This window comes from Providencia burhodogranariea DSM 19968 (genome assembly GCF_000314855.2).
GTDB classification, from domain to species: domain Bacteria; phylum Pseudomonadota; class Gammaproteobacteria; order Enterobacterales; family Enterobacteriaceae; genus Providencia; species Providencia burhodogranariea.
The window spans coordinates 399,630-457,300 of record NZ_KB233223.1; the positions used below are offsets into that span (position 1 = coordinate 399,630).

Consider the following 57,671-nt stretch of genomic DNA (forward strand, 5'->3'; position numbering starts at 1 on the left):
TACATCGGTATTGAATTCTGTCGCATATGCTGTGCATGCGCAGACGCTCACCGCCAATAAAACGGCCTGCCTTACTTTGCTAAGTTTGAACATCATGCCCTGTACCATCCCAAAGACAGCAAGAATGCTCCCTCAATGGGGTCATTGAAGAAACGCCTCTGTGCTTTATTGATAATCGATAAAAAAACGAACTAGCCCTTGGTAACTGCCTGCTTGTAAGGGTTTTCCAGTCAGTTCTAGTCGTAAAAAATAACGTAAAAAGAGGGTTTGCCCAGATTTACCTTGCCGTAACACGCTGTCAAACAAGGGATATGTTTCCCCCGGTATCAATACAGTCTTTGTGTTATCAAGGACGGAGACCCCTAAGCCTTGAGAAGGTCCTTGTAAAACAAAGGCATTGATATTGCTTGCTCCTTGTCCGTCAAAACGTATCGTCCATGTTTTACTGTCAATTGATGTGTAAACGCTGCCACAATCACGAAGTTCAATTTCAAAGGGTCGGGTTTGCTGTTCACGCTCTACCGCGGTTGATAACATCGTCATTGTTAAAGATGAAAAATCGACCGTTTGATAGCGATTTGGCATCACAATTGAACAAGGCGTTGAAATAACACTGCCAACCAGCTGAGTGGCTCCCTCATGACGCATGCCAACCTCTTTTGCACCTAAAGCAGATGTTCCACCCAAAATAAGCGAAAATAGGATCCCGGTTATTTGCAGACCAACACGTTGATAAACAGCCACCAGTTTCTCCCTTACGGATGTCAATCGGATCGTCAGCTTTAACTGACGGCTCTGACTGTTGACAAACAAATAATGTTTGACGGTAGTCATTAGAGGTTGTTAAATAAGCGAAGAAAATCAATTCGTTGATTTTCGATTGATAATACGAAGAGGGGAAAATTGCACCTTAGCCCTCTTCGTGATTCACGTTGGCCGCCAGGCTTCACTGGCGGTCAATTTATCGGCTTACTGGTAAGTAATACGGAAGTTAGAAATTGCGCTGAATTTACCTTCAGCCACATCTTTAGTGGTATCAACCGCTTTCGCTAATGCTTTGAACGTTAAAGTGTTGTCACCCGTTTGGTTTGCAATGCTAGGTAAAACATCTTTTGCTTTTCCGAATTCGAAACCATCAATTAGAATCCCCAAGTTATTCGCGTTACCCGCAGAAGTTGACAGCAGGGTGTTGTCTTTATCTGCATAGTTTTGGCCTGTGAACACGAGTTCCATTGATTTCACAGCAACAGGTTTACCTTCAGTATCTTTACCAAAGTTAGCAAAGTCACAACCTGTAAATTTGATGTCGAAATCGGCTTCTGCGGCTTTACCACTTTCCAATGCTTTACGAGATAACTGACCAAAATCAACAGTTTGCTTCAATGAAGACTGCTCAATATTACAAGGTGTATTTACCACTGAACCCACGAAGTTGATGGTACCCGTGTTATCAGCCATTGAGCTTAATGGAACAACAGATGCCGCAAATACAGTTGCAATCGCTAATTTAGTTAATTTCATCTTATTACCCTTTAATTTAAAATAAATGTTAAATCAATTTTTAATAATTGATTATACTCTTCACTATATTTTTAATTAAAAATTATCTAAACTATCCATGATATTGATAATTTGAAATTAAACATCGATTGATATAACAAACATTCCTTTTATGCTAAATCATCACTGGACTTCAAGTTTGGCTTTTATAATTAAATTTAAAAACCTAATTTTGTTTAATTTTCTTAAATTAAACAAAAAATTTCACATAACATTAACAATGGAAAAATCTCAAGATTCTATAGTTATTCATATTTTAAATTAATGCTTTATGTTACATTAAATAAAACATTAGATAAGTTGAATTGTTACTGTCATAATCTTAATAAATCAAAATAATGACCCTGTATCATTTATAAATGAAATTTTTTCTTTTTCTTTTTCTTTTTCTTTTTCTTTTATGAATTCATATTTTAAAATAGAGAAATCCAAATCAAGATAGATAGCTAATTCAATTAATTTTTCAATGTTTAACTTTGTGATGCCTCGTTCATATCTTGATATCTGTTGCTGACTTACATTTAATTTTTCGGCTAATTCACTTCCGCTCATTCCTTTTTTTTCCTTAATCTCTTTATTAAATGGCCAATCCTGACATTTATATCCTCTTTAATATCATTCATTTTAATCGTCTCTAATTTTAAATTCGAGAAGTGATGAGTTAATCTTTTTTAAAAAAATAGCCAACATCAACTTTGAAGTATACTGCTATTAACATGATTTTAGATGTTGATATATCGCTAAGTCCATTTTCATAACGTGATAATTGTTGTTGTGAAATACCTATAATTTTAGCTAAATCAGAACCACTCAATTTATATTCCGATCTTAGCAATTTAATTTTTTCACCAATATTTTTAGCAACCATACTAGTGATGTTTTTTTTGTTATCTAAAACTGTTAAGGAGGTAAAGATAGAGTCCTTCATTTTAATTAAATACCAATTTAAGATTTTATTTTGATAAGCCTTAATTTCTGGACGTAGAATACTCTCCGCAGAGGTATTTACTAAATATAAAAAAACAATATAGTAAATCTATAAAAGCGATTAATTATTAAATATGTATTAAATTACCAGCTAAATAAGTGACAATCTAAAAAAGACTACTATAACTTAATGAAAATAATTAATAAAATATAAAGCCTATTAATTGTAAGGCTATTATTTTAACATACTATCAACATGAATATTTTGAGTGAAAATAGTAAGTTCAGATTTTTCTTACTTAAATAGTGGGTTTTTCACACCTATTATGGGTTTTTTATTCTTTTACAATTATTAATTAGATAGTCTAAATATGATATTTAATAAATTATTTATATCTACAATAGAATAAGCAGTCCAAATAAGATCATCTATTTTTGATGGTATTTATTTTCTATAGTTAAAAACAGTGTATTGTATAAATCGCAGGATGGTTATTACGTAAAAACCCTTAATCTCAACTCGTTAAAATTAAATTAAATTAATAATGTAGTTATTTTTATATATTAAATTTCAAGGTGATTGTTTATTTGATTTTCTATTTTAGATGTTTTTTTTGGGGGAGTGTTCTGCAAATCATTCTATATTTTTTATTTTATTTGGATTAATTTATTAAGATAGTGTTGATTCTATTCATTTATGAAGATAAATATAGATAATATGACTTCTCACAGATCTCATTGAGCGAGGATTTATGGCGGAGATAGTGAAGATTTTCTGAGAGATTTTTGATTGTATATATCATATCAGTAATGATGATGTGATTATCTCAATTGAAAGTAACTGAGCTGTAAGTTCCCCCTTTCTAGATATAAGGGGGAACAGAGGAAATAATTAGTGTCTGTTACGTTTATCGGCACGGTGTGACAGCCAGTCGCCCAGCATCTGTACTACTTGAACCAATATAATCAGTGCTACCACTGTCACGATCATCACTTCGGTTTCGTAACGGTAGTAACCGTAGCGGATCGCCAGATCCCCAACACCGCCACCGCCAACAATACCCGCCATTGCGGAGTAGCCGATTAAGCTCACCAATGTAATAGTCAAACCGCGGAGTAAGCCTGCTTTCGCTTCAGGCAGCAGCACACCACAGATGATGTGCATGGGACTGGCACCAAAGGCTTCGGCTGCTTCAATAATACCTTTATCGACTTCACGTAGTGCGCTATCGACCAAGCGAGCATAAAAAGCAATCGCGGCTACAGATAAGGGTACAGAGGCTGCAATCGGGCCAATAGTATTACCGAGTAAAATCTGTGTTAAAGGCAGTAATAACACCAGAAGGATGACAAAAGGAATAGAGCGAATGATATTCACCAGTACGGAACTTAATAAATAAACTGCACGGTTTTGCCAGAATAGATGACGGTTAGTCACAAATATCAAAAAACCGAGGGGTAAGCCGCCAATGATGGCCATCACCGTTGAAATGGTCAGCATTTGGAAGGTTTCGCCAAAGGCGAGGTTTAAGTCAGCTAATAAATCATCCATTGATCACCTCCACTTGTGCGGTACGGTTACGAATATAGTCTACAGCCTGCACTACCGCAGCAGGATCCTCAGCAGTTAGTTGCACCACCAAAATGCCCAGAGCACGTTCGCCGAGATATTCAATTTTGCCATGCAAAATATTGACGGCTACGCCAAATTTAATGGCGGCATCAGAGAGTACTGGTTGTTCGGCAGAGTCACCGATAAACAAGATTTTTAGTAATTGGCCAGGTAAATGTTCTTTTAGTCTGTCCGGTAATGTTAGGTCAAGCGTATGTGAGACCAGTTGTTGAGTGAAAGGGTGCTGTGGGTGAGCAAAAATATCAAACACTTCACCGATTTCGACGACTTTACCGCCAGACATCACTGCTACGCGATCGCAAATGGATTTGATCACATCCATCTCGTGAGTGATCAGCACGATCGTAAGTCCAAGCTGTACATTGATCTGTTTAAGTAGCTCAAGAATATTAGCTGAAGTTTCCAAATCTAGTGCCGATGTTGGTTCATCACACAACAGTACGTCAGGGTGGTTGGCGATTGCACGAGCAATACCAACGCGTTGTTTTTGCCCGCCACTTAATTGGACTGGATAGTGATTAGCTTTGTCGCTAAGGCCTACTAACTCAAGTGTTTCAGCAACGCGTGGGGCGATTTTAGCTCGCTCCCAACCTGCTGCTTTTAGGCTAAATGCCACGTTTTGTGCCACAGTGCGGGTGTGCATGAGATTAAAGTGTTGAAAAATCATCCCAATACGCTGACGTGCTTTACGTAGCGCCAGACCTTCCATTTGTGAAATGGCTACGCCATTGACTTTTACAACGCCTTCGCTTGGCCGTTGCAGCGCGTTTAATGTGCGTAGCAAAGTACTTTTACCTGCTCCACTGGTGCCAACGATACCAAAAATTTCTTTCGGTGCTATCTGTAAGCTAACATTATCCACAGCACGAGTGGGGGTAGCCCCACGGACAGTGGGAAAGTCTACAGAGACCTTATCTATCTCAATCATGTTTTCCTCATACGACAAAAGGCAGGCTATCGCAGCCTGCCTGTTAATTCAGTATCTTTGTTTACTTTTTGTCAGCAGCAACCATCCAGTCTGGTTTCTGGAAAGCACTATAGACATTTTTTGGATCATCAATCACAGCACGGTATGCCGGAGATTTCACGACCTCAACAATATCTTTAGCGAAAGGTTTATCAGCATCTTCGCTGCGTACCGCGATGATGTTTTTTAGGTTTTCGTCTAGGTGTTCTTGTTTGATAGCCGTAGACAGATCCAAGCCTGCTGCAACAGCAAAGTTGCCGTTGACCAATGCCGCAGTGGCGCTATCGAGAGTACGCGGTAGCTGCGCTGCTTCCAATGATTTGAAGACTAAACCTTTCGGATTGCTAGCGATATCGCGCTCTGAGGCTTTGGTCGGATCGATATTGTCTTTAATTGTTATCAGATCAATGGATTGCAAGAAACGCAGGCCACGAGCCAGATTAGTAGGATCGTTGGACAGTGTCACAATGTCGCCTTTTTTCAGCTCATCGAGACTCTTAATTTTGTTGGAGTAGAAGCCCATGCCTGCCGTTGGTACAGTGATCAGGTTGCTGAGCTTCAGCTTTTTATCGGCAGTGAATTTATCAAAGTAAAGTGTGTGTTGGAAAAGGTTGGCGTCGATACTGCCATTAGACAGAGCCATGTTCGGCTGTACGTAGTCGCTAAACTCGCGTACGACTACCTTGTAGCCTTTTTCATTTAATGATGGTTCGAGGGCCTGTTTCACCATGTCACCGTATGGTCCCGGCGCTACGCCGAAAACAATGGTGTGTGGATCGCTGTTAGCTAGTGCGGAACTTAAACCGCATGCTAGAACTAGAGCTCCAAAAGTAGCGCGTAAACCGAGATGACGTCCCATATATTCTCCCTAACAAAAGTGTATCTATTGTGTGATGCGTCGTGCCAAGCAACGCATTCCATATTGATTTTATGAATAAGATGTCATAAACAAGGCTTTGCGGTAATTGAAATAAATTCATGTTGATGTGAAATAAGGTTCTAAATGATGAGATATTCTCACCAGCTAATATGATGAAGTATAAAGAAAAGTCTAAACTACCCGTTTGTTATTATTCATTTTTGATATAAGGAAAGGTAGATATCGGCTAAGGGGGAATTTTTGTCCACTGGCGGAAAGTCTCTAGGAAAGGTTACTCGATGCTTCAAAAGTGATGAAACCAGCTTATACCTATTCAATTAAATGGCAAATAGCTATGGTCTTTGTATTTGATGAAGAATACGTTCGGAAATTAGCGGCTTAATTATAGAGTTTAAGTATTTTAACTTATTTCTAAGTTGTCTCAAAATGAAAAGTTATTATCCTGAATTTAAGTTACAGCAATACTAGGTGAAATGTTTTGCGATAAATATCACATTACGTGTATGTTAAAATTGAATTAATTTATTGTTAATATATCTATTATTTACCTGTTTTTTCTCAGATTAAAATATTTTCAAAATCGTTTTTATGGTGGGGTTAATTAAATTACTCGTAGTTACTCTTAATATAATAATCTCATATTAAATAAAGAATAAGGGTAAATAAGATGGATGAACAATATGATATCGTTATTATCGGTAGTGGGCATAATGGTCTAGTCGCCGCTGCAATGCTATCACTCAAAGGATTAAAAGTTGTTGTTTTAGAAAGTGAAAGTGATATTGGTGGGGCTGCACGTACTGCTGAAATAACACAACCTGGATTTCACCATGACCTTTATGCAACCAATATTGGTATGTTTTTAGGCTCCCCTTTTTATCAAGAGTATAAAAAAGAACTCCATGACAATGGATTTGAAATCAACACGATAGATAGACCTTATTGTAATGTTTTTCCTGATGGTGAAGGTATTGCCGTTTATCAAGATCATGATAAAACAGATGCGATGCTTCGCAAATACTCTAATCAAGATGCAGATTCATTCTGGAAACTATTAAGTTATTTTCAAAAAACATCGCAGCATTTCATGCCAATTATGCAAACGGAGTTACCTTCATTTAAAGCAGCCAAACAGCTATGGTCAATGACAAGGCATCTTGGTATGACCGAATCGCTCAGCTTAGCACAATTACTTCTTAAATCGACGCGTGAGTTTTCTGAGGACTGGTTTACACATCCTAAAGTACGTGCATTATTTATCCCTTGGGCTTTTCACTTGGACTATGGCCCAGATATCTCTGGAGGAGCAACATTTTCTTTTGTAGAGAGTATGGTCGACCATTTAAATGGGCTTGCTATAAGTAAAGGCGGGGTTGGTAATCTCATAAAGAGTATTGCAAAAATAATAGAAAATAATGGCGGGACAATATTAACGCAGAAAAATGTCACTGAAATTATTGTAGAAAAAGGGACTGCGATTGGTGTAAAAACCATAACAGGGCAAACATTTAGCGCTAGAAAAGCGGTTATAGGGAATATAACACCAACCCAAATCGTTAATTCACTCATTAATGAAGCCCATCTTCCGAGTAATTATATTCAAAAAGCGAAACAATATCGTTATGGGCTAAGCACTATGATGATCCATTTTGCGTTAGATGGCCCCTTAGAGTGGAAGGCTGGCGAGGATTTTTCTAATTTTGGCTATGTTCATATAGGGCCTTATACGAATGATATAGCAACAACATTCAATCAAGCCCAAAATGGTATTTTACCGGATAACCCAATGCTTGTTGTTGGGCAACAAAGCAGACACGATAAAACTCGGGCTCCGGATGGTAAGGAAACGCTTTGGGTACAAGTTAGAGCGTTACCTTATACGCCAAATAGTGATTCACTCAATGCGATATCTATTGGCCATTGGGATTCGATGAAGCAAGATTATGCTGAACGAGTGATTGATAATATAAGCTTCTATGCCCCAAATATAAAACAACGTATTTTAGATTATGCTGTTTTTTCGCCGGAAGATTTAATGAAACATAATCGAAATCTTGTCAATGGTGACAGCGTAGCTGGGAGCCATCAACTTAATCAAAATTATATTTTTAGACCTTTTCCGGGATACTCTCGTTATAAAACACCGATTAAAAATTTATGGATTATTGGTGCTTCAACATGGCCTGGCGCCGGTTTGAATGCAATATCCGGTTATCTTGTTGCTAAACATATTCAAAAATAACATTTGAGTTTAGTATGAGATTTACTGCAAATAATTAGCGCCGGTAATTTTAGAAACTAAATTGACGATAATTGGGCAATTTAATGTTGGATTACGTCATTGCTATTTGAGGCAGAATCTACAAGTTGTTATGCGCAGATTCTGCCACATTATATTACCAGCTCCCTGAAGCGCCACCGCCGCCACTTGATCCACCACCGCCACCACTGGAAGAACGTGAAGAAGAACTTGAAGATGAGCCCGATGAACCTGAATTGTAACTCGATGATGAGGATGAAGAACCTGATGAATATCGATATGATGATCTCGATGCAACAGATGATTGATAAAAAGGTGAGCCTACCCGACTCAAAGAACAAATTTCGTTCCATTCTTTTTTTTGTTGACGGAAGAGGGGGAGCAATAAGTTCAATAGACTAAAAATAATCATCATTAGTATGATATTGAAAAATATTGATAACATAATCATCAGTATCAGCATAAAAGGATTAATTAACCCATCGAGATAGACCTGTGTAAAAAATATAGCAGCTAAGGTATAGAGCGTCACGGGGCCAAACATATTCAACGATGTGGGAAAGTAATATTTATATTGTAAGTATTTTTTTAATCTTTTTAACTGTTTAGCACCTATTTTATACCCTCGCTTCCTAGACGTTTTCTTTTTTTCTGAAAGCGCTATCTCATTATTAATTTTTTTCTTTAATCTTCGGGTACCAAAAATTAATTTATAAGCATAAATTAGGCTAAAAATGGCAAGATAAATCAGCGTAAAATGCGTTTGTAGGATCTTAAATGGGATGAGATCTATCAGTGAATTATCAAATTCTATTGGCTCGCTATTAGCAACTTGCATCGCATGTTTAAGACCCCGTTCAATCCCTGAATAATAATTTCCTGACTTAAAAGACGGTAATATATCATTTCGTATAATGCGTCCTGAGAGAACATCCGTTAGGATACCCTCATAGCCGTATCCAATTTCAAAGCGTACTTTATGGTCATTGGTGCTTACGACGAGTAAGATGCCATTATCTTTGCCTTCCTTTCCTATTTTCCATTGATTGAAGGCGCGAGAGGCAAATTGTTCGATTGTCTCATTGCCTATTGTCGGCACAATATACAGAACAAATTGAGATCCATCCCTCCGATTATTTTCAAAATCAATAAGCAGATTATTTAGTCTCTGAAATTGCTGTGTAGTTAATAGTTTTGAACTATCAATCACTCTATCCGTCTTTAACGGTGGAAGGCTTACGAGTGTCGCATTGGCAGTGAAACTGAATAATAACAAAAATAATAAAGAGAATAGCTTACGAGTCATGAGCTAAAATCCACAATAGGGACGGTTTTTATCTGTTGTTCATTTTCAACACTAAAATTAGCTTTTGCCTCATAATCAAAATATTTTGCGATAAAACTATAAGGGAATTGCCTGATTTGTGTATTGTAATGACGAACGGCATCAATATAACGAGTACGCGCGACAGAAATACGATTTTCAGCACCTTCTAACTGCACCATAAGATCTTGATAGAGTGAACTGGCCTTTAATTCTGGATAATTTTCTGCAACGACTAACAGACGAGACAGGGATTGCCCTAAATTGTTTTGGGCTTTTTGATATGCCGCGGTAATTTCAGGATCAGAAAATATATCGGCACTTACGTTAATTTGCCCAACAGACGCTCTTGCTTGTACCACGTCTCGTAGCACATTACTTTCATGGTTTGAGTAACCCTTTACAGTATTAACAAGGTTTGGTACTAAATCGGAACGGCGCTGATACTGATTTAATAGCTCCGAAGCAGTAGCAGCGACTAACTCATCATTTTTTTGAATTGTGTTGTAATTATTGATCAGTACCACTAAAGCGATGACAAACAGTAATATGAACCCAATAGCCAACTTGCGCATGAAAAATCCTTTTATTTACAATTAATCAATCATAAATAGCTTTAAATTGATTTAAAAATCCTCATTAGATACATGCATTATCTTAAATAAATTAGAGGCAAAAGAGTAATCTTATCTGTTTCTAAATATTAATAGAGGCTCCTTAGTTGCCTATATTATTGAGTGAAATTTAATTCAACACTATTTCGCATTCAGTGAGGTTTGGCTGTTTGTATCGACCTTGTGGGATGTTCTATATTGAAAAGCGCTAAATTCCATTGAACAAAATGAGCTGCAAAAAAAGCTCAAGAGGTACTTTTTGTAGGCTAAATAGTATTGATATGGATGATAGTGATAGGTTTAATCTGGAGAGGTTTATTGAATACTAGAAAGCAAAAAACCGCCTATTAGGCGGTTTCTTTAAATAGTGGTGCCCGGACTCGGAATCGAACCAAGGACACGGGGATTTTCAATCCCCTGCTCTACCGACTGAGCTATCCGGGCAACGGGGCGCATTAAACCGCATTAGGCAGTTCTCGTCAACGAGTTTTTAATAAAAAAACGTAATTTTCAACTGAGTGTTTTCTTTTTCAGCAAAAATTGTTGGTTTAACGCGCGCTTACTGATTTTTAACTTAATGCACCTTTTTTGCGGCATAAAGCAATAGCTAAAATATCTTCAGACAGATGCTGTGCGATTTCAACATCATTAACATCACGCTGAATCAACAGGCGATTTAAGCAACCTTCCAGTACCAATTCCATTTGATTGGCGACCAGCTCTGAATCTTCAATATCGAGTTCATCTAAAAGCTCCTTGGTATACAGGAAAGAGTTGTCCTTCTGTAAACGGCTTAATTGATGAATAGGATGCTGTGGATCAGGATAATGATTACAGGCAGAGACAAATAAGCAGCCTGGAAAACGACCTTCACTGACTTTGCTATAAAGCTGTTGGTAGCGAGATGTTAACTTTTGCTGTGGGCTTAGCGATTCATCTAAGCGTGTTTGGCGTTGCCAGATTTCAATTTGCTGACCATGGTATCGCAAGCAATCATAAATCAAAGCCTCATCATCAGGCCAAAACTGGTGGATAAGGCTAAAATCAGGTTCTATTTCATTGAGAAGGTGCTCGGTAGATGCAGATAAACCTTGTTTTTCTAACTGGTTTAAAGCATGACTTAAAATTTCTTCGCGCTGTACTGACATTGGTTAGCTCCGTCACAACATTGTTCCAATGTTTCATCATAGCAATGTTCATCATTGATTTATAGCTGTCATGTGGTTGACTTTACTCAGCGAATAATAGAGTTGGCCTATACCTCCTATCTGTTCGTTCATTATTGACTATAAATGATTTTATTTATTTATAGAGTGAGTATCTAAATGTAATTTATTTTTTTATTAAATATAACGCGAGTTATTTCATATGCAAATAAATCATTAACGATTTATGTTAATTTTATTATGGATAATCCTAATAATTAAGTTTTAAATTATTAAGGTTGTTTTTTAAATGAAAATGGTTAATTTTATAAGAGCAATGAACGTTACATATTTATTTTGAAATAAATAAACTAAATGAATAATGCCATTTAATTTTTTTAATGAAGATGAAAAAACTAGGATAATAAAAATAAGGATATTTTATGGGAAATCATTCTACCCAAGCGGTGAACTCTACAATTGAGGTGAGCCTTGTTGAAGTACCAAAGAAGATACATTTTGTTTGGTTAGGAAAGCTCGGCGCTATTCAGCAGGACTATATTCGTACATGGCAACAAATTAACCCGGATTATCAGATCACTGTTTGGTATGACCCGCAGGCATTATTAGCGAATGAACTCGGTAAACAGATAAAAAATTTTGCTGGACAAAAACTGATAGTGGGTAAAAAAACGTATTTTAATAAAGTTATTCAATTGCAGAATGATGCACATAAATTTATTTCACAAGCGATGAGGATAGAAAAAAAAACGTTTGATCAATCCGCTAAAGAATTCATGATTGCTAATCTTAATTGTTCAGAAGAAAATCTGGAGAACATTAGAAAGGAAAATAAAACATCTTATTCAGATTTTATGCAGCAACATTCAGGTTTAGTTCAGTTAGCGGATATTAATATTTTGGATGACACTTATACGGGTATAGATAAATATTATTATCAAGAATTAACATTAAGACAAAATCTTGCTGCTGCCTCTGATATCGTTCGACTTAAAATGCTAAGTCAGCAGGGAGGATTTTATTTTGATGCCGATTTACTACCTGCATTAAATACGACGATTTTTAATGAAAATATTCAAACTAAAATTTCTCAATTATCCGGTAGAGAGAAGGCTCAAATAGAATTTGCTAAGACACAATTAATACTTGAACGATTATCCGTGATCGACTCCAGTCATTTTCCTGCACGTGAGGCATTAACTCAAAGCTATGAGAATTATGTGGATAAGTTTGCACAGAAAGGACCCGAATATAAAAATTTAGTGGATGAGATCCGAATTACTATTGATGCAGTACATACGATTGATGATTTTTTCCAACCACTTGCACAGCAGTACATTGAATCTAATAGCCTACGGATCGCGAAGCATCGCGGATTTCGTGGCATAAATAACAATGCCATTATGGCAGAGGCTCATAGTCATAAATTACAGAGCGTGATGGAAACGCTAGCTAAGAACTACCAACGATTAGAACAACATAATTTGATTTTTATTGAAAAAGAAGGTGATCAGCAAACTCGATATTTGAATGACCCTTATGCAGGCATTCAATTTCCGGAAGAAGCGAATTATCGTATGGATGGCCTTACTGAAAGTACTGCAACAATCGAAATTACAGGACCCGGCGCAATATTAAAAGCGATAAAAAATAATGCTAAACAGCAAGTTAGTGAGGATGGACAATCCCAATCTTTTCCAATAGATCAGTTCAGTTTTGATTTATTTAATACTTATACCGAAGAGGACGCGAAAAGTAGTTGGCAAAAGCAACACACTGCATCCGATTTTAGTTACGACCAATTGCTATTAGCTATCCAAGCTAAGCGGCCTGATTTGGTGAGAAAGTTACTGGCTTATCAATCTTTATCACGTCACGATGGTTTCGAGTGGTTGAGCACCGCTATCAATAATCGTGATGAAGAGACATTGAGATTGTTATTGGAGGCTGATGTTAATCCGAACAGTAACAATAAAGTAAAAAAAATAACCAGAAACAGACCGCCTTAACGAAAGCCGTTGATAGCGATGATATTATTTTAGTGAACAGACTACTTGAGTACGGAGCAAGAGATGAGGGGAGTGCGCTTTTAACTGCAATTAACCGTAATAATGTCGAATTAGTTGAGCGTCTATCTGTGGTGGAGTTATACAGCCATTTAACAAACAAAGAAAAAATAAAGCTGTATAAACAAGCTTCACAGAATGCTAAATTTAAACAGACTACGTTTAAAAAACGCTATGAAACATCTATTGATGTTTCTGAAATAACAATATTAAGAGAAGCCTTTAATCAGGCTAAAGACATCTCATTCATAGTCAATAAACAAAAGATCGCATTAAGTAAAAAAATAAACCCAAATAGTTATAAATTATTGTCGGCTTTTAAGCCAAAAAAGACGCATTTTACTAATAGCACATTAGGTGATGTGGAACTTTACGATAAAAAATCAATCAGCGATTGGCATAAGCCGACTCTTAATTCACTAGAAAAAAGTAGAGGAAGTCGTTTTGATAGCCAGTTGGTCATCCAGCTTGAAAATGACCCAACCGTTAGGGAAGTCGCAGAACAGCTGGTTGGAAAATCCCCCGATACGTCAGTGCTAGTACAGCTGAATGATCAAGGTGAGGTCAAAAGCTGGCATCTTAATATTAAAGGTGAGTGGGTGGAGGGCTTCCCTGCAAATTTTGTTACTGAAGGGCTACAGCGTTGGCAAGTGGTAGGGTATGGTCGCGATGGTGAGGCTACTATCAATCATAAAACATTTGGTGGTCACACTGCTGAAAATCTGAATGAACAGCTCCTCAAGCTCAGTGAATACTTTGCTCTCAACGCTTCTCCTGAACGCATTAATTTAGTGAATTGCTCTTTGGCAAGAGCTGAAAGTAATGATAACTATTTACATCAATTTATTTCATCTTTTAACAAGCAAGATATTTCCCCTTCTTCGATTTCAGCTTATACCACGAGAGTTGTTGTTAATGAGAATAACCAAAAATGCCTGACTGACATTGGCGAAAAAGTGATTCTGAATCAAGAAAATGATAGATGGATTGCAGCAACCAACATACCAGGAAAGGGTGGGCAAGCAATATCAGAGCATCAGCAATTAACAGCATTAAATCGAGGATTAGATTTTGAGTTGGGAATGAAGCAGCTATACCTTGAAAATAAATTATCTGATTCAGAGTGGTTACCCGTATTTCAGACATTGAAAGAAGATACGCCTCAATCGAAATCGTATTCTTTAGCGTTTATCCGTAAAGATAGCCCAAGTGTCTCAATGAGAGTGAAAACTAATGATTCACGCATTCCAAACTACATACATGAATATGATCGTCAACTTGGATTGTTCAAATCACATCTTAATATTGCTGACAATCAGCTGATTTCACATTCAAAAGTGACATCAAAAGCTGAAGGGGTACATGGGCTCAACACTGCTTTTATTATTCAAACTTTGTTTAATCAACATGCCCGTGACAATACTACGGAGGATGTTTTGCCGGAGAATTTGAGGTGTGCATTGCAGGTGCATACTTATGCTAACTGGGCACAAATGGGATGGGATAGCATTGACGATACTCTAAAGTATATCGGTCTATGGAAAGAGCTTGTGACCAAAGGTCAAGCCACGAAAGGGATGCTCAAAGCGGTCTCGCGTGCTAGCCCATTTGTGGGCGTTGGGCTGAATTTACTGAGCACGGGGCTAGATGGTTACGAATTAGCAAATGCACAGAATGAAGCTCAGAGGTCAGTGATTGGTACTCAGTTAGGTTTTGATTTAGCTGGTTTAGCTAATGCTGGGGTTAGCTTTGGAGCTGCGACATTTGGGGCACCAACGGTCGCGAGTTTTATTGGTTATTTAGGAGTACCTATAGCCGGACTAGGTATTGGTATTACGGCACTGGTACAAGGCACCCAAGTGCACATCGAAAAAACAAAAGCGGTAGGTCATTATTTTGGAGATCTAGATAAAGGATATCAGAAAGGTGGTTACCAGATTGTTGATGTTCGAGGTGCAGATGGTACAACTCACCGAATGTGGAAAAACAGTTCAGGGATAGCGGTTAATGCCTTAGATTTGCGTAATCAACAACTGACATTTGCTGATACTTGGATATACAAGACACATGTCTATGGCCTCGGTTCTGGCTACTCTAATCATACCACATGGGTAACACCTGTATCAGTGAATAGAGCTGGAACGCATAAAGAAGCTGATCCAAAAAAGAAAGTTATTAATATTAGGGAAGGAATTAATCATCCAGCTGCAACAGCTTCTTTGGCTCTTACCTCGGATATTCCGCTCATACTGCCAGATACCCCTCAGTATTATATGGATTATAGCTACGAGACTTTTCCTTTTGTCACAGCGCGTGATGATAGGGGATTCGACGTGTTGCGGCGTATAGAGAGTAATTATCGAAATAATGAGGATAATTTCTCCTTCGATTTTTATAACTTTCCTTCAGAACGCGCGATCAGTGAGCTCATGTTTGAGTTTGTTACAACACCAGTGCAAGTTTTATTAGATGATTATCCACGTACCATCATTATGCCTATACTACCCGATGAGGCGAGAGAGAAACTAGCGTATACATTGGCGGGTGGGAATAGTACTTATTATATAAGTCTACAGGAAGGGGCTACATTGACGTTGTCACAGGGAAGTAATGCAACTCAATGGGTTTTGGATGCGCGCGCACTCTTGAATGAAAATAAACTGCAATTTGATCCACAAGGTAGACTACTAACAGGTAAATTACCGATTACATTCTCCGATGATTTCCAAGGTAAACTGAATCTAGTTAGTGAAGATGGTATTTTTGCAATCGATGTGCAAAAAAAGGACATAACACTTGAGAGACGTACTGTTAATGCTGATAACTTTAAAGATTGGGACTCATTACATGATCATCTAAAGCAGGTTAGCCACACAGATACCCATTATCAGCCATTTATCCCAGTAAACCATTACCGAACACCTGCTGGCGAGTTCACCGGAATTGCTTATTATGAAGTAACAAATGACCGTTTTATTTACACTAACATGCCCAATGAAGCAGAGTTTCTCCGTAGTGCTCAACTTGCAAAAGTAGAGAATGATCAAGCGTGGTTATATCGAGACGATAGAGCATGGTTGGTGGATATTGCAACCGGAAATGTTTTACAGGAGTATTTGCCACTAAATGCTTCAATCCTTAGTGGAAGTACTAAGGCTATAGCTGATAGGCCTATTTCAGCCATAAAGCCTATTAAAAGCCAGCTCATTTCGAGTGACGGTGGAGTGTTGTATTTTATCGTGGAGTATCAGTATGACTCTGGACCCGTGAGTTATACTTGGCGGCTAAGCAGCCAGTCCCAACAGCTGATTGGGATCACTGGAGAGGCAAGCGAGTTACAACAAATATTATTGATGATAAGCGATAACCATGCTGACTCATCATTACCAATATTCAACTCAGAACACACTTTGCGAGCAGAAGGAAGCCAAGAGCTACACTTGCATGGTCGTCAAGATGGGAGCAATTACCACTCATGGTTTAATAAGCCTGAAGGTGAGCAAAAATACCAGATGTTTTTGCGAATGAACCTTGCTGATGCACCTGAGGATATTCAACAGATATCGGTGACTACAGGAGAAAAAACGGACTACTATTTCTACAGTTCTTCGCATCAAAAACTGTATTTTCAAATGGGTGATGGTATTGCTAATAATAAAAGCGCGATTGCACATGAAGTGAAATCGAACGTTGACTCTTTATCTATATTTCAAGGGCAACTAGCAGCACAATGTAAGGACGGAACGCTCTGGATAACAGATGAACAGGGTAATCTGCGCTTGATGGGAGTAATGGATAATTGGGTATTGAAACATCGAGAAAATATACTGATAGAGTTGCGTGATCTCGCTATACGAGAAGCAACATTACCCGCCATACGCTTGCAAGGTATTCACGATAATCAAGGCAAAGCGATAATGACATGGTATGACGTTGCCGCCGAAAAAATAATACAAGGCGGTGCTGGGATTGATGCATCCAATGATATTCATTATCGAGGCCTATCTTCTGATGGGAAACAAGCTTGGCTGTATGATAATGCTCATCGACAGCTATATCTTCAACCTTTAAGTCAAGACTCTGAGCAAGTTCTCTCTGAACTAGGACAAAATATATCCTCTATTCCTCCTGCAAAACGTTGGTCAGAAGAACAGTACCTGAGTGTTGTGCCCATAGGCGATAAACTTCAGCTAACAACAGCTGATGGGGCAGTATTATTAATGAATAAAGATGCTGAAATAGGTAAACAGCTACAACTGATTGCATGGCAAGAAACCACCTTAATTTCGGAAAATCAGTTGAAAGCTGCGATTGAAGCATTGCGAGTTAAGGTACTCATTTCACCTGTGATCCGTTATTTTTCTGAAAATAAACAGATACCTAGCTGGTATCTCACAAAACAAAACATCTTTATTCATGCTCAAGGCTTAAACGTTAACCATGATTTGCGTTATTTGGGGCAATCAAGTGAACAATTAGGTAGCTATATTCACGACCAAAGTACGGGGGAGCTCTGGCAGGTTAGTCCATCAGGAGACTCGTTAACTCTTGGTAAATATCGTTTTATTGCCCTAAACGAAAATGCTCCACTTAAAGGCGAGTTAGTATTGCAGTTAGCATCCTCTGATCGCGCCATCGAATTTAAATTGCCTCAATTAGAGGGCATGGATCGTTTAACGATTAGTGGGCAAACTGAGGGAGCGTGTTATTTATTAGACAAAGCGCTATTTAGTCACTATCGGCAGGTTATTCTTGATGAGCGCGGTAATCAGCCTGTTATTATGCTTCCTGATCTCGATAAGGGGCTGGTTCGGCACAATGGTCAGGATTTGATGTGGTATGACCCTCAATCAAAGGCACAGCTTTTGATTACGAACCCTGAGAAAATGGCAGAGCGTGGGATGATATTTAAGATAGCAAACGCGCCCGAGTTACCCGCGACAACATTATTGCAAAGCATAGGGCGTTTACAGTCTGTTAGCGCAGAAGCGGATGATTGGTTTACATTGTCCTTTACGGAAGGTCATTATCAATTGCAGAGTGCAGATCCAGACCAAATGATACTCAAACATCATGAAGTGATCGGTTTTGATATTGATGATACTTATCGATTTATGAAAGGAGATGGTAACGTTGTTATTGAAGATCTTGGCGGGCAGGACACCTTGGCTTTTACGGGTATTACTCATGAGCAATTAGTGTTTAGCAGAGAAGCCGATAATCTGGTTATTAATATCCAAAATAGTGAGGATAGTGTTTCTATTCAAGGGGCTTTCTCTTCCTCATCGAGTCATCAAATAGAAAGAATTACAACCTCAGGTTCCGTGACATTAAATGCCAGCTTACTTTGCCATGCGATGAAAGAACTTTTACCATCAGAAACAGTAGTGTCATTCCCCGGTGGTTCAGTGACTGTACAGGATAATCAAGGCCGAGTGAGCCAGCTCCCACTTGATACGAATTTGATGTGGGAAGGTGATGGCGCTGTAACAATTGAAGACCCATCAATCAAATATAAAAAGATTAATCCTATTAATCTTTTGCTACTAAAGGCTTTTAATTCTAATCCATCTGTTATTTTTGATAGATATTCTCCCGATCGTGATACAACAAGTGCCGGTAAAATAATTCAAGGAAGCCGCAAAAATAAAAATATGATTTCGGTTTCTCATGGTTATGGCATTCATGAACATGTCACTGTTTATGGTGGCTTGCAAGAAGATAGCCTACAAATAACGGATGATTATGCCAAGCTCATTGGTCATGAAGGGAATGACATTTATCGAGTAGGGGGAACGGCGAAACATACCACTATCCTAGATACTAAGGGCGAACACGATATTTTGTCATTAGAGTATGCCGACATTAAACCGAATGAAGTCATCCTACAGCGGGAAGGGAATAATTTGCAGATAGCGGTTGCAGATTCAGGTCTGATTACAATTAAAAATCAGTTTAAAGAAGATCAGGGAATTGCAATTGAAGAGCTGAGTTTGGTGAATGAAAAACAAAATTGGCACTATTCTCTTATCGATATTATGTCTTCTTTTAAAACGGGAGAGGTCTTTGGGTTATCTGAAACTGGCGAATTATTGCAACGTAGCGATATGACAATGCCGATTTGTTTCAAGTCTCTTTGCCGTACAGGAAATGCAAAGTAGGTAGTTTTGCTTTATGAAAAGATTAGACACAAACCTATTCATTTAAAGGGGTCGTAATTAATACTCTGAGCTATCAGGGTATTAATTCAGGCTGCTGACAAAGTCCTTGTTTTTCAGTGAGAACTTTGATCTAATAAGTTTAGTGTGAATAATGAGCTAACCAACATATTAAAAGAACCATCTCCTCAACAATATCAGTTCGAAAACATTACGTTGGATGAACTGTTTCCCAAAGACATCTCGCCCACAAAATCAATGCTGTTATGGATTTCGAATTTATTCGTGATGCAGTTGCTCATCTCTATTCCCTTAACAGTGGTCGCCCTTTTGTCAATAAAGAACCCCATTTCCCCTTGGATTCTTTCATTTGGAGGGTTTCTGATATGATTAATCAATGAGTTAATTTGCCATAGGTATCTCTATCATGAAAATTATCATAGCACCGGATTCGTTCAAAGAGAGTATGAGCGCAGAGCTCGCGGCTAATGCAGTAAAGCAAGGATTCCAATCGGTTTTTCCTGATGCAAATTATCTATGTTTACCGATTGCTGATGGCGGCGAAGGCACTGTTGATGCCTTGATTGCAGCTATTGGTGGGGAACGTGTGACGCTTGAGGTTAGTGGCCCCCTCAATGAACCTGTAATAGCTTCTTATGGCTTACTCCATCAAGGTAGAACGGCTGTTATTGAAATGGCAGAAGCGAGTGGGTTGATGTTAGTTGAACCCAGCGATCGTAACCCGATGTTGACTAGCAGCTATGGTACAGGACAACTGATCAAGGATGCATTAAACAAAAGCGTTAAACAAATTATTTTAGGTATTGGAGGCAGTGCGACAGTTGATGGTGGTGTCGGTATGCTACAAGCTCTCGGAGTACACTTTTACGATAATCAACAGCAGGTACTTGGCCTCGGTGGTGAAGTATTAAATCACATTGCCACTATTGATATTTCAGGCTTAGACCCCCGTTTAAAAGATTGCACTATCGATGTCGCTTGTGATGTTGATAATCCATTAGTTGGTGAGCGTGGAGCAGCTGCAGTATTTGGCCCCCAGAAAGGCGCAACACCTGAAATGGTGCTCACTCTTGATAAGGGGCTCAATCAATTTGCTAATGTGATAGAAGGCATCACAGGTACTGATTATCGTCATTTAGCGGGTGGTGGTGCTGCGGGCGGGATCTCTGTCGCTGCGGCAGCATTTATGGAGGCTCAGCTGAAAGCAGGTATTGATATTGTTATCCAAGCGGTTAATTTAGAAAAAGAGCTCATCGATACTGATTTAGTGATTGTTGGTGAAGGAAGCATGGATGGGCAAACGGCGGGGGGTAAAGCGCCGATTGGCATTGCCAAAATGGCTGCGAAACACAATGTGCCTGTGATTGCATTAAGTGGCGTATTAGGAAAAGGTGTTGAAGCATTACATCAAGAAGGAATCGATGCACTTTTCAGTATCTTACCTCGTTTGTGCACTCTCCAAGATGCACTCGCTGAGGGAGCTATAAATTTACAGCAAGCGGCCTACAATGTGGCAAAAGTTTTAAAAATTGGGCAGCAGCTCTCTATGAATAAAAGTAATTGACCTAAACATAGGCTGCTCTCGATAAACAAAAACCCGCGATAAAAATCGCGGGTTTTTGTTGTATAGCTAATAGCTGCTGTATTTAATGACTACAGCATCATACCGCCAAATAGGAAGCCAAAGGTAACGGCTAAAACCACACCAATGGTACCCGGAATGAAGAATGGGTGGTTAAAGACAAAACGACCAATACGTGTTGTCCCTGTATCATCCATCTGCACTGCCGCAACTAGTGTTGGGTAAGTAGGTAAAATGAACAGACCTGATACCGCAGAGAATGAAGCGATTGCAGTCAGTGGGCTAACATGTAGAGCTAGTGCCATTGGCATCAATGCTTTTGCTGTTGCTGCTTGAGAATACAGCAACGCGGAACAGAAGAAGAAAATAACAGCCAGCATCCATGAATGCTCATGAATTAAGTCACCAGCAGTTTCTTTGATCCAATCAAGGTTATGCTGTACGAAGGTATCACCTAACCATGCAACACCGAGAATACAGATACACGCACTCATACCCGCTTTAAAGGTACTGGAGTTGAGAATTGAATCAGTACTTACACGGCAAAAAATAGTAATTAGTGTCGCGACACTCAACATGATGATTAAAATTGCGTTAGTTGTATTCATCAATGGGGTTGCGACCAAGCCAAGGCTTGGGCTGTTGATGATTGCATAGACAACCACGCCCACGACGCCTAATAAAAACAGCAGAACAGAGGCTTTCGCACCCGGTTTGATTTCTGTCATTTGGCTACCGCGGAGTTCAACTAAACCTTCAGCTAAACGTTTTTGATAGACTGGATCATCAGATAGCTTGGAGTTAAATGTCCAAGAAATGATGAATGACATCAAGATGATTGCAAGGAAGGTGGATGGTAACAGAATTCCTAATAGTGTGATGTAACTGACAGTGTTACCTGCCCCCATCATCGCTGGGTTTTCCATGACTGAAGCCATATATACAACAGCCGCAGAAATTGGAGAAGCAGTAATACCAATTTGAGCTGCAACAACCGCCGTTGATAGTGGACGACAAGGTTTAACACCTTGTTCTTTAGCAACTTCTGCAATAACGGGCAGGGTAGCCAAAGAAATATTACCTGTTCCTGCGAATAGCGTCAGAAAATAGGTGACCATTGGGGCAAGAATAGTAATGTATTTGGGATTACGGCGAAGCAGTTTTTCTGTTTGAGCAACTAAGTAATCAAGACCACCTGCAATTTGCATTGCAGAAATAGCGGCGATAACAGCCATGATTATGGAGATAACATCAAATGGTATGGTGCCTGGTTTCACGCCAATTGCAGCTAGTACCAATACACCAAGGCCACCGGCGAAGCCGATACCTATACCACCCAAACGGGCCCCCAGAAATATGGCCAGCAGAACAATTATAAATTCTACGGCTAGCATAATGTTTACTCCTCGATAAAATTAAAAATAAATTTGAAATTAAAATTATGAAACTGTTATGTTAATTTTTTGTGTGTGCATAAAACTAAAAAAGGCACGCTTTCTAGAAGAAAGGCGTGCCTTGATTTTTAAGAATAATTGTTGTTTAACATAAATTATTAGTCATCGAATCTTTTCGCTTTATAAGCTGGGTGTTTTAAGTTCTCAACAGAGAAAATATCATCCAACTGCTCTTCGGTCAGTAATCCACGCTCAAGAACGACCTCACGGACGCTTTTACCTGTTTCAGCACAGATTTTACCCACGATGTCACCATTATGGTGGCCAATGAATGGGTTCAGATAAGTCACGATACCGATAGAGTTGAAGACAAACGCTTCACAAATTTCTTTGTTAACGGTAATACCATCAACACATTTTTCAACTAAGTTACGGCAAGCATTACTCATTAGAGTAATTGATTCAAACATCGCTTGACCGATAGCTGGTTCCATCACGTTTAACTGTAGCTGACCCGCTTCAGCTGCCATTGTGACACAAGTATCGTTACCGATCACTTTGAAACATGCCTGGTTAACAACTTCTGGAATTACAGGGTTAACTTTTGCTGGCATGATAGATGAACCTGCTTGTAACTCAGGTAAGTTAATTTCTTTCAGACCTGTACGAGGTCCTGAAGAAAGTAAACGTAAGTCATTACAGGTTTTAGACAATTTAACAGCGAGACGTTTCAAGCTTGCATGAACAGTGATGTAAGCACCACAGTCAGAAGTTGCTTCGATCAAGTCTTCTGCTGGTACACAAGGTAAACCTGTCACTTCAGCCAGTTTTTCAACCGCCAGTTTTTGGTAACCTGGTGCTGCGTTTAGGCCAGTACCTATTGCAGTTGCGCCTAAGTTAACTTCTAGCAGTAATTCAATGCTACGTTTTAAATTTTTCTCTTCTTCTTTCAAAAGAGTAGCAAACGCGTTGAATTCTTGGCCCACCGTCATTGGAACTGCATCCTGTAATTGAGTACGGCCCATTTTCAGAATGTCTTTGTATTCTTCTGCTTTTCTTTCAAAGCCTTTTTTAAGGTATTCAACTGATTCAATCAATTTAGTAATCGAATTATATACCGCAATACGGAAACCCGTAGGATATGCATCGTTGGTTGATTGGCTCTTATTTAAGTGGTCATTTGGGTTCAAAAATTCATATTCCCCTTTCTTGTGACCCATCAGTTCAAGACCAATATTTGCAAGGACCTCGTTGGTATTCATATTTAGTGATGTACCCGCACCACCTTGGAATACGTCAACAGGGAATTGATCCATGCATTTACCGGTATCAAGTACAACATCACACGCCTTGATAATGGTATCTGCAATATTACGCGGAATAGTATGAAGTTCTTTGTTCGCCATTGCTGCCGCTTTTTTTACCATTACCATGCCGCGAATAAATTCAGGAACATCGTTAATGGTGCGGTCGCTGATATAAAAATTTTCAATCGCACGCAGAGTATGAACACCATAATAGGCATCAGATGGAACTTCTTTCTGACCTAACAGGTCTTCTTCGATACGAGTATTGTTTGACATGAGAACCTTCTTAATTAGATTTCAGTTACTGTCTATAATGCGCTTTTTAAATATATATATAGTGTAAAATAAAATATTTTAGGTGTTAATCACCTGTTAATCCTTTATCAGCGTGATGATCTACTGATTTATGAGTAGATCATAAACTTTTCTGTACTCTTTGCCTTGAACCTAGATCACTATATAGTTTGATTTATGCAACGGATTTCAAAATGTGTGAACATACTCACAAACGAAATTAAAAAAATTAGAAAACTCCGTCAGTTGAAAAGCGTTATAGTGATCCCAATCTTTATAACTATACTATATCCAAAAAAGTTCGAGTTGCATTTAGGTGACAAACTAAGATGATCCAGTAACAAGCATAAGTATGTGACTCGGATAGCTCATAATAGTTAACAACGATGCGATTTGAAGTATGACGGGTATAAATGAAAAAGCGAATTCTGTTGTTTGTCTCTTAGATGCAGTTCACAAAGGTTTTCCAAGGGGCGAAAATTAATCTATAGATTATTGAAATAAAGGAGAACTTGTGCGCTGGCTACCTCTAATCCTAATATGTCTTCTCATTTATATTGAGTCTATTATATTCGTCCGTGTTGCCACTGAAATTGGTGTTTTGGCGACATTAATTCTTGTCGTTCTCACATCATGTTTAGGTATTTCTCTGGTCAAAAATCAGGGAATGAAAAATGTCATGCTAATCCAGCAAAAAATGGCTGCAGGTGAAAGCCCCGCTGCGGAAATGATAAAAAGTGTCGCACTTGTACTTGCTGGCCTCTTATTAATTATTCCGGGCTTTTTTACTGACTTTATTGGCTTGCTTTTATTGTTACCACCAGTACAAAAATTGTTTGTGATGCGCTTAATTCCACATATTCGCTTTTCACAATCGGGGAGTGGCTTCAGTGCTGGGCGTCAGAATCCATTCCAACAAGGTGATACATTTGAAGGTGAATTCCAACGTAAGCAGGATGACCCTTCATATACAATCGATAAGACGGATGATTCTTCCGAGTCAGAAAAAGATAATCATCCTAAACATTAATCCCTTTAAAATAGGGAAGGTAAAAACAAAAAAATTTTATCTTCCCCCCTTGAAGTTATCTCATCTAGCCCCAATCTCCTGAAACAAGGTACTAGTTTATTAGACATACTAGTATCGTCCTCTTACCTAGTGTGGACTTTATTTATAGGAGAACTATTAATGAAAATTCGTCCATTGCATGACCGTGTTATCGTCAAGCGTAAAGAAGTTGAATCTAAATCTGCTGGTGGCATCGTATTGACTGGCACTGCAGCGGGTAAATCTACGCGTGGTGAAATCCTCGCCGTTGGTAAAGGCCGCATCCTCGAAAATGGTGAAATTAAAGCACTGGATGTGAAAGTCGGCGACATCGTTATTTTTAACGACGGTTATGGCGTGAAAGCTGAGAAAATTGACAACGAAGAAGTGCTGATCATGTCAGAAAGTGACATTCTAGCGATCGTTGAAGCATAATTTTCACTTAGATCTTCTCAATCAACGAAAAGAATTTAAAGGAAAGAAATAATGGCAGCTAAAGACGTTAAATTTGGTAATGACGCACGTATCAAAATGCTTCGTGGCGTTAATGTTCTCGCAGACGCAGTTAAAGTTACTTTAGGTCCTAAAGGCCGTAACGTAGTTCTGGACAAATCATTTGGTTCACCAGTAATCACTAAAGATGGTGTTTCTGTTGCACGTGAAATCGAATTGGAAGATAAGTTCGAAAACATGGGCGCACAGATGGTGAAAGAAGTTGCCTCCAAAGCTAACGATGCTGCGGGTGATGGTACTACGACAGCAACTGTTTTGGCACAAGCTATCGTGATCGAAGGTTTGAAAGCAGTTGCAGCGGGTATGAACCCAATGGATCTGAAACGTGGTATTGATAAAGCAGTTATTGCAGCAGTTGAAGAGCTGAAAACACTGTCTGTCCCATGTTCTGATTCTAAAGCGATTGCTCAGGTTGGTACTATTTCTGCAAACTCTGACGAAACCGTTGGTAAGCTGATTGCAGAAGCAATGGATAAAGTCGGTAAAGAAGGCGTTATCACCGTTGAAGAAGGTACTGGTCTAGAAGACGAGCTAGATGTTGTTGAAGGTATGCAGTTTGACCGTGGTTACCTGTCTCCTTATTTCATCAATAAGCATGAAGCAGGTTCAGTTGAGCTGGAAAACCCATTCATTTTGTTAGTTGACAAAAAAGTCTCTAACATCCGTGAATTACTGCCAGTATTAGAAGGTGTTGCTAAAGCAAGCAAACCACTTCTTATCATCGCTGAAGATGTTGAAGGCGAAGCGCTAGCAACTCTGGTTGTGAACACCATGCGCGGTATCGTGAAAGTGGCTGCTGTTAAAGCACCAGGTTTCGGTGACCGTCGTAAAGCGATGCTACAAGATATCGCGATCCTGACTAATGGTACTGTTATTTCTGAAGAAATCGGTATGGAGCTTGAAAAAGCGACATTAGAAGATTTAGGTCAAGCAAAACGTATCGTTATCACTAAAGATACGACGATTATCATTGATGGTCTTGGTGATGAGTCAGCAATTGCTGGTCGCGTTGCACAAATTCGTCAACAAATCGAAGAATCAACTTCAGATTATGACCGCGAAAAACTGCAAGAACGTGTTGCTAAATTAGCAGGCGGTGTTGCTGTTATTAAGGTTGGTGCAGCAACTGAAGTTGAAATGAAAGAAAAACGTGCTCGTGTTGATGATGCTCTGCATGCAACTCGCGCAGCGGTTGAAGAAGGTGTTGTTGCTGGTGGTGGTACTGCACTGGTACGCGTTGCAGCTAAACTTGAATCACTGAAAGGTGATAACGAAGAGCAAAACGTCGGTATCCGTGTTGCACTACGTGCGATGGAAGCGCCAATGCGTCAAATCGTCACCAACGCAGGTGAAGAAGCTTCTGTTGTTGTTAACAACGTTAAAGCGGCTAAAGGTAACGAAGGTTACAACGCAGCGACTGATACTTACGGCGACATGATCGAGATGGGTATTTTGGACCCAACTAAAGTAACTCGTTCAGCACTGCAATTCGCAGCATCAATCGCAGGCCTGATGATCACGACTGAAGCGATGATCACTGATATGCCAAAAGATGACGGCCCAGATTTAGGTGGCGCTGGCATGGGCGGAATGGGCGGAATGGGCGGCATGATGTAAGCCACTAGGCCGCATCAAGCTCATAACAGTATTTAACGACTGTTAAGCCTTGAAAGCCAGTATCGTTAGTATTTACTGACGATGCTGGCTTTTTTATATTAATGAAACTGATTTTTATTAAGTAAAGATTCTTATTAACCTGAAGTGAATTATAAAAATTCAATAATAAAAAAGACTTTGAATGATATTTATTGTGCATTTATTTTTGCGCAAAGGTAATGCATCAGGTTATATTTAGGCTTAGGTGAAAATCATTTGATATGTAACTAAGTGACAAAGGCGTTATACGAGTTTTATGTTAAACTCTATTTGCTGGCGGTATGTGTTATTTTTTTGAGCATACCTTTTTTGATATTTTGAACCGTCTTCCATGCCTCTTGATATAGATCTAGCGAATTTTGGCTGTAAATGAGCGCTTGAGTGGTTATACTTTGGTAGCGCTATGAAGAACCATTCAAAGATATAGTTAAAAAACAGTATCTTGAATGAAGAAGGGAATGAATAGCTCTCAAACCAGCTGCAAAAACACTATGATAAATGAGGGAAAACATGCGAATTAAAATATTGCTTGGTGCTGCTACATTACTGCTTTTAGCAGGCTGTTCGACAACAAATAATTTAACTGCAGCAGGCTCACAAGTTCGTTTTGCTGAAAATCAACCCGGAAGCGATTGTCAGCTCCTCGGTCAAGTAACAGGGACTCAAAGTAACTGGTTGAGCGGTGTAAATAGTGATTCTAGTTCAATGCGTGGCGCTGCAAATGATCTGCGCAACAATGCAGCAGCAATGGGCGGAAATGTGATTTTTGGGGCATCTAGCCCAAGTGAGACTATCCTTTCTAGTTTCATGCCTGTTGATAGCAAGATAGTTGGCCAAGTTTATAAGTGCCCTTAAAATGAATATTTAGCGCCCGGCTAATTTAGACGGGCGTTTTCATATCAGCTTTGTTTCAGGTTTAGGTCGAGTAATGTTTTACTCGGCTCTCCGCCAATTTCTCGTGCAAGTTTTGGAACCAGATAGCCTGAAACTTTGCTGAGTAATTGTTGTATCAGCTGTCGGGCCTCTTGGTCGCTGACTAAAAAGTGAGCGGCTCCTTGAACCTTATCTAAAACATGTAAATAATAAGGCAAGATACCCGCATCGAATAATGCATTGCTCAAGTTTGCCAAAGTGTTCGCATTATCATTTACGTCTCGTAGAAGTACACTTTGGTTTAGCAATGTAACCCCTGATTTTTTTAGCTTTTGCATTGCCGCTTTAAAGTCATCATCAATTTCATTGGCATGATTTAGATGCGTCACCATAATGACCTGCAAGCGTGAGCTTGCTAGCCTTTTACATAAGTTATCAGTAATGCGTTCAGGTATTACAACAGGCAAACGTGAATGAATTCTAAGGCGTTTAATATGCGGGATAGCTTCTAACTGCCCAATTAGCCAGTCGAGTTCATTGTCCTTTGCCATCAATGGATCTCCACCAGAAAGGATGATTTCATTGAGTTCAGTGTGGTTTTTTATATAATCCACCGCGATCAACCAATTATTCTTGTTTCCCTTGTTATCTTCGTAGGGAAAATGCCGGCGAAAGCAGTAACGACAGTTTACCGCACATCCACCTTTCACCAGCATTAATGCTCGGTTGTGATATTTGTGTAGTAAGCTGGGGATCTCATTACTTTGTTCTTCTAATGGATCAGTAGAAAAACCAGGATGGGTATCGAATTCTGCTTTTGCGGTTAATACCTGTAATAGCAGAGGGTCTTGTGGGTCGCCTTTTTTCATGCGCGAAATAAACGGCCTCGGTACACGTAACGGAAATAATTTACGTGCATGATTGCCGTCTTTCAATGCTTGATGGCTTTCTAGCTCCAGTATTTGTAGCAATTCATCAGGATTAGTGATTGCTTCTGCAAGTTGTTGTATCCAGACTTCTCTGGTTAGGGTGTTTTGAGTTACAATATCGACCATTTTTTGGCTATGCCATTTTTAGTGTATAAATTTAGAGGATCTCCATGGCTACTTATAGTACCAATGAATTCCGCTCAGGTCTTAAAATCATGTTAGATGGTGAACCTTGTGCAATTCTTGAAAGTGAATTCGTTAAACCAGGTAAAGGTCAAGCGTTTGCACGTGTTCGTCTTCGTAAACTGATTTCTAACAAACTGTTGGAAAAAACATTTAAGTCTACTGATTCTGTCGATGGCGCAGATGTCATGGATATGAACTTAACTTACCTTTATAACGACGGTGAGTTCTGGCATTTCATGAACAACGCAACCTTCGAGCAGCTTGCAGCTGATGAAAAAGCGGTTGGTGATAACGCTAAGTGGTTGATCGACCAAGCTGAGTGTATTTTGACTTTGTGGGATGGCCGCCCAATCTCTGTGACTCCACCTAATTTTGTTGAGTTAGAAATCACAGAAACTGACCCAGGTCTGAAAGGTGATACAGCAGGTACTGGTGGTAAACCAGCAACTCTGAGCACTGGCGCAGTGGTTAAAGTCCCTCTGTTTGTTCAGATTGGCGAAGTGATTAAAGTTGATACTCGTTCAGGCGAATACGTTTCACGTGTGAAATAATACCCGTTTGATTGAGATTAAAAAACCGTAATGACAAAATCATTACGGTTTTTTTGTTTATCTAAGCTTATTTCTATTCTGGATACTTACCAACATATCTAGCGCTAACTTAGCAGCATTTAAAGCCGCCTTTTCCACCATAACGAGCATCTTGGCGATCTTTAAAGAACTCTTCATAAGTCATTGGTGTCTGATCAGGATGATTAAGCTGCATATGGGCAACATAGTTATCATAGTCAGGTACGCCAACCATCAATTTTGCAGCTTGCCCGAGATAGCGAGCGGCATTGCCTAATGAACCAAACATCCTTTCCTCCCCATACCCGTCATATTTCAAATTGTCGCGTTGTTGGCTACGCTCAGCTACCCGAATCACATACTTATGTATGCTCATCGGAATAGCTTTACTTGCCGCCTAGCGACACTTCGAACTATTTAGGGTCTGTCATTATCATATTTCAAATTGTCGCGTTGTTGGCTACGCTCAGCTACCCGAATCACATACTTATGTATGCTCATCGGGATAGCTTTACTTGCCGCCTAGCGACACTTCGAACTATTTAGGGTCTGTCATTATCATATTTCAAATTGTCACGTTGTTGGCTACGCTCAGTTACTCGAATCACATACTTATGTATGCTCATCGGGATAGCTTTCCTTGCCGCCTAGCGACACTTCGAACTATTTAGGGTCTGTCATTATCATATTTCAAATTGTCGCGTTGTTGGCTACGCTCAGCTACCCGAATCACATACTTATGTATGCTCATCGGAATAGCTTTACTTGCCGCCTAGCGACACTTCGAACTATTTAGGGTATGTATTTTGTTATATCAACTTATTGTTTTATTGGCTACGCTCAGCTACCCGAATCACATACTTATGTATGCTCATCGGGATAGCTTTACTTGCCGCCTAGCGACACTTCGAACTATTTAGGGTCTGTCATTATCATATTTCAAATTGTTATACTGTTGGCTACGTTCAGCGGCTCGGGTCACATACATTTAGAATCTGCATATGTAATGCTTCGAGATACTTTATTGTTAGCTTAGTACGTAAACTCTAGCCATATATTTATATGACTAGAGTTAATGGAACAACATGCATTTATCTAACCTGAATTATTAACTTGAGGTTAAATTAATGATGACGTGTATCGGCAACAATTTCCTTATAGTTAGCAGGCATTTCTTCATACGGAACTTCATTTGCAGTTGGCTCAGGTGACTTAAGAGCTTTCAATGCAGTGCGAATTGAAAATAGAGCCAAGAACACCACAACAATCATAAAGAAGATAGTTAATCCAGCATCTAAGCGGTTATTAAAGATCAACTGTGTTAATTGTGATTCAGTATATTGCGCAGGGATGTTGCCACTATCAATCATTGCTTGGAATTTATTAGCAACGGCTAAGAAGCCAACGCGAGCATCTTCGCTAAAAGTTTTTTCCCATCCTGCTGTCATAGTACAAATCAGTAACCACGTTGTTGGAACGAGGGCGACCCATGCGTATTTTTGGCGCTTCATTTTGAAAAGAACTACAGCACAGAGCATTAACGCCATTCCTGCGAGCATTTGGTTTGCGATACCAAATAGAGGCCAGAGTGTATTTATGCCACCCAATGGGTCAACAACTCCTTGGTGCAGGAAGTAGCCCCATGCGAGCACACAGAGCGCTGTCGCGATAAGGTTTGCTGGTAGTGAGTCTGTTCGTTTTAAGGCAGGTGAAATAACCCCCAATAAGTCTTGCAACATAAAACGTGCGGCACGTGTACCTGCATCGACGGCGGTTAAAATAAAGAGTGCTTCAAACAAGATGGCGAAGTGATACCAAAATGAAACATTCATCAATCCGCCAAGGGCACCATGCAGAATATAAGCCATACCAACTGCGAGAGTAGGTGCGCCACCTGCTCGAGAAATAATACTCTTTTCACCAACTTCATTGGCTATCTGGTTAAGTTGATCCGGTGTTATGTGGAAACCCCAACTACTGACAACTTGAGCGGCCGATGCGACAACGTCTACTGTTCCTGCTGGTGCCAGCATCGCCATTGGACTATTCATCGCGAAATAAACGCCGGGATCAATTACACAGGCTGCAACCAGCGCCATGATGGCAACAAAAGATTCCATCAACATGCCACCATAACCAATAAAGCAAGCTTGGTTTTCATTGGCGAGCATTTTCGGTGTTGTTCCTGATGCTATTAATGCATGGAAACCCGAAACTGCACCACAGGCAATCGTAATAAATAAGAATGGAAATAGGTCACCAGCCCAGACAGGGCCCGTACCATCAATAAATTTAGTTAATGATGGCATTTGTAGCGTTGGGTTTAAAACTAGGATACCAATCGCCAGACCAATAATTGTTCCTATTTTCAAGAAGGTCGAGAGGTAATCGCGTGGTGCGAGTAATAACCAAACAGGTAAAACGGCGGCAACAAAGCCATAGCCAACTAACATCCAAGTTAACTGAACGCCAGTGTAGTCAAAATAAGGTGCCCATGTTTCATTTTCAGCGATCCATCCACCGGAGATTATTGCGAAGATAAGAAAAACTAAACCAATAATTGATACTTCTCCGATACGCCCAGGGCGAATATAGCGGGTATAAATCCCCATAAAAATCGCGAGGGGAATAGTAAAGGCAACGGTATAGGTTCCCCATGGACTGTGAGTTAGTGCTTTGACAACAATCATCGCAAGCACAGCAAGAATAATTACCATGATCATAAAACAGGCAATAAGCGCCAAGATACCTGCGGTATTACCCATCTCTTCTTTAACCAGCTCCCCAAGTGAGCGACCATCTCGGCGGGTTGAGACAAATAGCACCATAAAATCTTGTACAGCACCCGCGAGTACGACGCCAGCTAATAGCCACAGCATACCCGGTAAGTAACCCATTTGTGCAGCAAGAACTGGCCCTACAAGCGGTCCTGCTCCTGCGATTGCAGCAAAATGGTGACCAAAAAGGACTTTTTTATCAGTTGGTACATAATCCAAACCATCATTATGGCGGATCGCAGGCGTCATACGAGTTTCATCAACCTGCAGCACTCTTTTAGCAATAAATAGCCCATAATATCGATAGGCGATTAAATAAACACAGATTGCTGCAATAACAATCCATAATGCATTTATTTGTTCGCCTCGGTTTAATGCAATATAACCAAGTGCAAAAGCACCGAGTAGTGCTAGAACAATCCAAACTAGATGTTTACTCATAGCGACCCCATCCGTTTCATTTTTAAATTGTTGTTGTTTTATTCTGTAGTACTACTTACACATATAGCTGGAATTATTTGAAAGACAAAGTAGCTAAAACGTGAAATCAAACAGCGAGCATAAATAAATGTCATAACTGTTATTAATATCACTAAACCATAGTACTTAATTGGATTATATTTTTATTTAAGCTAAAAAAATGCAACATACTTAGTGTTAATTCTTTTTTATTATTAATTATTGGTTTTTTATACGGTGTAAATGGTGGAGTAATTTAGAGAAAATTATCATTAAAGGAATATAAAGTCTGGGGAGGAATCCCCCCAGTTAGTGAGATATTAGATCTAAGTCTTTCTTAAACGTTGAATTAATTTTTTACCAAACAAAGTGATAATCAAGCCGAGCATGATAAAGGTTAACCCAGCGATTTGTACGCCATTAATATGCTCACCAAGGAATAATACACTACTACTTAAGCCAAACACTGGGACAAGGAGTGAGAAAGGAGCAACTCGCCAAGCTTCATAACGGCCAAGCAGCATTCCCCATAAGCCATAACCAACAAAGGTAGATAGATAGGCTAGGTAAATAATAGTTCCAAACACTGACCAGTTAAAACCAGATAGGCCTTGAACAATGGCTTCTTTGCCTTCAAAAAACCATGAACTAACGAAGAAAGGGATGATGGGAATGAGAGCACTCCAACTAATTAATGAGAGCACGCTACATTTTTCTTCACCTTGATGTTGCATGATAATTCTGTTGGTAATATTCCCGCATGCCCAAGAAAGACCTGCAATTAATGTAAAGATCAGTCCTAATAATGGAATATCATCTAGCCCACCGGCTGTTGCACCTTTAGCCAGTATTGTTAGCCCTATGGCAGCGATTAACATGCCAATAAAATGGGTGGCGTGTAGCGATTCCTTTAAGATTACAGCACCAAGCAATAGCGTGAAAAAAGCTTGAGACTGCAAGATAACGGAAGTTATACCAGCAGGCATACCAACACCTATTGCACAGAAGAGAAATGCAAATTGGCCAAAGCTAATGGTCAGTCCGTACAACAGTAATAACTTGAGCGGAATTTTGGGGCGCTTAAAGAAAAAAATAGCAGGGAATGCAACAAAGGCAAAGCGCCTAGCAGTAATGGCGGAAGAGCCGTTACACCAAGTTTAATAATGACAAAATTAATGCCCCAGATGATAACAATACAGAGGGCGAGTAGTATATCTTTGAAACTCATGCTATTTCTCAATGATCGTTTTAAATCAGATTCTCTACTCTAATCCTGCTTGCCCTAATGTGCGATAGAAATGGTGTTCCAAGCTTTAGGTAATGTATAAATAGGTGAATTTTTCATGTTTATTGCAGCTAATCTGTTATTTTTAATAACTTGAATCTGAAATCTCGAACATTTATAATATCGCCTCAATCTCACGTGTTCGGGACGACCTGAATAAACGTTATAAATAATGGGGACGACCCCGAATTGTACGCGAGAGAATAGCAATGGCTTGGATCATCCTCATATTCGCCGGTTTATTAGAAATTGTTTGGGCCATCGGCCTGAAATATACTCACGGCTTCACACGTCTTACCCCCAGTATTATCACCATTGTCGCGATTATTGCCAGTATGGGGCTATTAGCTTACGCTATGCGTGATTTACCTGCTGGAACTGCATACGCAATTTGGACTGGGATCGGTGCAGTTGGTACTGCAATTGTCGGGATTATATTTCTTGGCGAATCGGCGAATATATTTCGTATATTAAGCTTATGTTTAATTGTTGCCGGATTAATCGGTTTAAAAGTTTCAAGTTAATTCGATTTTATATAAATTAAGTATATAGGTGAAACATAAAGTATGAACATCAATCTTTATGTTTCACCTAGCCTAGGTTTAATATTATTATTCCCTTTAAGATTAAGATAGTACTTCTATTTGAACGTAATATTTAATTAATAGCTCATTCCTGCGTCCTATTTTCACTTTATATTTTCTACTAATAGTATGAGCGTGTTATTGGTTCTATAATTGTATAATCCTAACTTCTATAGAGATTAGCGAAGTAGTTCCCATTTCAAGCGATTAACGATATATTATGTAAATAGTTCTCATTTTCATTATTTTCGTTATGGCTTGATATGTCTGACTCTGAGTTGCAATGCCTATTTGCACGCCATTCTGCCGCACTATGCCGTTATCTAAATTCATACCTCAAAGACCATAGTTTAAGTATGGATATTATGCAGGAAAGCTTTGCTCGTATGGCTGAGCAAATGAAGCATTCCTCAATACAAGATATTGATGCTTATTTGTATCGCACTGCCAAAAACTTAATGGTTGATCATTTTCGCCAGCAGAAAAAACAACAATCAGTGCTCATCAGTGATACACAATGGCAAGATCTTCCCTCTGATGTTAAAAGCCTAGAAGCGCAAGCGATTAGCGAACAGCAAATTAATCAAATCCAAATAATCATACAAAGTTTACCGCAAAGAACTCAGGAGATATTCCATTTGCATCGTGAAGAAGGACTTACACAGACCGAAGTCGCTGAAATATTAAATGTTTCATTGAGTACTGTTGAAAAGCATCTTGCAAATGCATTGGCAACGCTAATTCACAAGTGGAGGGAGTGATGATGAAAGATTTATATGACAGCCCTTCTGAAATCGAAAATACAGCGGCATTGTGGGTAATCAAGACAACATCGCGTGAATTGACTGAGCAAGAAAATCAAGATTTCCAAGTATGGATTGCATCTTCTGAACAACATCGCACGACTTACTTCCGTGCACGTCAATTGTGGGCATTAACGGCTTCGAGCCCAATAAAGCCAATAACAGTGGTTGAGAACGTTGTAGATCAACCGCAAAAAACACGACGACGTTATGTCTGGCAGGCATTTGCAGCCACGGTGATATTTTGCATGTTATCAGTCAGTGCTTGGCATTATAGCTCTCAGATAACACCTGATTATCAAGCTAAAATAGGTGAAATATTACGAGTTACTCTTCCTGATGGTACTTTAGTCGACCTTGATAGTGGTTCTCAATTATCACTTGCCTTTGATGATAATTATCGCCAAATCAACCTACTGTCAGGCCGAGCTTATTTTACGGTTACGCCAATGACACTTGGTGAAACGCGTCCTTTTCGTGTTGCTGCAAAAGATGGCATTATCCAAGCATTAGGAACCGAATTCTCTGTTGATGATAAAGGCGATCAGGTTGATGTGAGTGTTTACCAACATAGTGTGGAAATATCATTGCCATCAGGAGAAAAGGTCATTGTGAATGCAGGCCATGCTGCGCAATATCAACAACAAATCTGGCCTGTTTCATCATTTGAAAGTGATAACTCGATCGCTTGGCGGCAGGGACAAATTATTTTTCATCAACGTACGCTTGGTGATGTGGTCAATGAAATCAATCGCTACCGCGATAAACCCGTCGTGCTATTGGCAAAGCAAGGGGAGAAAGTGAGTGGTGTATTTCAAGTGAAGTCTATAGAAAGCGCACTATCTAACTTAAGTAAGTCGCGTGAATTATCTCTTTATGAAATGCCATTTTTCACATTAATGTATTGATATTTAAATATTATTATTTGACTTTAACGATTGAGAGACTTTTTTTTAAAAAATTATTTACGGGTTTTCTGTTTTTCTACGTCTTTAATGGAATTGATTATGATTTTTATTACCATTATCATTTTAGGGGCGGGAAATGACCCAGAAGAAACATCATTATAAAAAAGCAGTACTTTGTGTTCACCTTGCATTGATGGCATTACCAGCTGTTCCTATTATTAGTTACGCACAGACTGAACAATCACCACAAGTGATTTCATTTTCAGTTCCTGCTCAATCACTTGAACGCGCGTTAATACAATATGCGCAGCAAGCTAAAGTCGAGATATTGATCGACACTCAGGACGTTGCAGGGCTAAAAAGCTATGCAATTCAAGGGAATTTGTCTCTCAAAGAGGGTTTGCGACAACTGATTGGTTCAAATCCGATCCGTTACAGCATTCAAAATAATCGGATTTCTATCAGCCGTATACCAGCAACATCGAATGATGATTCGGTTGTGGTGCTAGATAAAATTACGGTCACCGCAGCACCCGTCCAACAAGGCGATTGGGTTTATGACGCCCCAACTTCCGTCAGTGTGATTAGTAAAAAGCAGATTGAAGATAGGCCGCCAAAACATATTGCCGATCTACTCGAACTGACAACGGGAGTGTATTCCGCCGTGAGTCAGCAAGATCCTTCTTTATCAGTCAATATTCGAGGGATCCAAGACTATGGTCGGGTCAATATGAATATTGACGGGATGCGACAAAACTTTCAAAAAAGCGGTCACGGGCAACGAAATGGCTCGATGTATATTGACTCAGAATTACTATCGGGCGTCGAGATCTTAAAAGGTAACAGCAGTGGCATGGGAAGTGGCGGTACACTAGGCGGAGTTGCTACATTTAGAACCGTTAATGCGTCTGATTTTCTATCGAAAGATAAAACATTTGGTGGAAAGTTAAATGCGAGTACAGGATCGAATAATACCCATTTTATTGGAAGTACTGCACTTGCTTTAGGAAATGAAAAAGGCGATATCTTATTTGCAGCCAGTGAACGTCGCTTAGGCGATTATATGCCGGGGACACATGGTAGCATTGGTGATATACGTATCAATAATGATTCGGGACATTACGACCAGCTAGTGGATGACTTAAAGCATACTCGAATAACCGACAGTAACTACCATATGACATCCTATTTAGCCAAAGCAGGATGGAATATCAGTGAGTCCCAACGTATTCAGTTTAATTACTTGGAAACTAAGGTGGCATCACCCAATGCTGGAACCTTAACAAACCTTACACCAAGTTGGCCGTATAAACTGGGTTGGAAAAAGAGTGGCTTTAGTGATGTGAATACCAAAAATTATTCTTTGGATTACACTCAATTTAGTAATAGCCCTTGGAGTACGGAGTTTAAAGGAAAGATTTATCTTGTTGATACGAAAGATGACAGTAAAACTTATGCGACGAGCCAACTCATCAATAATGGTTACCAGTCTGATACTCGAGTTAAAACGATTGGATTACAACTTGAAAATCATTCAGAAATTGAATTTAATAGCCGCAACTTATTAAAAGCACATTACGGACTGGAAACCTTCCAAGATAAAGCAAGTAGTCGTTCAACCGAAGCATCGGCGGAGAACGTGACGCCTGATGGTAAACGTTCCTTGAGTTCATTATTTGCAACATTAACCTATGAATATGATGATTGGCTGACTCTTGAAGGTGGGATGCGTTACGATTATTACAATCTGAAAGGCAAAACAGGGATGAGATATAGCATCTATCCATATACCAAACAAAATCCATGTACTGCGATTAGAATCAGCGGCTGTAAGTCAGTTGAAGTGAATAAAGTTTGGGATGTTGATGATTCAGAAGGTGCATTCTCACCTAATGCTAGACTGGCTATTCGGCCGAATGTTGAATGGATGGAGTTATTTACCAGCTATGGCCGCTCTTGGCGTCCACCTGCGATTACGGAAACTCTGACAACGGGGAGCGCTCATAGCTCTTCGACCCAATTTCCTAATCCCTACTTAAAACCTGAGCGCTCTAATGCTTGGGAAGTTGGGATGAATGTGAATTATCCAAATTTAGTGCTAGAAGAAGATAGATTATTAGCGAAGGTCGCTTATTTTGATACACGTGTTGATAACTATATTAATCTCGCAATTAATCGGACTAAGCCTGGATTATTGAATCCAAGTATGGGAAATGCAGCATACAGTAATAACTTGAACACAACACGTTTTAGAGGGTTTGAGTATCAAGTCAATTACGATGCAGGATTTGTTTATGCAGATTTAACCTTCACCCATATGATAGGAAAAAATAAATTCTGTGCACATCCGGCATGGCTCGGCGGTACCTTAAAGTATGGTGGGGGGCGTGGGAATTGGTACGTAGAAGATGATGAACTTACAAATAACTATGTTGATTGCAATAGTGGAGCAATATTCGGTAGTGCAGCTAACTTGCCCGGCGACAGAGGATCATTCACATTAGGTGGACGCGCATTTGATAGAAAATTAGATGGTGGTGTTGTCGTACGATTTACACCAGGTTTCCAAGACTATTCAGCGCAATCTAATTATCCTTATCTTGCAGACTGGCCTAAATACACCGTTGTTGATCTCTATGCTAGCTACGCATTAACGAATGATATCACGATACGTGGCAACGTTGAAAACTTAACTAACCGTGCTTATGTTGTAAGTTACGCGGAAAGTCTATCCAATACACTAGGACGAGGTAGAACCATTAGTGGCGGGATTGAATATCGTTTTTAAGTAATTTGAATATATTCTCAAATAAGAATAATTAGACAATAGGGCGATAATCGCTCTATTATCTATACCTTGTTATGTCATATTGGGCTGCTGAACACACTTAAATTCCCGAATCATAATATTTATCTCGACTAACCGAGCATTTTTTTAGATATAGCATCACTTACATTCAGCTAAAATTACTTTTCGTATAAAAATACACGTAATGTTTTTTATTAAAAAATTTGTGGAATTTCTATTATATTTATTTTTTATTGTATGAGTGAGAATTGAATTTAAAATGTTAACAATAGAAAAATAACTCGCTAATGAAAAGTAATTGGCGAGTTGTTTTAAATAAAATCTTAATTTAATTTTTAGCATGCTCAAATTTTTATTTTTTTATCGTTTTTTATTTAGATAACGTGACGGCCATATTTGTGAAGGCTGTAGTTCTAAAAAGTCAGCAATAATTCTCTCACCTTTTGGCCAGCGTCGAGATAATGCATTACTCAATGTTGATGAATTTAGCCCAGAACTACGTGATAATGCAGAGAGTGATGTACCTTTCTTTTTTATTGCTGCAATAATATCTGCGGGATGCCAATCTTCTATCATAATATCTCCATTTGTTATCAATGTTAATTATTATATATTTAATTATATTTACTTCTTATTCCTCATGAGTGATAAAAATAAACTGTATGTTGGCATTTTTAAATATTCATAAATTTAGTATTTTAATATTTAATTTGATGTGTTAAAGATATATCTATTAATTTAGTTTTATAATGAAACTTGATGGAGTGTTGATGGACATAGAAAATAAATTTCTAGAGAATGCATGTGCTAATTTAACAAAAAACTTTGCTAATTATTTCGATTGGAATGATATGGATTTGAATATTTCACATATCGATGTGAAAAATAAAAATACTGTCAAATAATTATGAATGGCAACTGATTTTTTGGGATGATGATTTAGATTTAAGAATGAGTGAAAGATTAACTTCGGGTATTCAATATTGGAGTGGCTATTCCAATGATTTTGTTAAAACACTAAAGAAAACAGGGAAAAATAAATTGAAAGTTGATTTTTGCACTCAATATGATGATGTTTTTGAAATTACGTCAATTAATTCAATAAAAAACCTCTCTTTATCCGATATGATGGCAGTTTATAAATATCGGCCAATCATAGCTGATTATGCACATAAGATATGGAGTCAAGATTCTGAAGTGGCTTTACCGATAAGAGAAAATATTTTGTTATCTTCTGATGAAATAAAAAATATAGATAGAACATCCTCTGAGTTGTTAGATGCTCATCAATATATGCGTTTTGGAAATATTCGATTTACTCGTAAAGAAGTCATTACTATTAGATTATTTTTATCTCATTGTAGAGTTAAAGAAATTAGTGCAATTCAAGGGTGTTCTGAAGCTTCTGAGCATAAACGTATTCAACGAATTAAAGAAAAACTGAATTGCCCCTACGTATCGCCAAGTGGGTTATTTACTGCATTAAAAGAACAGGGTATTACATTAGCCTGTTTAGAGACTTTGATTAGTGTTACTTGAGCAGTATTAAAATCATATCAAATTGAATGAAGTAAATAGGATAAGGAATGTAATATGAAATGGAAATTTAGAATTGGCGCGGTTATGGGAAATGCTCTTGAATATTATGACGTTGCAGTATTTGCGGCTATCTCAACCTATTTGAGTGCAGAATTAGAACGACAAGGATATTCACAAGCAACCGAAATGGTCTGGGGGATTTTTGCATTGCGCTTTATTATCCGGCCTATCGGTGGATATGTAATAGGGCGTTATGCCGATAGAGTCGGTAAAAAGTCAGCGTTAATTCTGACAAGTTTGATTACCGGAACTGCAACACTGTGCATGGCATTATTACCTATTGAATTATTAGGCGCTTATACACCCGTTGCTATTTTAATTTTACAAATGGCTCTTTCTTTCAGCTTTGCAGGTGAGTATCCATCATTGATTACCTATTTATTTAATCATGCAAAAAGCAATGAGCGAGCGCGAATTTCATCATTAGTTGTTGGTAGTTCAATGGTTGGCGTGATTACTTCGTTGGGATTCGTTTTTATTCTAGAGCATATATTAGATACCGATACTATGCAGAGTATCGGTTGGCGTATTCCTTTATTATTCGGCCTTGTGAATATCTTGATTAGTTTTTGGTTTAGATTGATATTACCCGAACAATTAGAGATGAAAAAAAGTTATTCTATTAATTGGAGGCAGGTTTTTTATATTATTTTACTGACAGTGCCTGGTTCAGTTATTTTTTATTCACAAAACATTTCATCATCACTTATTTTGAAATATTTAAATGTGGGTGAATTAAAGAGTATCTACGTAATTGCATTCGCAATTTTATTGTTATTACTTATGTTAATTTGTGGATGGTTAACGGATAAATATAGTTCGTCAAAAAGAATATTCAATTATGGTGTTGTAGGAATGGTTGTCCTTTCCGCACCGCTTTATTTTGCAATGCATAGCGATGTTATAGAAGTAATTCTGTTAGCACAGCTTATGATGACAATTTATGCTGCAATGATCCTATGCAATTCTTCATGGGTACTCGCGCAAGCAGCCAATGGGGAAGCCACTACGCTAGGTTTAGGCTATAACATAGCATCAACAATAGTTGGAGGTTTAACACCTTTAATTATCAGTTATCTTTTGGATATTCACTTAGTTTATGTCGGTGCTTTTGTTGCTTTATGTGGCCTTACGTTACTGCTGTCATACAAGTTACCAAAGCCTCAAATAGCATAGCGCATTGATAAGTCATCTACAAAATAATTCAAGTTGCTGAGAGTTGTTACCAGTAACTTAAATTATGGGAGATAGGTCGGTTAATTGAAATGTAATAAGTCACAGCATTCCGAGCCTCAATATAAAACAAGGAATTAGCGATGAAATGGAAATTTAGAATTGGCGCGGTTATGGGAAATGCTCTTGAATACTATGACGTTGCAGTATTTGCGGCTATCTCAACCTATTTGAGTGCAGAATTGGAGCGGCAAGGGTATTCACAAGCAACCGAAATGGTCTGGGGGATTTTTGCATTGCGCTTTATTATCCGGCCTATCGGTGGGTATGTAATAGGACGTTATGCAGATAGAGTCGGTAAAAAATCAGCGTTAATTATGACAAGTTTGATTACAGGAACTGCAACACTGTGCATGGCATTATTGCCGATTGAATTATTAGGCGCTTATACGCCAGTCGCGATTTTAATTTTACAGATGGCTCTTTCTTTCAGCTTTGCAGGCGAGTATCCATCATTAATTATTTATCTTTTTAATAGCAGCAAAGATAATGAGTGTGCACGAGTTTCTTCACTTATTAGTGGGAGTTCGGTATTTGGAGTAATTATTTCTCTGAGTTTGGTTTTTATATTGGAGATGATATTAGATCAGGAAGTAATGCAAAAAATAGGCTGGCGGATACCTTTATTCCTAGGGGTTGTTAATATAGTGATTAGTTTTTGGTTTAGAGCAAAACTACCTAATCAAAGTACTGTTGCTAAAAATGTTCGATCTATAAATTGGTTACAAGTATGTCAGGTTTTTTTAATCACAGTACCAGGAACAGTGATATTTTTTGCTCAAAATATTTCTATGCATCTGGTTTTTAAACATTTACAAATAGGTGAATTAAAAAACATATATAGCATTATATTATCCAGTTTGTTACTACTTTCTATGTTAATTTGCGGTTGGTTAACGGATAAATATAGTTCATCTAAGCGTGTTTTTAATTTAGGTGTTAGGGGGATGATACTTTTATCTATTCCACTTTATTTATCAATGGATAGTCAATTCATTGAGTTAATTATAATTGCGCAAATCATTATGATCATTTATGCAGCTATGATCCTATGTAATTTATCTTTTGTGCAATCAGATTCTTCTGGAGGGAAAGCAACGACACTTGGTGTTGGTTTTAATCTTGCAGCAACAATGGTTGGAGGGGGTACACCGTTGATTATTAATTATTTAGTTAGTATTCATCTATTTTATGTAGGCGTTTTTCTGACTTTATGTGGTTTAACTTTATTAATATCATATCGTTTACCAAAACAAAAGTTAATATGAAGTTTTTGATATTACAGCATAAATAAAATATGGATTAACATTTTATTTAATTGACCTAACTATTTTAAAAGAGATTTTCATGGATATACAAAGTGCATTATTAGAAAAAGCATGCTTGAGTTTAACTAAGGATTTTTCAAGCTATTTTGATTGGAATGAAATTGATTTAACTTTTTTTCGTGTTGATATTGAAAGTCAGAAAATATACATAACATCTAATAATTATGAATGGCAATTAATGTGTTGGGACGATGATCTTGATTTACTTATAAACGAAAGATTAAATTCTGGAATTCAATATTGGAATAATTATTCAGATGCTTTTAAAAAAACATTATCGAAAGCTGATAAAAGCGAACTGAAAATTGATTTTTGTGCTAAATATGGCAATGTCTTTGAGATTACAACCATAAATTCAAATAAGCCGCTATCGTTATCAGATATGATGACTATCTACAAATATCGCCCGACTATAGCTGATTATGCACACAGAATATGGAAGCAAAATCCTGAAATCTCCTTACCGATGAGAGCAGATATTTCGTTACCGCCTGATATATTAAAAAATACAGAAAATCAATCAACTGAGTTACTCGATATCCATCAATATATGCGTTTCGGTAATATTCGATTTACTCGTAAAGAGATCATAACCATTCGATTGTTATTGTCTCATTGCAGAGTAAAAGAAATTAGTACGATTCAAGGTTGTTCTGAGGCTTCTGAGCATAAACGTATTCAGAGAATTAAAGAAAAACTCGATTGCCCTTATGCATCACCAAGTGGATTATTTAAAGTATTAAAAGAACAGGGTATTACATTGGCATGCTTGGAAACTTTAGTGAGTTTTCCATAAGATGATTATTTTAATATAAGGAATTGTTTATGGATATTACGAGTGCCTCATTAGAAAATGCATGTGTGAAATTTAAAAAATATTTTTCAAACCATTTTGATTGGAATGATATTGACTATACATTTATTTATATAGATGTAGATAATAAGCAAACATATAATATTTCCAACAATTATGAGTGGCAATTAATTTGTTGGGATGATGATTTAGATTTATTAGTTAATGAAAGACTGATTCCAGGTGTTCAATTATGGAGTAATTACTCAGAATTTTTTTCAAAAACATTAACTAAATCTAGTAAAAGAAAAACAAAAATTGATTTTTGCAATAAATATGGTCATATTTTTGAAATTTCAACAATTAACTCAAAACGAGCGCTTTCTGTAGCAGATACAATGGCTATTTATAAATATCGACCAATTATTGCCGACTATGCTCACCAGTTATGGAAAAAAAATAAAGAAATCACCTTACCTTTGCGTCAGGAAATTGCTTTACCGTTATATATGCAAGAAGACAAACAAGAAACAACTACGGATCTATTAGATACTCATCAATATATGCGTTTCGGTAATATTCGATTTACTCGAAAAGAGATCATAACAATTCGATTGTTATTGTCTCATTGCAGAGTAAAAGAAATTAGCGCGGTTCAAGGTTGTTCTGAAGCTTCTGAGCATAAACGTATTCAGAGAATTAAAGAAAAACTCGATTGCCCTTATGCATCACCAAGTGGATTATTTAAAGTATTAAAAGAACATGGAATTACATTGGCATGTTTAGAAACATTGGTCAATTTTCCTTAATAAGCATGAATGATTTACTTATCACTAGTCAGTTTATACTCAAAATAATTCAAATTGCAGCTAAGCGGCAAATGAAGATAGTCGGGGAGCATAGATAAACTATGTGACTCGGCTAGCTGGGAGCAGTCAACAACGCTGCAACTCGAAGTATGACGAGTATATATACGGAAGATGGAACAGTAAAATACAAGGGAAGTGATATGAAATGGAAATTCAGATTTGGTGCTGCATTAGGTAATATGCTGGAATACTATGATATTGCCGTTTTTGCTGCAATTTCAGTGTATCTGAGTGCTGAATTGGAACGCCTAGGTTATAACCAAGCAACAGAAATGGTGTGGGGGATTTTTGCATTACGTTTTTTGGTTCGTCCTATTGGCGGTTATGTGATTGGCCGTTATGCCGATAAAGTAGGTAAAAAGCCAGCACTGATCCTCACCAGTCTGATTACGGGAATTTCAACATTTTGTATGGCTTTATTGCCGATACAACTACTTGGAGCTTATACGCCACTCGTCATCTTAGTGATACAAATGGCGCTATCTTTTAGTTTTGCGGGTGAATATCCATCATTAATTACTTATCTACTTAATGGTGCTGCATCTAATCAGCGCTCGAGGATAGCCACTCTGCCGCCTGCTGGTGCCATATTGGGAGTCATCATTTCACTTGGATTAGTTTTACTATTAGAGCGAACATTAACGCCTGAAATGATGCAAGCCTTTGGCTGGCGTATCCCTTTATTGTTTGGTGTTGTTAATATTGCCATTAGCTTCTGGTTTAGGGCAAGATTACCAAATCACCCAGTAGTGCAAAGCGGTTATCGGCCTATAAATTGGTATCGTTCATTTCATGTTTTTTTACTGGGTGTGCCGGCCACGCTTACCTTTTATGCCCAAAATATTTCCTCATCAGTCATCGTTGAGCATTTGAATATAGGTGATCTAAGGAGTGTATATGCAATTTTAACTTCTAGCCTATTATTAATTGTCATGGTGATTTGTGCATGGCTAACAGATAAATACAGTTCATCAATAAAAATATTTAATATTGGTATTGCTGGATTAGTTATTTTCTCTATCCCGTTATATTACATAATGAGCAATGGAATTATTGAAATAATCATTATTGCACAGCTTATTATGACTATTTTTATAGCAATGATTATGTGTAACGTAGCTGACAAAATTGTAACTGCTGCTGATGGGCAAACAACGACCTTAAGTATCGGTTTTAATTTTACGGCAATTTTTGTCGGGGGGTTAACACCATTGATAATAAGTTATTTATCTGGATTTAATTTAATTTATGTCGGTGTATTTTTAGCGTTGTGTAGTTTAACAGTGCTACTATCAAGCAAATTATCGAAAAAAATATCATTACAATAATAAATTTTAATGTTTATTTATTGATTTGACGTTTATATGCGAGTTGGAAATTGTTATATATTTAATAATATAATCTTCACTAATGCAATAAGTAGGGTTGCATTAGTGAATATATAAAATAACTTTAATTCAGTAAGTGTATTTCGTGACATGTCACGATGATAGCTTTTGAGTAAAACGTGTTTTTTGGATATATAAAATTAATAATATAAGGGATTTAATGGATATTAAAAATACATTCATAGAAAAAATCTGTGTTGATTTTAAAAATAACTTTTCCAATCATTTTGATTGGAATGATATAGATATCACTTATTCGCGTATTGATATCTGTGATAAAGTTATTCATGGCGTGTCAAGTAATTATGATTGGATGTTAACGTATTGGGGGGATGATTTAGATCTGTTAATAAATGAAAGGCTTACTGCGGGTGTTCAATATTGGAATAATTATTCACAAGCTCATACAGATTCATTGTCTAAAATTAATAAAAATACAGTAAAACTGGATTTTTGTAATCAATATGGGAATGTTTTTGAAATCACATCAATTAATTCTAACAAACAATTATCAATGGAAGATTTGTTAGCTATTTATAGTCATCGATCTTCAATTGCTGATTATATTCACGCAACATGGGAACAAAATGAGGAAATTGTTTTACCTCTCAGGGCCGATATTGCATTGCCTTTAGGATCATTGCAGACAATAGGGGAGCAATCGTCCGAGTCATTCGATATTCAACAATACATGCGCTTTGGTAATATCCGTTTTACCCGCGAAGAGGTCATGACTATTCGGCTTCTACTTTCAAATTGTCAAATTTCAGGAATTAGTGTTATTCAAGGATGTTCTGAAGATATTGAAAATGAAAGAATTCAAAAAATTAAAGATAAACTCGATTGTCCCTATGCAACTGATAACGGGTTACTTAATGTATTAAAAGAGCAGGGGATAACACTGGCTTGCTTGGAAACATTAGTACGTTATCCGTAGTTACTTTAATATTAAGGCGATTGATATATAATGCCAATATCAATCGCTAGTAGCAATGATTAGCTATAGTAAGGGTTATAGAATGAAATGGAAATTCAGGCTTGGCGCGGTTATAGGAAATGCACTCGAATATTATGTTATTGCCGTATTTGCTACCATATTGATATATTTAAGTGCGGAGCTAGAGCGGTAAGGGTATTCACAAGCAACCGAAATGGTCTGGGGGATTTTTGCTTTACGTTTTATGTTCACTGCTATTCATGTCGTATTTATCTATAAAAATCCCGTCATTTCTGACGGGATAGGTTATCTGGATTAGTTGGGTATTTTTCATTTCTATTTAATTGGAACGACTAGCCCCGTTTGCTGCGTCTATCATTTCATTGATGTATTTCACTTGCTCTACAAATGGCATTGCTTGATTATTTGATCCTAGTGCCCAAACGAAGAAACCACCATAATTATTTCGAGCCTGCCACCTAGCGCGCTCTATATTGTTTGTCCGACTTTCAACAAAATTACCAGCCGGTCCCCATTGGCTATTAATTGTCGTCCCTAGAACGACTTTAGATGGATTTTCAATCACGCGAGCATAGTTTTTCATAGCAACATCGTATTTAAAATTCGGACCTGCGTCATAAGCCATAACGTTAAAAAAGTCGAAGATATTTTTTCCTTCTTTCAGGATCTGTAAGACCTCGCCGTGATGGTTTGAACGAGCTGGTTCAATATAAGAGCAATTTTGAACGACCGTTGGGTTCGAACATTCAAGAGGATCTGCACCAACATGATAAGTTGTTAAACTTAGCAGTTTTGTGCCTGATAAACTTGCCATTTTTTGACGTACACGTTTAGTGAGATCTAATAGATTCGCATTTTCATCTAGTGTCAGTCGTGCTCCTTTTTCAAAGTCAAAATCGATCCCATCTAGTTGAACGGTACCAACTTGTCGGTACTGGTTTTGACCTTCAGCTTTCTTAAATACTGGATAGTTTTGGTTGAGTAAATTGACTAAGTTCTGCGCTATTCTTTCACGGCTGTCTGGAGTTGCAAGATGACTCCAAATAGCTTCATAATTCTGACCACCAAAAGCGACCATTACTTTTTTATTTGGATTATCGAATTTAAATTTTGTCCAAGTTAAATATGCTTGGGGGATCCAGCTGAGATCAGTAGATGTAGGCGGGGTAATCATATTGTCTGACATATGAATCTCACCTCCCTCATCCCATCGTCCGAAAGACAATAGCAGAATATCAACTTTAGAATCCTCTATTAATTTTGGTGCATTCTCAGGAAGACCCCAAGAAGTCAGATAGCTAATCGCTCGTTTGTTTGGATCAGCAAATGCAGGTTGTATCAAGATGGCGCAACTGATGATGAGCACGAAAGTTAACTTTTTCATAAAATGACCTTTAGCCTTAAATAGTTAAACTACATTAAGCTGTTGTTAATCCAGCTTGTGGCTTGATAGTTCAGTCATGCTTTCTGCATATAGATTTATTTTTACGGCCAGAAATTGAGCCACTCTAAGATAAAGTGGACAGTAAAACTTTAATTAAAAAACCAACGGCTAAGAAAGCGAAGTAATATTCAAGTTTTCGTTGAATCTATACGCTATAAGATATTTGATGATGCAAGGAACTGATGGCTTGTGTACAGAGACTTTAAATTTGGCCAGCTGACCGAAGGTCATATCCTCATATCAACAATACGACGGGTGATTACATTATTTTGCATTAAATCATGACTGAGAGTACCACTCAGTCTTTTCTCAATATTTGGATACGTTATTCAAAATACAAAGAACTAAATACGGCGAACAGATAATTAATGGAAGTGATTATTCATTATAGTTGCTATTCAGAAATTGAGCTAATCGTAGGATAGTTTACCGAAGTTACATCCTGTAGATTATGTGTTTTATCATCCGTTTCATCAAGTTTGTTGTGATTAGCTTGGTATGAGGCGGGAAATGTAACATACATAAAAAACCAGTGGCTAATTGATATAGCCACTGGTTAATTTTATTTGCTGCAAGCAACTGTTCTAACTATGCAATTACAGTGTGAATACACCGATAATTGCAATCACAGAAATAATTGCTGAGGCACCATAGAAAACCCATTTTGACGCAGGGACATGCACTTTAAAATCATGCAGTGTGTGGTGAATGCGGTGCATACCACACCATACCGGCAAAATGATCATCAGTAGTAGGAAAATGCGGCCGATAAAGCTTGAACAAAATGCAAGGATACGTTCATAGCTTAACATATCAGGTGCAACACCCAGTGGGATCAAAATCCCGAGAAGTAGGATGATGACTGGGCCAACAATCGCACTCCACATACCACCTGCACCAAATAATCCCCAGAAAATCGGTTCATCGGAACGTTTAGGCGTTAGGTTCATCAGATTCTCCTTAGATTAAAATACCAGTGCAATGGCTAAAATAGCTACGGTAACCACAATCGTTAATGCCCAAAAGCCTTTAACAATTGGCTCTTCTGGCATTTTTTTGTCTTTAACAATAATACAGACTGCTTTCGGTGCGAGCTTAAACCATGTTGAAGTGTGCAGCAGTGTGGCAGCTAATGTAATAATGTTAATGATAAGAACGATAGGGTTGTGTAGGAAAGCAACGAAGCCTTCCCATGATTCTGGGCCAGCTTTGAGTGCAAACACACCATACAGGACAAGTAGACTGAACCAAACTTGCAGTACAGATGTGCTCTCGCGCATGATATAAAAGCGATAAAAACCAAGCTTCTGCCACCAGTCGCCTTTCATTTCTCTGACATAGGGCTTACGTTTTGTTGTCATGACTTCAATTCTCCTTATCGTGGCTTCAGCATGGCGATAACAAGGTCTTGCGCACTGGCAGCTTTACCTTGTTGAATTGCAGCAGCAGGGTCGACATGCTTAGGACAGACTTCAGAGCAGTAGCCTACAAACGTACAGCTCCAGACACCGTTATCACCATTTAACAATGGCATACGTTCTTTAGCACCGTGGTCACGGTTATCCAGATTGTAGCGCTCTGCGAGTGTAATTGCGGCTGGTCCCAAGAACTCTGGGTTAAGACCAAATTGTGGGCAAGCGGAGTAGCACAAGCCACAGTTAATACAGCCAGAGAACTGATGGTATTTTGCCATCTGTGCTGGAGTCTGTTTATTTGGACCATCAGACGGTTTACGATCATTACCAATAATGTAAGGTTTGATAGCTTCTAAGCGTTCGATAAAGTGAGTCATATCGACCACTAAGTCGCGCTCGATAGGGAAGTTACCTAACGGCTCAACTTTCATTCCTTGTGGATATTCACGCAGGAATGTTTTACACGCCAATTTTGGTACGCTATCAACCATCATGCCGCAAGAGCCACAAATCGCCATACGGCATGACCAACGGTAAGAAAGATCAGGTGCAAGGTTATCTTTGATATAACCTAAAGCATCCAGCAACGAGGTTTGCTCATCATAAGGGACATCATATGCCACTAAATGGGGCTCATTATCCGTTTCTGGATTGTAGCGCATGATCTCCATTTTTAAGTGTTTCATATCATCCATTAGCTTGCTCCTTCTTTGCCTTGTCTTGAGCTTCAGCTTCTGCACCATAAACACGTTTTGCTGGCTGAGATTTCGTAATTTTCACATCACTGTATTCTAGGCGAGGAGTGCCTTCAGGGTTATAGAATGCCAATGTGTGTTTCAAGAAATTCACATCATCGCGCTCAGTGCAACCTTCGTCGAGACGTTGGTGTGCACCACGGGATTCTTTACGGTTAATCGCTGAATGCGCCATACACTCTGCAACATCCAAGCCAAATCCTAGCTCGATGGTGTAAAGTAGGTCAGTATTGAACACGCTACTATGATCGGTAATTTCGACGTGTTTGAAGCGTTCTTTCAATTCAGCAATCTTATCAATAGTTTTTTGCATTAATTCAGGAGTACGGTAGATACCGCAGCCTTCTTCCATTGATAATCCCATTTCATCGCGGATTTTAGACCAGCTTTCTTTACCTTTTTGGTTCAGAAGTTTGTTTAGATTATCTTCAATATCACGAGTGCGTGCTTCAATAGCATTTGCGTTAGCTGGTGTTGCTTCAGCGGCATGTTTTGCTGCTTGTTCGCCCGCAAGGCGACCAAATACCACTAATTCAGCTAATGAGTTAGAACCCAAACGATTCGCACCGTGCAGACCAACTGATGAACATTCACCCACGGCAAATAAGCCTTTGATACGCGTTTCACAGTTATGATCAGTTTCGATACCACCCATAGTGTAGTGAGCCGTTGGGCGAACAGGGATTGGATCAGTTACTGGGTCAACACCCACGTAGGCTTTTGCTAATTCGCAAATAAACGGTAGACGTTCATGCAATTTTTCTGCACCGAGGTGACGAAGGTCAAGATACACGACATCACCACGATGAGTGCTGATAGTGCGGCCTGCACGCCATTCGTGCCAGAAGGCTTGTGAAACTTTGTCACGAGGACCCAGTTCCATATATTTATTTTCAGGTTTCCCGAGAGGTGTTTCAGGTCCCATTCCGTAATCTTGCAGATAGCGGTAGCCATCTTTGTTGACAAGGATACCACCTTCACCACGGCAACCTTCAGTCATTAAGATCCCAGAACCTGGTAACCCCGTTGGGTGATATTGAACAAACTCCATATCACGTAGTGGGACACCATGGCGGAAAGCCATACCCATACCATCACCTGTCACAATACCGCCGTTGGTATTGTAGCGGTAAACGCGTCCTGCACCGCCTGTTGCCATAATGATAGAATTAGCTCGGATTTGAACTTTGGAGCCTTCCATCATATTCAGTGCAACAAGGCCGCGAACTTGTCCTTCATCGACAATGATATCGAGAACGAAATGTTCATCAAAACGTTGAATTTGAGGGTATTTTAATGATGTTTGGAAAAGGGTGTGGAGCATATGGAAGCCGGTTTTATCGGCAGCAAACCAAGTACGTTCAATTTTCATTCCACCAAAGCGGCGAACGTTGACTGAACCATCAGGTTTACGGCTCCATGGGCAGCCCCACAGTTCCAGTTGGGTCATTTCTGTTGGGCAGTGTTCGACGAAATATTCGACGACATCCTGCTCACACAGCCAGTCTCCACCAGAAACCGTATCATTAAAGTGATAGTCGTAGGAGTCATGGGCCTGAGTAACTGCGGCTGATCCCCCCTCTGCGGCCACAGTATGGCTACGCATTGGGTAAACTTTTGAGATCAAAGCAATCTTGATGTTGGGATTTGCTTCTGCGGCAGCAATCGCTGCACGTAAGCCTGCGCCCCCGGCCCCGATAATCGCTAAATCGGCATTGAAGGTTTGCACTGCGCTTCTCCATTGTTCAAGTGTAAATTGATAAATTCTGTTAAATACTTTTGATGCTTAGCTATTTGTTTGTCAGCGTCGTTCAATGTGATACTGCAAAATCGCTCTTTTTTAATAGTAAATAATATAATAGCTAATAATGACTTATCATGCTGTGAATTATAGCGAATCATGTTCAGGATAAATTTGATATAGAGGGGGGTTTTAGTCAATTTAGCTTATAAAACGTGATCTACGCCAAGGTTTTATCAATTGTTTTTTCATGAGTGGCATTTTAAGTTTGATAAGCAACAATAAAACGTAAATTCAAATGATTACCATTATTCTTAACCTAAGACTCAGCGTTTAAAACTCTTTTAAAGGTTATTGCGTGATGAGTGTAAAGCGAATAATAGCAAAAATTTTATTGAATTATTTTGTTCATTCTGAATATTCAATCGCGAATTAAATTTATTGTTATTGACGATTTATTTTTATTTTTAAAGCTATCAAGTTAAACCTTTCTTAAGGAAAATATAAAGATAAATACTTGTAACATTGACTTAACATCACATAAGAAATAATCATGCTTTTGATTCTAAAATTAAATCAAGTTTACCTGTTATGAAAACGTTTTTGCCTAATTGTTGAAAGCAGAGGATAATCACGCATTATTTGCCTCATCTTGTTATATTTTTGTTACTTTGTCGGTGTGATGACCGTATTATCAAAAACAAGCAGTATCAGAACAATGTGAATGCATTGTTTGTAACACAAGAGATGAGTAAACTGCGTGACTATGTTTATTTTGGAGTTATTTTAATGAGTGAAGTAGCGGACTGGCAGCCAAGCGCACCCATCGCTAATCTGTTACAGCGGGCAAAAATTATTGCTGAAATCAGACGTTTTTTTACTGAACGCTGTGTACTAGAGGTTGAAACTCCTGCAATGAGTCAGGCAACCATCACGGACATTCACCTTGTCCCCTTTAATACACGTTTTGTAGGACCTGGGGCAGCACAAGGAATCGATCTTTATTTGATGACAAGCCCTGAATACCATATGAAGCGTTTGCTTGCTGCTGGCAGCGGGCCAATCTACCAACTCTGTCGTAGTTTTCGTAATGAAGAATCTGGACGACATCATAACCCTGAATTTACGATGCTTGAATGGTATCGTCCACATTATGATATGTATCGTTTAATTAATGAGGTCGATGACTTACTTCAGCAAGTGCTCGATTGTGAAAGTGCTGAATTACTTTCTTATCAACAAGCATTTTTACGCCATTTAGACATTGATCCGCTTTCAGCTGAAAAATGTGAATTAAGAGAAGTTGCTGCTCGTTTAGATTTGAGTAATGTGGCTGATCAAGAAGAAGATAAAGACATTCTATTACAATTACTTTTCACCATGGGTGTTGAGCCACATATTGGGCAAGAAAAACCCACGGTTGTTTATCATTTCCCCGCAACACAAGCCTCTTTAGCTGAAATTAGTACGGAAGATCATCGTGTAGCGGAGCGCTTTGAGGTTTACTTCAAAGGTATGGAACTTGCTAACGGTTTCCGTGAATTAACGGATGCGAGCGAACAGCGTCAACGTTTCGAACAAGATAATCGCCGACGTGCTGCAATGGGCCTATCTGTCCATCCGATTGATGAATATCTATTGGCAGCACTGGCACATGGCTTACCAGAATGTTCTGGCGTTGCATTAGGGGTCGATCGCCTGATTATGTTGGCATTAAATGCCGATAAGATCAGCGAGGTTATTGCGTTTCCCGTCACAATTGCCTAATCTCCGTCATACTTCGTGTTATCTCGTTGTTGACTGCACTCAGCTACCCAAGTCACATACTTATGTATGCTCCTTGGGATAGCTTCATTTGTCGCCTAGATATAACCCGAATTATTTAGGAGGATCTCCCCGTCATACTCCGAGCTGTCTCGTTGTTGGCTGCATTCGCTCACGCTAGTCACATACTTGTGTATGCTCCTAGCTATTTGCTCATTTGCCGCCTAGATACAGCTCGAATTATTTAGGGTATATGTTTTAGTTACTGAGTTACTTAACTACTTAACTACTTAACTACTTAACTACTTAACTACTTAACTACTTAACTACTTAACTACTTAACTACTTAACTACTTAACTACTTAACTACTTAACTACTTAACTACTTAACTACTTAACTATGTTGCAAGTAGCATCGTTATTGATGTTGCTTCTGCTTTTGCAAGAACTGTACGCCTAAATCAGGGAAGTCAGTAAATGCGCCATCAACATCTGCTTGATTATAAATAATTTCAAATAGTTGCTGACCATCTTTGGCATATTTTGGTAATTTATCAACTCTAATAGTGAAAGGGTGCACTGCCATATTATTTGCATGCGCGTCTTTAACCATACCGGTTAGCTTAATGTTGTCTGGCGTTGAATCTTCGCTGACCAGCATATGGTAATCTGGGCCAATACCATCTGCGTAGGTAGCTATTTCTTTCATTGAATTTGGTTCAAACATCCAGTCATAACTATAATTAACCCAAGAACCATCAGGTTTTTGCTCTTGCGTTTCATTCCAATCGGTATAGGCAATAAGCTGGACAAGCTTCACATCCATGCCCATTTCTGGCATGAGCGTATTTTTGATGCGTTTGAGTTCGTTAGCATCAAAACATTGAAGATAAACATTCGATGCTTTATCGGTATAACCATATTCCTTCAAGACTTCTAGCGTTTTTTTGGTGATATCTTTGCCTTCTTGCTGGTGGAACCATGGCGCTTTAATTTCAGGGTAAATACCAATGTTTTTACCCGTTGATTTATTCAAACCTTGAATAAATTCAATTTCTTCTTGGAAAGTGTGGACTCGAAAATCAGATTTGCCCATCGGGAAGCGATTAGGGTAGCTTTGGACTTGTTTACCATCAACAATATCAAACCCTTCGGTGAATTTTAGTGATTTGATTTCGTCAAGTGTAAAGTCAATGGCGTAATAACGTCCATCCTGACGAGCGCGATTTGGAAAACGCTCAGCAACATCGGTTACACGGTCAAGATAATGGTCATGCAATACCACTAATTCATTATCCTTGGTCATTACCAGGTCTTGTTCTAAAAAGTCCGCGCCTTGAGCATAAGCCATTGCTTTAGCTGGTAGAGTGTGTTCCGGTAGATAACCGCTTGCACCTCGATGAGCGATAACAACTTTTTCGGCTGCTTGTGCCACAGCTGAAACTGACATCACTAGAACCATACTCGCCACTAATGTTTTTAATGGGAAGGTCATGATTGTATCTCCTTGTCACTTTCTTTAGGTAAAAAAAGGGCTATATCACAATGTGATATAGCCCCGAGCTTGTATTCTTTACACTTCAAGTTGCCAGTGTGTTGGGCTATTCTCAGCGATCCTCGTCACATAGTTATTTATGTTTCTATGGATTACTTCGTTTTGCTACCTAGCTGTAACTCAAATTATGTAGGGTATAGTGTATTAGCGTGAACGGATATTAGAGCCTTAGCTCATGTTCTCTTTTGCTAATTCACGTTTGTGTTTAGTTTCGCTAAGCATTACAACGAATAGTAGAACAACAGCTAGCGCTGAACCACCGATCATGACGGCAAAGCCACCATCCCAACCGAAGTAGTCAACGGTATAACCAACAATAGCACTTGCCGCAACCGAACCACCAAGGTAACCGAATAGTCCTGTGAAGCCTGCAGCCGTACCCGCTGCTTTCTTAGGTGCTAGCTCAAGAGCATGCAGACCAATTAGCATGACAGGGCCATAGATTAGGAAGCCGATAATCAACATACAAGCCATATCGATACTTGGGTTACCCGGAGGGTTCATCCAGAATACGATGGTCGCAATAGTTACCAGTGTCATGAAGAATACACCTGTCGCACCACGGTTTCCGCGGAAGACTTTATCAGACATCCAACCACACAGAAGTGTGCCTGGGATACCTGCATATTCATACATGAAGTAAGCCCAAGAAGATTTATCCATCGTGAAATGTTTAACTTCACGTAGATAAGTTGGAGACCAGTCAAGAACACCGTAACGCAGCAGATATACGAATACGTTAGCAATCGCGATCATCCACAGAAGTTTGTTAGGGAACACATACTTCATGAAGATTGCTTTCGCTGTTAATTCTTCTTCATCAGTTGCTTTGTAGTCAGGTGGATAGTCGTTCTTATATTCTTCAATCGGAGGTAAGCCACAAGATTGTGGGGTATCACGCATTAAGGCAAAGGCAACTAAGGCAACAAGGATTGCACCGATTGCAGGCATATATAGCGCGGCTTTCCAGTCATTAAACCATGCCATACCGAGTATGAATAGTAATGGAGGAATACCACCACCGACGTTGTGAGCACAGTTCCAAATAGAGACTATCCCACCACGTTCTTTTTGTGACCACCAGTGAACCATGGTACGTCCGCAAGGAGGCCAACCCATGCCTTGGAACCAACCACATATGAACAGTAATACGAACATGATCATGATGCTAGAGGTTGCCCATGGCACAAAGCCCATAATAAGCATCACAACGGCGGCGAGGATCAGACCTGCGGGTAAGAATACACGCGGGTTAGAACGATCGGATACTGATCCCA

Annotated in this window: 46 protein-coding genes, 1 tRNA gene and 3 pseudogenes (2 of these 50 cut by a window edge); 24 read left to right on the plus strand and 26 right to left on the minus strand. The window is 38.7% G+C overall.

The window, feature by feature from the left end:
* From OOA_RS12475 to OOA_RS12510, 8 genes are all read right to left on the minus strand, one after another.
* A protein-coding gene (locus OOA_RS12475; protein ID WP_008912509.1) for a fimbria/pilus outer membrane usher protein crosses the window boundary here: on the minus strand, nucleotides 1-108 show its start. It extends 2,430 nt beyond the left edge of the window; 108 of the gene's 2,538 nt are visible here — the first part of the coding sequence; the start codon lies at nucleotides 106-108; the stop codon falls past the left edge of the window.
* Between the two features lie 57 nt (nucleotides 109-165).
* On the minus strand, nucleotides 166-744 hold the full coding sequence (locus tag OOA_RS12480; RefSeq protein WP_008912510.1) for a fimbrial protein: 579 nt from the start codon (nucleotides 742-744) through the stop codon (nucleotides 166-168).
* Nucleotides 745-969: 225 nt separating this feature from the next.
* On the minus strand, nucleotides 970-1,521 hold the full coding sequence (locus OOA_RS12485) for a fimbrial protein (RefSeq protein WP_008912511.1): 552 nt from the start codon (nucleotides 1,519-1,521) through the stop codon (nucleotides 970-972).
* A gap of 369 nt (nucleotides 1,522-1,890) precedes the next feature.
* Nucleotides 1,891-2,112, minus strand: coding sequence for a helix-turn-helix domain-containing protein (locus OOA_RS12490; protein WP_008912512.1), 222 nt, complete (start codon nucleotides 2,110-2,112; stop codon nucleotides 1,891-1,893).
* Between the two features lie 109 nt (nucleotides 2,113-2,221).
* The gene (locus OOA_RS12495; protein WP_008912513.1) at nucleotides 2,222-2,488 is read right to left on the minus strand and encodes a helix-turn-helix domain-containing protein; all 267 of its coding nucleotides are present in this window, start codon (nucleotides 2,486-2,488) and stop codon (nucleotides 2,222-2,224) included.
* Between the two features lie 891 nt (nucleotides 2,489-3,379).
* Entirely contained in the window at nucleotides 3,380-4,039 is a 660-nt protein-coding gene (locus OOA_RS12500) for a methionine ABC transporter permease (RefSeq protein ID WP_008912514.1), read from the minus strand.
* Nucleotides 4,032-5,048, minus strand: a complete 1,017-nt coding sequence (gene sfbB / locus OOA_RS12505) for a virulence-associated ABC transporter ATP-binding protein SfbB (RefSeq protein WP_008912515.1) — start codon at nucleotides 5,046-5,048, stop codon at nucleotides 4,032-4,034. The genes OOA_RS12500 and sfbB overlap by 8 nt, the downstream gene beginning before the upstream one ends.
* Before the next feature lie 61 nt (nucleotides 5,049-5,109).
* Complete coding sequence (locus OOA_RS12510; protein ID WP_008912516.1) at nucleotides 5,110-5,946, minus strand: MetQ/NlpA family ABC transporter substrate-binding protein; 837 nt, start codon at nucleotides 5,944-5,946, stop codon at nucleotides 5,110-5,112.
* Nucleotides 5,947-6,634: 688 nt separating this feature from the next.
* Between OOA_RS12510 and OOA_RS12515 the strand changes: the two genes are divergently transcribed.
* Complete coding sequence (locus OOA_RS12515; RefSeq protein ID WP_008912517.1) at nucleotides 6,635-8,209, plus strand: phytoene desaturase family protein; 1,575 nt, start codon at nucleotides 6,635-6,637, stop codon at nucleotides 8,207-8,209.
* 154 nt (nucleotides 8,210-8,363) lie between these two features.
* Here OOA_RS12515 and OOA_RS12520 read toward each other — a convergent pair whose 3' ends face one another.
* From OOA_RS12520 to dicD, 4 genes are all read right to left on the minus strand, one after another.
* Nucleotides 8,364-9,437, minus strand: coding sequence for a TPM domain-containing protein (locus OOA_RS12520; protein WP_236611236.1), 1,074 nt, complete (start codon nucleotides 9,435-9,437; stop codon nucleotides 8,364-8,366).
* A gap of 92 nt (nucleotides 9,438-9,529) precedes the next feature.
* A complete protein-coding gene (locus OOA_RS12525) occupies nucleotides 9,530-10,126 on the minus strand; it encodes a LemA family protein (protein WP_008912519.1) in 597 nt (198 codons plus the stop codon).
* Between the two features lie 407 nt (nucleotides 10,127-10,533).
* Nucleotides 10,534-10,609, minus strand: a tRNA-Phe gene (locus OOA_RS12530).
* A gap of 125 nt (nucleotides 10,610-10,734) precedes the next feature.
* On the minus strand, nucleotides 10,735-11,313 hold the full coding sequence (gene dicD / locus OOA_RS12535) for a division control transcriptional repressor DicD (protein ID WP_008912520.1): 579 nt from the start codon (nucleotides 11,311-11,313) through the stop codon (nucleotides 10,735-10,737).
* 440 nt (nucleotides 11,314-11,753) lie between these two features.
* On the opposite strand from dicD, the gene OOA_RS12540 reads away from it, so the two are divergent.
* The 4 genes and pseudogenes from OOA_RS12540 (at nucleotide 11,754) to OOA_RS12550 (ending at nucleotide 21,140) form a co-directional block, all read left to right on the plus strand.
* Entirely contained in the window at nucleotides 11,754-13,340 is a 1,587-nt protein-coding gene (locus OOA_RS12540) for a TcdA/TcdB catalytic glycosyltransferase domain-containing protein (RefSeq protein ID WP_008912521.1), read from the plus strand.
* Between the two features lie 32 nt (nucleotides 13,341-13,372).
* Nucleotides 13,373-19,558 (plus strand): TcdA/TcdB pore-forming domain-containing protein, encoded by a 6,186-nt coding sequence (locus OOA_RS12545; protein ID WP_008912522.1) that lies wholly within the window; start codon nucleotides 13,373-13,375, stop codon nucleotides 19,556-19,558.
* Nucleotides 19,559-19,723: 165 nt separating this feature from the next.
* Nucleotides 19,724-19,893 (plus strand): annotated as a pseudogene (locus OOA_RS20900) (transposase); the annotation flags it as partial.
* An 89-nt stretch (nucleotides 19,894-19,982) separates the two neighbouring features.
* Nucleotides 19,983-21,140 carry a glycerate kinase gene (locus tag OOA_RS12550; protein WP_008912523.1) on the plus strand — a complete coding sequence of 386 codons (1,158 nt, stop codon included), beginning with the start codon at nucleotides 19,983-19,985 and terminating at the stop codon, nucleotides 21,138-21,140.
* A gap of 89 nt (nucleotides 21,141-21,229) precedes the next feature.
* Here OOA_RS12550 and OOA_RS12555 read toward each other — a convergent pair whose 3' ends face one another.
* On the minus strand, nucleotides 21,230-22,552 hold the full coding sequence (locus OOA_RS12555) for an anaerobic C4-dicarboxylate transporter (RefSeq protein WP_008912524.1): 1,323 nt from the start codon (nucleotides 22,550-22,552) through the stop codon (nucleotides 21,230-21,232).
* 158 nt (nucleotides 22,553-22,710) lie between these two features.
* Entirely contained in the window at nucleotides 22,711-24,135 is a 1,425-nt protein-coding gene (aspA, locus tag OOA_RS12560) for an aspartate ammonia-lyase (RefSeq protein WP_008912525.1), read from the minus strand.
* Nucleotides 24,136-24,667: 532 nt separating this feature from the next.
* Here aspA and OOA_RS12565 point away from each other — a divergent pair.
* The 4 genes from OOA_RS12565 (at nucleotide 24,668) to OOA_RS12580 (ending at nucleotide 28,225) form a co-directional block, all read left to right on the plus strand.
* Complete coding sequence (locus OOA_RS12565) at nucleotides 24,668-25,183, plus strand: FxsA family protein (protein ID WP_008912526.1); 516 nt, start codon at nucleotides 24,668-24,670, stop codon at nucleotides 25,181-25,183.
* Between the two features lie 159 nt (nucleotides 25,184-25,342).
* Nucleotides 25,343-25,636 (plus strand): co-chaperone GroES, encoded by a 294-nt coding sequence (locus OOA_RS12570; RefSeq protein WP_008912527.1) that lies wholly within the window; start codon nucleotides 25,343-25,345, stop codon nucleotides 25,634-25,636.
* Nucleotides 25,637-25,687: 51 nt separating this feature from the next.
* The gene (gene groL / locus OOA_RS12575; RefSeq protein WP_008912528.1) at nucleotides 25,688-27,331 is read left to right on the plus strand and encodes a chaperonin GroEL; all 1,644 of its coding nucleotides are present in this window, start codon (nucleotides 25,688-25,690) and stop codon (nucleotides 27,329-27,331) included.
* A gap of 549 nt (nucleotides 27,332-27,880) precedes the next feature.
* A complete protein-coding gene (locus OOA_RS12580; protein WP_008912529.1) occupies nucleotides 27,881-28,225 on the plus strand; it encodes a DUF4156 domain-containing protein in 345 nt (114 codons plus the stop codon).
* A 44-nt stretch (nucleotides 28,226-28,269) separates the two neighbouring features.
* On the opposite strand, the gene epmB is transcribed toward OOA_RS12580, so the two are convergent.
* Nucleotides 28,270-29,298, minus strand: coding sequence for an EF-P beta-lysylation protein EpmB (gene epmB, locus OOA_RS12585; protein WP_008912530.1), 1,029 nt, complete (start codon nucleotides 29,296-29,298; stop codon nucleotides 28,270-28,272).
* Between the two features lie 44 nt (nucleotides 29,299-29,342).
* Between epmB and efp the strand changes: the two genes are divergently transcribed.
* A complete protein-coding gene (efp, locus tag OOA_RS12590; RefSeq protein WP_008912531.1) occupies nucleotides 29,343-29,909 on the plus strand; it encodes an elongation factor P in 567 nt (188 codons plus the stop codon).
* 109 nt (nucleotides 29,910-30,018) lie between these two features.
* Here the strand turns inward: efp and OOA_RS12595 are convergent, their stop codons facing one another.
* From OOA_RS12595 to OOA_RS12605, 3 genes and pseudogenes are all read right to left on the minus strand, one after another.
* Nucleotides 30,019-30,216, minus strand: coding sequence for a YbdD/YjiX family protein (locus OOA_RS12595; RefSeq protein ID WP_008912532.1), 198 nt, complete (start codon nucleotides 30,214-30,216; stop codon nucleotides 30,019-30,021).
* 835 nt (nucleotides 30,217-31,051) lie between these two features.
* Nucleotides 31,052-33,145, minus strand: a complete 2,094-nt coding sequence (cstA, locus tag OOA_RS12600) for a pyruvate/proton symporter CstA (RefSeq protein ID WP_008912533.1) — start codon at nucleotides 33,143-33,145, stop codon at nucleotides 31,052-31,054.
* Nucleotides 33,146-33,489: 344 nt separating this feature from the next.
* Nucleotides 33,490-34,391: pseudogene (locus OOA_RS12605) on the minus strand (EamA family transporter).
* A gap of 266 nt (nucleotides 34,392-34,657) precedes the next feature.
* On the opposite strand from OOA_RS12605, the gene sugE reads away from it, so the two are divergent.
* The 4 genes from sugE (at nucleotide 34,658) to OOA_RS12625 (ending at nucleotide 39,531) form a co-directional block, all read left to right on the plus strand.
* On the plus strand, nucleotides 34,658-34,972 hold the full coding sequence (gene sugE / locus OOA_RS12610) for a quaternary ammonium compound efflux SMR transporter SugE (RefSeq protein ID WP_008912535.1): 315 nt from the start codon (nucleotides 34,658-34,660) through the stop codon (nucleotides 34,970-34,972).
* 323 nt (nucleotides 34,973-35,295) lie between these two features.
* Nucleotides 35,296-35,793, plus strand: a complete 498-nt coding sequence (locus OOA_RS12615; protein ID WP_008912536.1) for an RNA polymerase sigma factor — start codon at nucleotides 35,296-35,298, stop codon at nucleotides 35,791-35,793.
* Nucleotides 35,793-36,743 (plus strand): FecR family protein, encoded by a 951-nt coding sequence (locus OOA_RS19795; protein WP_008912537.1) that lies wholly within the window; start codon nucleotides 35,793-35,795, stop codon nucleotides 36,741-36,743. The genes OOA_RS12615 and OOA_RS19795 overlap by 1 nt, the downstream gene beginning before the upstream one ends.
* A gap of 136 nt (nucleotides 36,744-36,879) precedes the next feature.
* Nucleotides 36,880-39,531, plus strand: a complete 2,652-nt coding sequence (locus OOA_RS12625; protein ID WP_008912538.1) for a TonB-dependent hemoglobin/transferrin/lactoferrin family receptor — start codon at nucleotides 36,880-36,882, stop codon at nucleotides 39,529-39,531.
* A 381-nt stretch (nucleotides 39,532-39,912) separates the two neighbouring features.
* Here the strand turns inward: OOA_RS12625 and OOA_RS12630 are convergent, their stop codons facing one another.
* Nucleotides 39,913-40,128 carry a helix-turn-helix domain-containing protein gene (locus OOA_RS12630; protein ID WP_008912539.1) on the minus strand — a complete coding sequence of 72 codons (216 nt, stop codon included), beginning with the start codon at nucleotides 40,126-40,128 and terminating at the stop codon, nucleotides 39,913-39,915.
* Between the two features lie 194 nt (nucleotides 40,129-40,322).
* Here OOA_RS12630 and OOA_RS21280 point away from each other — a divergent pair, with 194 nt between their 5' ends.
* The 9 genes and pseudogenes from OOA_RS21280 to OOA_RS21385 form a co-directional block, all read left to right on the plus strand.
* Nucleotides 40,323-40,457 (plus strand): hypothetical protein, encoded by a 135-nt coding sequence (locus OOA_RS21280; protein ID WP_336431275.1) that lies wholly within the window; start codon nucleotides 40,323-40,325, stop codon nucleotides 40,455-40,457.
* Between the two features lie 46 nt (nucleotides 40,458-40,503).
* A complete protein-coding gene (locus OOA_RS12635; protein WP_008912540.1) occupies nucleotides 40,504-41,091 on the plus strand; it encodes a helix-turn-helix transcriptional regulator in 588 nt (195 codons plus the stop codon).
* Between the two features lie 54 nt (nucleotides 41,092-41,145).
* On the plus strand, nucleotides 41,146-42,327 hold the full coding sequence (locus OOA_RS12640) for an MFS transporter (RefSeq protein WP_008912541.1): 1,182 nt from the start codon (nucleotides 41,146-41,148) through the stop codon (nucleotides 42,325-42,327).
* Nucleotides 42,328-42,467: 140 nt separating this feature from the next.
* Nucleotides 42,468-43,652, plus strand: a complete 1,185-nt coding sequence (locus tag OOA_RS12645; protein WP_008912542.1) for an MFS transporter — start codon at nucleotides 42,468-42,470, stop codon at nucleotides 43,650-43,652.
* 79 nt (nucleotides 43,653-43,731) lie between these two features.
* Nucleotides 43,732-44,508 carry a helix-turn-helix transcriptional regulator gene (locus tag OOA_RS12650; RefSeq protein ID WP_008912543.1) on the plus strand — a complete coding sequence of 259 codons (777 nt, stop codon included), beginning with the start codon at nucleotides 43,732-43,734 and terminating at the stop codon, nucleotides 44,506-44,508.
* 29 nt (nucleotides 44,509-44,537) lie between these two features.
* On the plus strand, nucleotides 44,538-45,314 hold the full coding sequence (locus tag OOA_RS12655; protein WP_008912544.1) for a helix-turn-helix transcriptional regulator: 777 nt from the start codon (nucleotides 44,538-44,540) through the stop codon (nucleotides 45,312-45,314).
* 200 nt (nucleotides 45,315-45,514) lie between these two features.
* Nucleotides 45,515-46,702: an MFS transporter gene (locus tag OOA_RS12660; RefSeq protein ID WP_008912545.1), complete on the plus strand. Its 1,188-nt coding sequence runs from the start codon at nucleotides 45,515-45,517 to the stop codon at nucleotides 46,700-46,702.
* A 220-nt stretch (nucleotides 46,703-46,922) separates the two neighbouring features.
* Nucleotides 46,923-47,699: a hypothetical protein gene (locus tag OOA_RS12665; protein WP_008912546.1), complete on the plus strand. Its 777-nt coding sequence runs from the start codon at nucleotides 46,923-46,925 to the stop codon at nucleotides 47,697-47,699.
* 82 nt (nucleotides 47,700-47,781) lie between these two features.
* Nucleotides 47,782-47,958: pseudogene (locus tag OOA_RS21385) on the plus strand (MFS transporter); the annotation flags it as partial.
* A gap of 81 nt (nucleotides 47,959-48,039) precedes the next feature.
* Here the strand turns inward: OOA_RS21385 and OOA_RS12670 are convergent.
* The 5 genes from OOA_RS12670 to frdA all read right to left on the minus strand — a co-directional run bounded on the left by OOA_RS12670 (nucleotide 48,040) and on the right by frdA (nucleotide 53,063).
* Nucleotides 48,040-49,104, minus strand: coding sequence for a glycoside hydrolase family 18 protein (locus OOA_RS12670; protein WP_008912547.1), 1,065 nt, complete (start codon nucleotides 49,102-49,104; stop codon nucleotides 48,040-48,042).
* 656 nt (nucleotides 49,105-49,760) lie between these two features.
* The gene (gene frdD / locus OOA_RS12675) at nucleotides 49,761-50,114 is read right to left on the minus strand and encodes a fumarate reductase subunit FrdD (RefSeq protein WP_008912548.1); all 354 of its coding nucleotides are present in this window, start codon (nucleotides 50,112-50,114) and stop codon (nucleotides 49,761-49,763) included.
* Between the two features lie 15 nt (nucleotides 50,115-50,129).
* Nucleotides 50,130-50,525 (minus strand): fumarate reductase subunit FrdC, encoded by a 396-nt coding sequence (frdC, locus tag OOA_RS12680; protein ID WP_008912549.1) that lies wholly within the window; start codon nucleotides 50,523-50,525, stop codon nucleotides 50,130-50,132.
* 14 nt (nucleotides 50,526-50,539) lie between these two features.
* Nucleotides 50,540-51,274, minus strand: coding sequence for a succinate dehydrogenase/fumarate reductase iron-sulfur subunit (locus OOA_RS12685; RefSeq protein ID WP_008912550.1), 735 nt, complete (start codon nucleotides 51,272-51,274; stop codon nucleotides 50,540-50,542).
* On the minus strand, nucleotides 51,267-53,063 hold the full coding sequence (gene frdA, locus OOA_RS12690) for a fumarate reductase (quinol) flavoprotein subunit (protein WP_008912551.1): 1,797 nt from the start codon (nucleotides 53,061-53,063) through the stop codon (nucleotides 51,267-51,269). Before frdA ends, OOA_RS12685 begins: the two co-directional genes overlap by 8 nt.
* Nucleotides 53,064-53,864: 801 nt before the next feature.
* Between frdA and epmA the strand changes: the two genes are divergently transcribed.
* The gene (gene epmA / locus OOA_RS12695) at nucleotides 53,865-54,842 is read left to right on the plus strand and encodes an elongation factor P--(R)-beta-lysine ligase (protein WP_008912552.1); all 978 of its coding nucleotides are present in this window, start codon (nucleotides 53,865-53,867) and stop codon (nucleotides 54,840-54,842) included.
* A gap of 415 nt (nucleotides 54,843-55,257) precedes the next feature.
* Here the strand turns inward: epmA and glpQ are convergent, their stop codons facing one another.
* Nucleotides 55,258-56,334 carry a glycerophosphodiester phosphodiesterase gene (gene glpQ, locus OOA_RS12700; RefSeq protein WP_008912553.1) on the minus strand — a complete coding sequence of 359 codons (1,077 nt, stop codon included), beginning with the start codon at nucleotides 56,332-56,334 and terminating at the stop codon, nucleotides 55,258-55,260.
* Nucleotides 56,335-56,562: 228 nt separating this feature from the next.
* A protein-coding gene (glpT, locus tag OOA_RS12705) for a glycerol-3-phosphate transporter (RefSeq protein WP_008912554.1) crosses the window boundary here: on the minus strand, nucleotides 56,563-57,671 show its 3' portion. The gene runs 247 nt beyond the window's last position; only the last 1,109 of its 1,356 coding nucleotides appear in the window; the start codon falls outside the window, past its right edge — the gene reads right to left on this strand; the stop codon is at nucleotides 56,563-56,565.

Excerpts from the sequence above, each read along its gene's own strand:
- OOA_RS12640 (WP_008912541.1), top strand. The coding sequence starts at position 41,146 with ATGAAATGGAAATTTAGAATTGGCGCGGTTATGGGAAATGCTCTTGAA.
- OOA_RS12660 (WP_008912545.1), top strand. The coding sequence starts at position 45,515 with ATGAAATGGAAATTCAGATTTGGTGCTGCATTAGGTAATATGCTGGAA.
- OOA_RS12500 (WP_008912514.1), bottom strand. The coding sequence starts at position 4,039 with ATGGATGATTTATTAGCTGACTTAAACCTCGCCTTTGGCGAAACCTTC.
- OOA_RS12495 (WP_008912513.1), bottom strand. The coding sequence starts at position 2,488 with ATGAAGGACTCTATCTTTACCTCCTTAACAGTTTTAGATAACAAAAAA.
- OOA_RS12625 (WP_008912538.1), top strand. The coding sequence starts at position 36,880 with ATGACCCAGAAGAAACATCATTATAAAAAAGCAGTACTTTGTGTTCAC.
- OOA_RS12555 (WP_008912524.1), bottom strand. The coding sequence starts at position 22,552 with ATGCTAGCCGTAGAATTTATAATTGTTCTGCTGGCCATATTTCTGGGG.
- OOA_RS12485 (WP_008912511.1), bottom strand. The coding sequence starts at position 1,521 with ATGAAATTAACTAAATTAGCGATTGCAACTGTATTTGCGGCATCTGTT.
- OOA_RS12635 (WP_008912540.1), top strand. The coding sequence starts at position 40,504 with ATGAGTGAAAGATTAACTTCGGGTATTCAATATTGGAGTGGCTATTCC.
- OOA_RS12665 (WP_008912546.1), top strand. The coding sequence starts at position 46,923 with ATGGATATTAAAAATACATTCATAGAAAAAATCTGTGTTGATTTTAAA.
- OOA_RS12490 (WP_008912512.1), bottom strand. The coding sequence starts at position 2,112 with ATGAGCGGAAGTGAATTAGCCGAAAAATTAAATGTAAGTCAGCAACAG.
- OOA_RS12570 (WP_008912527.1), top strand. The coding sequence starts at position 25,343 with ATGAAAATTCGTCCATTGCATGACCGTGTTATCGTCAAGCGTAAAGAA.
- OOA_RS12540 (WP_008912521.1), top strand. The coding sequence starts at position 11,754 with ATGGGAAATCATTCTACCCAAGCGGTGAACTCTACAATTGAGGTGAGC.
- aspA (WP_008912525.1), bottom strand. The coding sequence starts at position 24,135 with ATGTCAAACAATACTCGTATCGAAGAAGACCTGTTAGGTCAGAAAGAA.
- OOA_RS19795 (WP_008912537.1), top strand. The coding sequence starts at position 35,793 with ATGATGAAAGATTTATATGACAGCCCTTCTGAAATCGAAAATACAGCG.
- frdD (WP_008912548.1), bottom strand. The coding sequence starts at position 50,114 with ATGAACCTAACGCCTAAACGTTCCGATGAACCGATTTTCTGGGGATTA.
- OOA_RS12655 (WP_008912544.1), top strand. The coding sequence starts at position 44,538 with ATGGATATTACGAGTGCCTCATTAGAAAATGCATGTGTGAAATTTAAA.
- OOA_RS12645 (WP_008912542.1), top strand. The coding sequence starts at position 42,468 with ATGAAATGGAAATTTAGAATTGGCGCGGTTATGGGAAATGCTCTTGAA.
- glpQ (WP_008912553.1), bottom strand. The coding sequence starts at position 56,334 with ATGACCTTCCCATTAAAAACATTAGTGGCGAGTATGGTTCTAGTGATG.
- dicD (WP_008912520.1), bottom strand. The coding sequence starts at position 11,313 with ATGTCAGTACAGCGCGAAGAAATTTTAAGTCATGCTTTAAACCAGTTA.
- epmB (WP_008912530.1), bottom strand. The coding sequence starts at position 29,298 with ATGGTCGATATTGTAACTCAAAACACCCTAACCAGAGAAGTCTGGATA.
- sugE (WP_008912535.1), top strand. The coding sequence starts at position 34,658 with ATGGCTTGGATCATCCTCATATTCGCCGGTTTATTAGAAATTGTTTGG.
- groL (WP_008912528.1), top strand. The coding sequence starts at position 25,688 with ATGGCAGCTAAAGACGTTAAATTTGGTAATGACGCACGTATCAAAATG.
- OOA_RS12510 (WP_008912516.1), bottom strand. The coding sequence starts at position 5,946 with ATGGGACGTCATCTCGGTTTACGCGCTACTTTTGGAGCTCTAGTTCTA.
- OOA_RS12525 (WP_008912519.1), bottom strand. The coding sequence starts at position 10,126 with ATGCGCAAGTTGGCTATTGGGTTCATATTACTGTTTGTCATCGCTTTA.
- cstA (WP_008912533.1), bottom strand. The coding sequence starts at position 33,145 with ATGAGTAAACATCTAGTTTGGATTGTTCTAGCACTACTCGGTGCTTTT.
- OOA_RS21280 (WP_336431275.1), top strand. The coding sequence starts at position 40,323 with ATGGACATAGAAAATAAATTTCTAGAGAATGCATGTGCTAATTTAACA.
- sfbB (WP_008912515.1), bottom strand. The coding sequence starts at position 5,048 with ATGATTGAGATAGATAAGGTCTCTGTAGACTTTCCCACTGTCCGTGGG.
- OOA_RS12615 (WP_008912536.1), top strand. The coding sequence starts at position 35,296 with ATGTCTGACTCTGAGTTGCAATGCCTATTTGCACGCCATTCTGCCGCA.
- OOA_RS12550 (WP_008912523.1), top strand. The coding sequence starts at position 19,983 with ATGAAAATTATCATAGCACCGGATTCGTTCAAAGAGAGTATGAGCGCA.
- OOA_RS12630 (WP_008912539.1), bottom strand. The coding sequence starts at position 40,128 with ATGATAGAAGATTGGCATCCCGCAGATATTATTGCAGCAATAAAAAAG.
- OOA_RS12685 (WP_008912550.1), bottom strand. The coding sequence starts at position 51,274 with ATGGATGATATGAAACACTTAAAAATGGAGATCATGCGCTACAATCCA.
- OOA_RS12580 (WP_008912529.1), top strand. The coding sequence starts at position 27,881 with ATGCGAATTAAAATATTGCTTGGTGCTGCTACATTACTGCTTTTAGCA.
- efp (WP_008912531.1), top strand. The coding sequence starts at position 29,343 with ATGGCTACTTATAGTACCAATGAATTCCGCTCAGGTCTTAAAATCATG.
- OOA_RS12515 (WP_008912517.1), top strand. The coding sequence starts at position 6,635 with ATGGATGAACAATATGATATCGTTATTATCGGTAGTGGGCATAATGGT.
- OOA_RS12670 (WP_008912547.1), bottom strand. The coding sequence starts at position 49,104 with ATGAAAAAGTTAACTTTCGTGCTCATCATCAGTTGCGCCATCTTGATA.
- frdC (WP_008912549.1), bottom strand. The coding sequence starts at position 50,525 with ATGACAACAAAACGTAAGCCCTATGTCAGAGAAATGAAAGGCGACTGG.
- OOA_RS12595 (WP_008912532.1), bottom strand. The coding sequence starts at position 30,216 with ATGTTTGGTTCATTAGGCAATGCCGCTCGCTATCTCGGGCAAGCTGCA.
- epmA (WP_008912552.1), top strand. The coding sequence starts at position 53,865 with ATGAGTGAAGTAGCGGACTGGCAGCCAAGCGCACCCATCGCTAATCTG.
- OOA_RS12650 (WP_008912543.1), top strand. The coding sequence starts at position 43,732 with ATGGATATACAAAGTGCATTATTAGAAAAAGCATGCTTGAGTTTAACT.